Annotated in this window: 54 protein-coding genes; 6 read left to right on the top strand and 48 right to left on the bottom strand. The window is 59.3% G+C overall.

Annotated elements, in window-relative coordinates; all coding sequences use genetic code 11:
- The first annotated feature begins 171 nt into the window (after nt 1–171).
- Both MRX98_RS20460 and MRX98_RS20455 read left to right on the top strand, forming a co-directional pair.
- A complete protein-coding gene (locus MRX98_RS20460; RefSeq protein WP_246914577.1) occupies nt 172–954 on the top strand; it encodes a metal ABC transporter ATP-binding protein in 783 nt (260 codons plus the stop codon).
- On the top strand, nt 951–1,772 hold the full coding sequence (locus MRX98_RS20455) for a metal ABC transporter permease (protein WP_246914575.1): 822 nt from the start codon (nt 951–953) through the stop codon (nt 1,770–1,772). Before MRX98_RS20460 ends, MRX98_RS20455 begins: the two co-directional genes overlap by 4 nt.
- Here the strand turns inward: MRX98_RS20455 and MRX98_RS20450 are convergent.
- Both MRX98_RS20450 and der read right to left on the bottom strand, forming a co-directional pair.
- Nucleotides 1,732–4,488 (bottom strand): UPF0182 family membrane protein, encoded by a 2,757-nt coding sequence (locus MRX98_RS20450; RefSeq protein ID WP_246914573.1) that lies wholly within the window; start codon nt 4,486–4,488, stop codon nt 1,732–1,734. The two genes, MRX98_RS20455 and MRX98_RS20450, sit on opposite strands and share 41 nt — an antisense overlap.
- Nucleotides 4,489–4,752: 264 nt before the next feature.
- Complete coding sequence (der, locus tag MRX98_RS20445) at nt 4,753–6,144, bottom strand: ribosome biogenesis GTPase Der (protein ID WP_246914571.1); 1,392 nt, start codon at nt 6,142–6,144, stop codon at nt 4,753–4,755.
- Between the two features lie 209 nt (nt 6,145–6,353).
- Here der and MRX98_RS20440 point away from each other — a divergent pair, with 209 nt between their 5' ends.
- Nucleotides 6,354–7,208, top strand: a complete 855-nt coding sequence (locus MRX98_RS20440; protein WP_246914569.1) for an aminotransferase class IV — start codon at nt 6,354–6,356, stop codon at nt 7,206–7,208.
- Between the two features lie 6 nt (nt 7,209–7,214).
- Here MRX98_RS20440 and MRX98_RS20435 read toward each other — a convergent pair whose 3' ends face one another.
- Both MRX98_RS20435 and MRX98_RS20430 read right to left on the bottom strand, forming a co-directional pair.
- The gene (locus MRX98_RS20435; protein WP_246914567.1) at nt 7,215–8,072 is read right to left on the bottom strand and encodes an epoxyqueuosine reductase; all 858 of its coding nucleotides are present in this window, start codon (nt 8,070–8,072) and stop codon (nt 7,215–7,217) included.
- A gap of 52 nt (nt 8,073–8,124) precedes the next feature.
- Nucleotides 8,125–9,561, bottom strand: coding sequence for an amidase (locus MRX98_RS20430; protein WP_246914565.1), 1,437 nt, complete (start codon nt 9,559–9,561; stop codon nt 8,125–8,127).
- A 453-nt stretch (nt 9,562–10,014) separates the two neighbouring features.
- On the opposite strand from MRX98_RS20430, the gene MRX98_RS20425 reads away from it, so the two are divergent.
- From MRX98_RS20425 to MRX98_RS22115, 3 genes are all read left to right on the top strand, one after another.
- On the top strand, nt 10,015–10,692 hold the full coding sequence (locus MRX98_RS20425) for a superoxide dismutase (RefSeq protein ID WP_246914563.1): 678 nt from the start codon (nt 10,015–10,017) through the stop codon (nt 10,690–10,692).
- Nucleotide 10,693: 1 nt separating this feature from the next.
- Complete coding sequence (locus MRX98_RS20420) at nt 10,694–12,685, top strand: ATP-binding cassette domain-containing protein (RefSeq protein ID WP_246914561.1); 1,992 nt, start codon at nt 10,694–10,696, stop codon at nt 12,683–12,685.
- A 272-nt stretch (nt 12,686–12,957) separates the two neighbouring features.
- Nucleotides 12,958–13,092, top strand: a complete 135-nt coding sequence (locus MRX98_RS22115) for a hypothetical protein (RefSeq protein WP_281432457.1) — start codon at nt 12,958–12,960, stop codon at nt 13,090–13,092.
- A gap of 72 nt (nt 13,093–13,164) precedes the next feature.
- Here MRX98_RS22115 and MRX98_RS20415 read toward each other — a convergent pair whose 3' ends face one another.
- From MRX98_RS20415 to rpsJ, 44 genes are all read right to left on the bottom strand, one after another.
- A complete protein-coding gene (locus MRX98_RS20415; RefSeq protein ID WP_246914559.1) occupies nt 13,165–13,539 on the bottom strand; it encodes a cupin domain-containing protein in 375 nt (124 codons plus the stop codon).
- Nucleotides 13,540–13,669: 130 nt separating this feature from the next.
- Complete coding sequence (gene gdhA, locus MRX98_RS20410) at nt 13,670–15,016, bottom strand: NADP-specific glutamate dehydrogenase (RefSeq protein ID WP_425523904.1); 1,347 nt, start codon at nt 15,014–15,016, stop codon at nt 13,670–13,672.
- Nucleotides 15,016–15,588: a hypothetical protein gene (locus MRX98_RS20405; RefSeq protein ID WP_246914555.1), complete on the bottom strand. Its 573-nt coding sequence runs from the start codon at nt 15,586–15,588 to the stop codon at nt 15,016–15,018. Before MRX98_RS20405 ends, gdhA begins: the two co-directional genes overlap by 1 nt.
- 226 nt (nt 15,589–15,814) lie before the next feature.
- Nucleotides 15,815–17,263, bottom strand: a complete 1,449-nt coding sequence (locus MRX98_RS20400) for a sigma-54-dependent transcriptional regulator (protein ID WP_246914584.1) — start codon at nt 17,261–17,263, stop codon at nt 15,815–15,817.
- Nucleotides 17,264–17,268: 5 nt separating this feature from the next.
- A complete protein-coding gene (locus tag MRX98_RS20395) occupies nt 17,269–19,140 on the bottom strand; it encodes an ATP-binding protein (RefSeq protein ID WP_246914553.1) in 1,872 nt (623 codons plus the stop codon).
- 129 nt (nt 19,141–19,269) lie between these two features.
- Nucleotides 19,270–21,003: an acyl-CoA carboxylase subunit beta gene (locus MRX98_RS20390; RefSeq protein WP_246914551.1), complete on the bottom strand. Its 1,734-nt coding sequence runs from the start codon at nt 21,001–21,003 to the stop codon at nt 19,270–19,272.
- Nucleotides 21,004–21,220: 217 nt separating this feature from the next.
- Nucleotides 21,221–21,613 (bottom strand): carboxymuconolactone decarboxylase family protein, encoded by a 393-nt coding sequence (locus MRX98_RS20385; protein WP_246914549.1) that lies wholly within the window; start codon nt 21,611–21,613, stop codon nt 21,221–21,223.
- A gap of 192 nt (nt 21,614–21,805) precedes the next feature.
- Nucleotides 21,806–22,543: an ABC transporter ATP-binding protein gene (locus MRX98_RS20380; RefSeq protein WP_246914547.1), complete on the bottom strand. Its 738-nt coding sequence runs from the start codon at nt 22,541–22,543 to the stop codon at nt 21,806–21,808.
- Nucleotides 22,540–23,328: an ABC transporter ATP-binding protein gene (locus MRX98_RS20375; RefSeq protein ID WP_246914545.1), complete on the bottom strand. Its 789-nt coding sequence runs from the start codon at nt 23,326–23,328 to the stop codon at nt 22,540–22,542. The genes MRX98_RS20380 and MRX98_RS20375 overlap by 4 nt, the downstream gene beginning before the upstream one ends.
- Before the next feature lie 3 nt (nt 23,329–23,331).
- Nucleotides 23,332–24,285, bottom strand: coding sequence for a branched-chain amino acid ABC transporter permease (locus MRX98_RS20370; protein WP_246914543.1), 954 nt, complete (start codon nt 24,283–24,285; stop codon nt 23,332–23,334).
- A 4-nt stretch (nt 24,286–24,289) separates the two neighbouring features.
- A complete protein-coding gene (locus MRX98_RS20365; protein WP_246914541.1) occupies nt 24,290–25,192 on the bottom strand; it encodes a branched-chain amino acid ABC transporter permease in 903 nt (300 codons plus the stop codon).
- Nucleotides 25,193–25,210: 18 nt separating this feature from the next.
- The gene (locus MRX98_RS20360; RefSeq protein ID WP_246914539.1) at nt 25,211–26,377 is read right to left on the bottom strand and encodes an ABC transporter substrate-binding protein; all 1,167 of its coding nucleotides are present in this window, start codon (nt 26,375–26,377) and stop codon (nt 25,211–25,213) included.
- Nucleotides 26,377–26,922 (bottom strand): response regulator, encoded by a 546-nt coding sequence (locus MRX98_RS20355; RefSeq protein WP_246914537.1) that lies wholly within the window; start codon nt 26,920–26,922, stop codon nt 26,377–26,379. The genes MRX98_RS20360 and MRX98_RS20355 overlap by 1 nt, the downstream gene beginning before the upstream one ends.
- Before the next feature lie 222 nt (nt 26,923–27,144).
- Nucleotides 27,145–27,930, bottom strand: a complete 786-nt coding sequence (locus MRX98_RS20350) for a hypothetical protein (protein ID WP_246914535.1) — start codon at nt 27,928–27,930, stop codon at nt 27,145–27,147.
- Complete coding sequence (locus MRX98_RS20345) at nt 27,927–29,696, bottom strand: ExeA family protein (RefSeq protein WP_246914533.1); 1,770 nt, start codon at nt 29,694–29,696, stop codon at nt 27,927–27,929. The genes MRX98_RS20350 and MRX98_RS20345 overlap by 4 nt, the downstream gene beginning before the upstream one ends.
- Before the next feature lie 268 nt (nt 29,697–29,964).
- Nucleotides 29,965–30,606 (bottom strand): 50S ribosomal protein L17, encoded by a 642-nt coding sequence (gene rplQ / locus MRX98_RS22290; RefSeq protein WP_425523903.1) that lies wholly within the window; start codon nt 30,604–30,606, stop codon nt 29,965–29,967.
- An 8-nt stretch (nt 30,607–30,614) separates the two neighbouring features.
- The gene (locus tag MRX98_RS20335; protein WP_246914531.1) at nt 30,615–31,649 is read right to left on the bottom strand and encodes a DNA-directed RNA polymerase subunit alpha; all 1,035 of its coding nucleotides are present in this window, start codon (nt 31,647–31,649) and stop codon (nt 30,615–30,617) included.
- An 82-nt stretch (nt 31,650–31,731) separates the two neighbouring features.
- The gene (gene rpsD, locus MRX98_RS20330) at nt 31,732–32,361 is read right to left on the bottom strand and encodes a 30S ribosomal protein S4 (protein ID WP_246914528.1); all 630 of its coding nucleotides are present in this window, start codon (nt 32,359–32,361) and stop codon (nt 31,732–31,734) included.
- Nucleotides 32,362–32,412: 51 nt separating this feature from the next.
- Nucleotides 32,413–32,799, bottom strand: coding sequence for a 30S ribosomal protein S11 (gene rpsK, locus MRX98_RS20325; protein ID WP_246914526.1), 387 nt, complete (start codon nt 32,797–32,799; stop codon nt 32,413–32,415).
- A 28-nt stretch (nt 32,800–32,827) separates the two neighbouring features.
- A complete protein-coding gene (rpsM, locus tag MRX98_RS20320; RefSeq protein WP_246914524.1) occupies nt 32,828–33,211 on the bottom strand; it encodes a 30S ribosomal protein S13 in 384 nt (127 codons plus the stop codon).
- 36 nt (nt 33,212–33,247) lie between these two features.
- Nucleotides 33,248–33,361, bottom strand: a complete 114-nt coding sequence (gene rpmJ / locus MRX98_RS20315; RefSeq protein WP_246914522.1) for a 50S ribosomal protein L36 — start codon at nt 33,359–33,361, stop codon at nt 33,248–33,250.
- Nucleotides 33,362–33,457: 96 nt separating this feature from the next.
- The gene (infA, locus tag MRX98_RS20310) at nt 33,458–33,676 is read right to left on the bottom strand and encodes a translation initiation factor IF-1 (RefSeq protein WP_246914520.1); all 219 of its coding nucleotides are present in this window, start codon (nt 33,674–33,676) and stop codon (nt 33,458–33,460) included.
- Between the two features lie 60 nt (nt 33,677–33,736).
- Nucleotides 33,737–35,047, bottom strand: a complete 1,311-nt coding sequence (gene secY / locus MRX98_RS20305; RefSeq protein ID WP_246914518.1) for a preprotein translocase subunit SecY — start codon at nt 35,045–35,047, stop codon at nt 33,737–33,739.
- Nucleotides 35,048–35,488, bottom strand: a complete 441-nt coding sequence (gene rplO / locus MRX98_RS20300) for a 50S ribosomal protein L15 (protein WP_246914516.1) — start codon at nt 35,486–35,488, stop codon at nt 35,048–35,050.
- Complete coding sequence (gene rpmD, locus MRX98_RS20295) at nt 35,485–35,673, bottom strand: 50S ribosomal protein L30 (RefSeq protein WP_246914514.1); 189 nt, start codon at nt 35,671–35,673, stop codon at nt 35,485–35,487. The genes rplO and rpmD overlap by 4 nt, the downstream gene beginning before the upstream one ends.
- Nucleotides 35,674–35,690: 17 nt before the next feature.
- The gene (gene rpsE, locus MRX98_RS20290) at nt 35,691–36,185 is read right to left on the bottom strand and encodes a 30S ribosomal protein S5 (protein ID WP_246914512.1); all 495 of its coding nucleotides are present in this window, start codon (nt 36,183–36,185) and stop codon (nt 35,691–35,693) included.
- A gap of 35 nt (nt 36,186–36,220) precedes the next feature.
- Nucleotides 36,221–36,589, bottom strand: coding sequence for a 50S ribosomal protein L18 (rplR, locus tag MRX98_RS20285; protein WP_246914582.1), 369 nt, complete (start codon nt 36,587–36,589; stop codon nt 36,221–36,223).
- Nucleotides 36,590–36,670: 81 nt separating this feature from the next.
- The gene (gene rplF / locus MRX98_RS20280) at nt 36,671–37,213 is read right to left on the bottom strand and encodes a 50S ribosomal protein L6 (RefSeq protein WP_246914510.1); all 543 of its coding nucleotides are present in this window, start codon (nt 37,211–37,213) and stop codon (nt 36,671–36,673) included.
- A 143-nt stretch (nt 37,214–37,356) separates the two neighbouring features.
- Nucleotides 37,357–37,755, bottom strand: coding sequence for a 30S ribosomal protein S8 (gene rpsH / locus MRX98_RS20275; protein ID WP_246914508.1), 399 nt, complete (start codon nt 37,753–37,755; stop codon nt 37,357–37,359).
- 70 nt (nt 37,756–37,825) lie between these two features.
- Nucleotides 37,826–38,011 (bottom strand): type Z 30S ribosomal protein S14, encoded by a 186-nt coding sequence (locus MRX98_RS20270; RefSeq protein ID WP_246914499.1) that lies wholly within the window; start codon nt 38,009–38,011, stop codon nt 37,826–37,828.
- Nucleotides 38,012–38,034: 23 nt separating this feature from the next.
- Nucleotides 38,035–38,574 (bottom strand): 50S ribosomal protein L5, encoded by a 540-nt coding sequence (gene rplE, locus MRX98_RS20265; RefSeq protein ID WP_246914486.1) that lies wholly within the window; start codon nt 38,572–38,574, stop codon nt 38,035–38,037.
- Nucleotides 38,575–38,612: 38 nt separating this feature from the next.
- Nucleotides 38,613–38,942, bottom strand: a complete 330-nt coding sequence (gene rplX / locus MRX98_RS20260; protein WP_246914484.1) for a 50S ribosomal protein L24 — start codon at nt 38,940–38,942, stop codon at nt 38,613–38,615.
- 17 nt (nt 38,943–38,959) lie between these two features.
- Nucleotides 38,960–39,328, bottom strand: a complete 369-nt coding sequence (rplN, locus tag MRX98_RS20255; RefSeq protein ID WP_246914475.1) for a 50S ribosomal protein L14 — start codon at nt 39,326–39,328, stop codon at nt 38,960–38,962.
- Between the two features lie 18 nt (nt 39,329–39,346).
- Nucleotides 39,347–39,607, bottom strand: coding sequence for a 30S ribosomal protein S17 (gene rpsQ / locus MRX98_RS20250; protein WP_425523902.1), 261 nt, complete (start codon nt 39,605–39,607; stop codon nt 39,347–39,349).
- Complete coding sequence (gene rpmC, locus MRX98_RS20245) at nt 39,604–39,822, bottom strand: 50S ribosomal protein L29 (RefSeq protein ID WP_246914474.1); 219 nt, start codon at nt 39,820–39,822, stop codon at nt 39,604–39,606. The genes rpsQ and rpmC overlap by 4 nt, the downstream gene beginning before the upstream one ends.
- Nucleotides 39,819–40,235, bottom strand: coding sequence for a 50S ribosomal protein L16 (gene rplP, locus MRX98_RS20240; protein ID WP_246914472.1), 417 nt, complete (start codon nt 40,233–40,235; stop codon nt 39,819–39,821). Before rplP ends, rpmC begins: the two co-directional genes overlap by 4 nt.
- Before the next feature lie 82 nt (nt 40,236–40,317).
- Nucleotides 40,318–40,968 carry a 30S ribosomal protein S3 gene (rpsC, locus tag MRX98_RS20235; RefSeq protein WP_246914470.1) on the bottom strand — a complete coding sequence of 217 codons (651 nt, stop codon included), beginning with the start codon at nt 40,966–40,968 and terminating at the stop codon, nt 40,318–40,320.
- An 18-nt stretch (nt 40,969–40,986) separates the two neighbouring features.
- A complete protein-coding gene (gene rplV / locus MRX98_RS20230; RefSeq protein ID WP_246914467.1) occupies nt 40,987–41,325 on the bottom strand; it encodes a 50S ribosomal protein L22 in 339 nt (112 codons plus the stop codon).
- Nucleotides 41,326–41,349: 24 nt separating this feature from the next.
- The gene (rpsS, locus tag MRX98_RS20225; protein ID WP_246914458.1) at nt 41,350–41,628 is read right to left on the bottom strand and encodes a 30S ribosomal protein S19; all 279 of its coding nucleotides are present in this window, start codon (nt 41,626–41,628) and stop codon (nt 41,350–41,352) included.
- A 99-nt stretch (nt 41,629–41,727) separates the two neighbouring features.
- On the bottom strand, nt 41,728–42,549 hold the full coding sequence (rplB, locus tag MRX98_RS20220) for a 50S ribosomal protein L2 (RefSeq protein ID WP_246914456.1): 822 nt from the start codon (nt 42,547–42,549) through the stop codon (nt 41,728–41,730).
- 18 nt (nt 42,550–42,567) lie between these two features.
- Nucleotides 42,568–42,855: a 50S ribosomal protein L23 gene (rplW, locus tag MRX98_RS20215; RefSeq protein ID WP_246914454.1), complete on the bottom strand. Its 288-nt coding sequence runs from the start codon at nt 42,853–42,855 to the stop codon at nt 42,568–42,570.
- Complete coding sequence (gene rplD, locus MRX98_RS20210; protein WP_246914452.1) at nt 42,852–43,475, bottom strand: 50S ribosomal protein L4; 624 nt, start codon at nt 43,473–43,475, stop codon at nt 42,852–42,854. Before rplD ends, rplW begins: the two co-directional genes overlap by 4 nt.
- Nucleotides 43,476–43,547: 72 nt before the next feature.
- Complete coding sequence (gene rplC, locus MRX98_RS20205) at nt 43,548–44,186, bottom strand: 50S ribosomal protein L3 (protein WP_246914450.1); 639 nt, start codon at nt 44,184–44,186, stop codon at nt 43,548–43,550.
- 17 nt (nt 44,187–44,203) lie between these two features.
- A complete protein-coding gene (gene rpsJ, locus MRX98_RS20200) occupies nt 44,204–44,515 on the bottom strand; it encodes a 30S ribosomal protein S10 (RefSeq protein WP_281432454.1) in 312 nt (103 codons plus the stop codon).
- Nucleotides 44,516–44,537 lie beyond the last annotated feature (22 nt).

Below are 44,537 nucleotides of genomic sequence, written 5' to 3'. Positions count from 1 at the left end.
TCCTTCAACTTAAAACTTAAAACTGTAAACTTAAAACTGCCCGCCCTGGCGGGCTGCGGGCGGCCACCCCTTGTGTTTTCGCCCGGCATATGCGACTTATGCGCCATGAAGCGCCGCATTCAAACCGCCCGACACGATTCGGGCTTTCCCCGTCAATCCATGTGAATCGCCATGGCCGATATCGTGATTGAAGCCCGACATCTCTTTTTTGCCTATAATGGGCAAAAGGTGTTGGAAGATGTGAGCTTTAAAATTCCGGCGGGCGATTTCGTGGCGGTGATCGGTCCCAACGGCGGCGGCAAGACCACTTTATTGAAACTGATGCTGGGATTGTTGACACCCACGCGGGGAGAGGTGCGGGTGTTCGGCCGGCCACCGCGGGAGGTGTCGCCCCGCGTGGGCTATGTGCCCCAACATGTGGAAACCCACCTGCATTTTCCCATCACCGTGCGGGATGTCGTCATGATGGGCCGTCTGCAGCCGGGATTGAAATGGCCCTGGCCGTCGCGCGCGGATCGGGCGGCGGCGGCGCAAGCCCTGGCGCGCATGGGCGTCGATCACTTGGCACAGCGGCGCATCAGCGATTTGTCCGGCGGGCAGCGGCAACGGGTATTTATCGCCCGCGCGTTGTGCGCCCGGCCCGAAATTCTGTTTCTCGACGAACCCACGGCGGGCATCGATCCCCAGGGCCAGGTGGATTTGTACTGCCTGCTGGAACAGCTCAATGCCGAATTGACCATCGTGCTGGTGAGCCACGACATGCTGGCGCTGTCGACCCACGTCAAGTCCGTGGCCTGCGTCAACCGGCGGCTGCACTACCACGACCATCCGGAATTGACCCACGATATGATGGAAACCATGTACCCGCATACGCCGGGCGAGGCGTGCCCGGTGGAGCTGGTGGCCCACGGCGTGCCCCACCGGGTGCTCAAGCCCCATGGAAACGATTCGTGATCGAGCTTCTGCAATTCGACTTCATGCGCAACGCCTTGCTGGCCGGCTTGCTGGTGAGCGTGATCTGCGGCGTGATGGGCACCCTGGCGGTGGCCAACCGCATGGTGTTTCTGGCAGGGGGCATCGCCCATGCGGCCTACGGCGGCATCGGCCTGGCTTTCCTGCTGCGCTGGCCCTATTTGCTGGGCACCTTGGGTTTCTCGCTGCTGGCGGCGTTGGTCATGGCGGCGGTCAGCTTGAACGCCAAGCACCGGGCCGATGCGGTGATCGGAGCGATCTGGGCGGTGGGCATGGCCTTGGGCATCGTGTTCATCGATCTCGCCCCCGGCTATCCGGTGGACCTGATAAGCTATCTGTTCGGCAGCATTCTGGCGGTACCGCGGGTGGATCTGTGGGTAATGCTGGGGGCGGGGCTGGTCATCGTCACGGTGGTGGCCTTCTATCATACCGACCTGCTGGCCCTCTCCTACGATGAAGCTTTCGCCCGCATCCGGCGCGTGCCGGTGCGGGCGCTCTACTTTTTGCTGGTGCTGCTGCTGGCCTTGACGGTGGTGCTCACCATCCGGGTGGTGGGCCTGATCCTGGTGATCGCCCTGCTGACGATCGCCCCCTTCATCGCCGAGCGGTTCGCAACCTCTTTACTCGGCATGATGATCTGGGCCGCCCTGCTCAACATCCTGTTCACGGCATGCGGGTTGGCCCTTTCAGTGCACTTCAATTTGACGGCAGGCGCCTGCATCATCTTGACGGCCGGCGCCTGCTTTCTGCTCTCCCTGTTTATCGGGCGTCCTCGCCCTGCTGCCGGCGCAACTGATTGAGCAACTCCTGCAACTGATTGGCCGCTTCATTGAGGGTCTTGCGAATCTCCTCGATCCCCTGCTCGATGCCCTGCACAATGGTGCCGGTCAACGTCTGCTCTGCGGCCGCTTCCTGATCCGTGGAAACCGGCGCTGCCACCGCCGGCAGTTCGCCGGAAAGGGCCAGAACGGCGTCATCCAGGGTCTGGTGCATGATCACCTGGCGCGAATCGGCCAGGATGATGCGCCGCAGCTCGGGGAAGTCCAGGGTTTCGGGTTTTAAAAACACCGGTTCGGCATAGAGGATGGCGTCGCCGATGGGGACCACCAGCAGGATGCCCCGGGACACTTCCGAACCCACCTGCCCCCAGAGGGTGAACTGTTCGGAGATGACGGCATCGTTGTCGATACGCGCCTCCACCTGGTTGGGGCCGTCCACGTGGCGACCCGAGGGGAAGCGAAAAAGCATCTTCTGCCCATAGTGCGCACCGTCGCTGCGGGCGGCGATCCAGCCCACCAGGTTGTGGCGATTGGCCGGGGTGAAGGGCTGGATCAGCAGAAACTCCTCCTTCTCCTCGCCCGGCAGGCGCGCCACGATGTAGTAAGGACGCAGCGCCTCGGTGCGGCCGAAGGAGGTCTGCACCGGAATCGACCATTGATCTTCCTTGTTATAGAAAACCGTGGGATCTTCCATGTGGTATTGCAGCAGCATCTCGGTCTGCACGGTGAACAGGTCCTGGGGATAGCGCACGTGGGGCTTCAGGTAGTCCGGCATCTCCGCCATGGGCTTGAACAGTTCGGGGAAGATGGACTGGTAGGTGCGAATCATCGGATCATCGGGGTCCGCCACGTAGTAGTCGATGGTGCCGTGATAGGCATCCACCACCGCCTTGACGCTGTTGCGAATATAGTTGAAGCGGTTTTGATAGGGGGTGGCGTAAGGATAGCGCCGGGTAACGGTGTATGCGTCCTGAATCCAGTACAGCCGGCCGTCGGCCACCACGGGGTAGGCCTCCCGGTCGCGCATCAGAAAGGGGGTCACGGCGGCGAAGCGCTCGGGAATGGTGCGGCGGTATTGGATACGACTGTCGGCGGTCACTTCACCGGAAATCAGGATGTTGATGTCCATGAATTTGATGGCATAGATCAGGCGGCGGAAGAAGCTGCTCATTTGCACGCCCCCCCGGCCCTCGTAATTCACATAGACCGGCCCGTCGGGTCCGGGATAGTTGAACTCCTGCATCCCGCTGCGGACAACCAGAAAATCGAGGCTTTTCAGCCCGTAGTAAATGTCGGGACGCTCCAGGGCGATTTTGCCCCGGGGCGGCACGTCCTTGATGAAGAAACCGGGCCGTCCGCCGCTGTCCACCTCGGTCACCGGTGTCATTGCAACGCCATAGCCGTGGGTGAACTGCAAATGGCGGTTGACCCAGCGCTGGGCCTCGGCGGGCAGTTTTTCGGCCGACAGCTCGCGGGTGGCCAGCATCACCTGCCGCAACTCACCCTCCACCATGTAGCGGTCGGTGCTCATGGCCATGAAGTCATAGTACAAACGGAAGAATTGGATCTGGTTGTAGCTTTGCAGCAACGGCCCCTCGTCCCACAAACGGATGTTCTGGATGGTGCCCTGGTTGTCGGCCACGGTGCGGGCATCCACTGCGCCCTCGGCCGGGTGGCTGCGGGATGCGATATCGGTTAAGCCGTAGGCGCTGCGGGTCAAGGCGATATTGTGGGCCAGGTAGGTCTCTTCGCGGGCCAGCTCGCTGGGCTCGACATGCAAACGCTGCACCGCGGCGGGCAGCAGAGTGCCGGCCAGTATGGTCAGGGCGATCCAGCCGCCAATGCCGTAGGCCAGGATGCGCGGGTTGCGGAAACGGCCCTGAAACAGCAACAGCACCCCGCAGGCCAGCGCCAAGAAAGTGAGAAAGGTGCGCGCCGGCAAGGTGAAGTGATGATCGGTGAAGCCCATGCCATGCACCGCGCCGGTGGGCGAATAGAGCAGATCGTAGCGCCCCAGCCAGTGCCCCACGGCCAGCAGCACGAAGATGACACTACCCAGCAGGGCCAGGTGGGTCCGCAAGCGTGCACTCAACTCGAAGCGCTCGCCGCGCAAAGCGTTAGCGAGGTAGGTCACCACCACCACGCCGATGGCCACCACCACCAGGGTGCCCAGCAGCCAAGCGCGCAAAAAGCCGATGGCGGGCAGGGTGAACACATAAAAGGAAAAATCCCGGTTAAAAATGGGATCGGTCTGATCAAAAGGCACGGCGTTGAAGAAGCGCAGAAAAAGCTCCCACTCCGCCGCCAGGCGAGTGGCCATGAAGACGGCGCCCAAAACGGCGGCCACCCACCCCAGCCACATCAGCAGGCTGCGGGCGATCTTGTAGGCCGACGCCGGCATGTCGGGGCCGCCGAAAGGCAAGGTTTGCGGTATGCCGCGGTACACCGCAAGCAGATTGGGGGCCGCCACCAGCAGAAACACCGCGAACCCCAGGGCAAAGAGCCAAATCCGGGTGCCCATCACCTTCAACAGCACCGTTTGCAGGTCCAGATTGCCGAACCACAACCAATCCCGGTAAAAGGAGACGGCCCAGCTCAGCAAGGTGATCAACACCAACACGACCACGCCCAGGCCGATCCATTTGGCCAAGCGGGATATGCTGGAAAAGTCCAGGTCCTCGGGCCGGAAGGGCGGCATCTGTCCCCTGGGGGGGCCACCTTGGGTGTAATTTTGCATCGGTCACTCCTCGATCGTTTTGGGGGGGAATCATGGCTTGCCGGGCCGCGCCGAACCTTACCGGACCGGCCCCTGATACAAATGCCCGTCGGCGCTTTATGCGCGAAGGCGGGCATGGTGCGACATGTCGATGTATCATCGGCGCCATTTATCGCATATTCCGTTGGGTTGGTCAAATCGGGGAGCGTTTGCGGGTTGGGTGAGTTAATTGTGTTTATTGGGTTGGTTGGGTTGGTTGGGCTTTTTGGGTTGGAGTTGTGGCGCTTAGCGCTTCTTTCTACGCGTCTTTTTGGATTTGGGTTTTTGTTTGTTCTTCTTCCAATTGGCGAAGTCGATTTTGCCGGTGCGTTGGCGGAAGATGAGGCGCAGGGGGGTCTGGTCCAGACCGGTCTGCAGGCGGATCTGGTTGAGCAGAAAGCGATGATAGGAGAAGTGAACCGCCTCGGGATGATTGACGAAAGTGACGAAGGTGGGCGGCCGTTCGCTGACCTGGGTGGTGTAGTAGAATTTGAGCCGGCGGCCCTTGTGCATGGACGGCTCGTTGCGCTGAACGGCTTCGGTGACAATGCGATTGATGACGCCGGTGCCGATGCGGGTGGTGTACTGGGCGAAAACGCTGTCGATGAGTGGAAAGATCTTGGCCACTCGCTGCCCGGTCAGGGCCGATACGGTCAATACCGGCGCGTGGGGCAGAAAACGGGCCGATTCGCGCAATTCCCGCGTGAACTGGTGGGGGGTCAGTGTACGGGCGTCCACCAGATCCCACTTATTGGCCACGAAAACAGCCCCGCAGCCGCGGTCGTGAGCATAACCCGCCACCCGGATGTCCTGCTCGGTAACCCCCTGTTCGGCGTCCAGCACGATCAGGGCCACGTCGCAGGCCTCCAGGCTCTTGAGGGCCTTGATGATGGAAAACTTCTCCAGCTTCAGATCCACCTTGGCCTTGCGCCGGATGCCGGCGGTGTCGATGAAGCGGTAGGCGCGCCCCTGGCGCTGCAGCAGGGTGTCCACGGCGTCGCGGGTGGTGCCGGCCACCTCGCTGACCACCATCCGCTCCTGGCCCAACAAGCGATTGATCAGGGAGGATTTGCCCGCGTTGGGCCGTCCGACCACCGCCACCCGGACCGCCTCGGGATCGATCTGCTCGGGGGCGGGTTGCGGTGCGGGCAAGGCCGCCACCAAATCATCCAGAAAGTCGGGCACGCCGTAACCGTGCTCGGCCGAAAGGCTGTATAATGGTTCCAGCCCCAGGGCGTAGAAGTCGTGCAGCAACTCCTCCTGGGCCGGTCCGTCGATTTTATTGACCACATAGAAGACGGGCTGATCTGCACTGCGCAGCCGGAGGGTCAGGTCACGGTCGAAGGGCGAGAGCCCCTGGCGGCCGTCGAGCACCATCACCACGGCGTCCGATTCGGCCACCGCCTGCTCGACCTGGCGCCGGATGTGGGGGGCGAAGGGATCGTCGTCGCCGCTGAGAAAGCCGCCGGTGTCCACCACCAGAAAGGGCCGTTCGTCCCACACCGCTTCGCCGTAGAGCCGGTCGCGGGTGACCCCCGGCAGGTTGTCCACGATGGCCTCCCGGCGGCGGACGATGCGATTGAACAGGGTCGATTTGCCCACATTGGGACGACCGATGATGGCGACAACGGGTTTCATGGGTAAGGCATTCCACCAATTAGAGGGTTGACCGATGGATCGGCGCCCCTGCTATAACGGTTTGCCGGAACGGATGTCAAATTATAATGGTGCCCATCCAAGGGATGGGGTCCAACCACGGTCGACCCCGAATGCTTGCCATCGGGTCGGGGCCGCCTTAAATTGCCTCTGTTGATCGCTGTATCTCAGTTGCCGCGGAGGAAATGGATATGCCGGAGCTTGCTTATTTGAACGGTGAGATCATGCCCCTTGACCAGGCACGGGTGCCGGTCGAGGACCGGGGGTACCAGTTCGGAGATGCCGCTTATGAGTTCGTGGCCGCCGTGAACGGGCGGCTGTTCGCCGTGGAGGCCCACCTGGACCGGCTGGAAAGAACATTGCTGGCCCTTGCCTTTCCGCCCTTGGACCGCAACCGTATCCGCGAGGCCATTTTCACCCTGCATCAGCGGGCAGGCATTGCCCGTGCCGGCATCTACATTCAGATCTCGCGGGGCGTGGCGCCGCGCAGCCACGCTTTTCCGGAAAAGACGGTGCCCCAGGTCTTGATGACCGTGCGCCCGGTCCCGCCGACACCGCCGGAACACTTGACCCGGGGCATCGCCGCCATCACGCTGGCCGATCAGCGCTGGGGACGATGCGACATCAAAACCGTGCAATTGCTGGCCAACGTGATGTCCAAACAACGCGCCTTGGACAGCGGGGCTTATGATGCCATCTTTATCGGCCCGGACGGTACGGTGCGGGAAGGCACCTCCTCCAACCTTTTCATCCGCAGCGGTCAGCGGCTGCACACCCATCCCCTGACCACCGAGATTCTGCCGGGCATCACCCGCGCCGTTCTGCTGGACATCTGCCGCCGGGAGGGCATCGAGGTGCTGGAGCGACGTTTCGACCGCCAGGAGATGCTGGCCGCTGACGAGGTGGTGCTCACCGGCACGGTCACCGAAGTGCTGCCGGTCACCCGCATTGACGGGCATGTCATCGGCGTCGGCCGTCCCGGCCCCATGGCGGCCCGGCTGCGCGCCTGGCTCGAAGCGCTGGCGGCGGACCCCGACGGTCCTTGAAAATCGTCAATCCTTGGCTTTGGGAATGCCCGACTCACAGGGGACACCTGTCTGGCACAAGCCGCAGCCGTACCCCTTGAAACCGAATTGTTCGGCAACATAGGCGGCGGTCTTAATCACATGCTGCATGCACAACTGCTTGTCTTTGCCGGCCGGGGTGATGGCGCCGGCGGGGCAGCGGGAGATGCATTTTTTGCAAATGCCGTGGCTGTAATAGAGGCAGTAGGCGTGGTGATCGGTGTAAGGCCGTGGCGTCGCCGGCAACCGCAGTTCGGCCACCACCGAGCCCACGCGCATGGCCTTGCCCACAGGGGTGATCAGGCCGTCGCACAAGCCGAAGGTACCCAAACCGCAGGCATAGGCGGCGTGCCGCTCGGACCAGGTGGATGAGAAACCGTATTTGGCGGAGATGCGGCGACTGAACTGGGGCGCCAGCACGGGCGCCACCGCCCGGACCCCCTGCTCCGCCAGGGCCGCCACAAGGTGCCGCCGCAGTGCTTCGTTCACTTTTTCGCCGAAAATGCGCGCCCGGGCCCATCGTTCGGCGGGAAAGGTGTCCTCGCGGCGATTATCCCGCTTGGTGGCCTCGGTCTGGGGCAGGATGTAGCTGATCACGCTCAGGTTTTCCGGCCGCACACCCGGATCGCGAAAGGTGATGGCGAACAGCTCCCAGGGCGTGATGAAAAAAGGCCCCACGTGTTCCTTGAAATCTTCGAACAGGGGATCATCCCCCTCGGCAAAGCCCACCAGCGGCGGGCCGAAAGCCTTCTCTTGCGCCGCGTTCTGCAAGCTGTTCTCCGGTGAGTGGGCGATGAAATCCGCCACCACCTTGCGCACCCAATTACCGTCGATCACCCATGGCATGTCTGATTCCCTCCCGGCTCCGTTTCCGATCATCGATCCGGATGCGATTGCGTCATCCCGGCAGATCCCCGGGGTGTCGATCCTTCCAGGGGCGGGCCTGCTCCAGTTGCCCGGCCAGGCGCAACAGCAGCGCTTCGTCGCCGAAACGTCCCGCGAATTGCAGCCCCACGGGCAGTCCCTCCGGCGTCCAATACAGCGGCACGGACATGGCCGGCTGACCCGTGGCATTGAACAGGTTGGTGAAGCCGAAGAAGCGGTAGAGGTTCTTGACGTAGGCGCGCACGTCGGCAGAATGGGTATTCAAAAACCCCAGCGGTACCGGCGGCTGCAACAACACCGGACTCAACAGCATATCGTAAGCCTGAAAAAAACGCGCCACCTTGCGCCCGGTTTGATGCACCACCCGCACCGCATCCACGTAAGCCGGGGCGCCGATCTCCCGGCCCGCCTCGGCCGCACGCCAGGTGACGTGCTCCACGTCCGCTTCGGTCACTTCCCGGCCCAGCACCTTGGCGCCGGCCGCCACCATGGCCGCCGTGTTGGTGTTGATAATGGTGACCGCAGCCTCCTGGAACGGCTCGTAGGCAAAGGCCGGCGCCGCCGCCTCCACCGTGTGGCCCAGTTCGGCGCAGAGCCGGGCCGCATCCGCCACCGCATCCACGCAGATCGGATCCACCGCCGCGCCGCTGGGTGGGGTGGTGGTAAAGGCGATACGCAGTTTACCCGGATCCCGCCCCACTTCATCCAGAAACGGGCCTGCCACCGGCGGTGCCCAGTAAGGATCGCCCAAGGAGGGGCCGGCCGCCACGTCCAGGAAGGCGGCACTGTCGCGCACCGTGCGGCTGACCACATGATCGGTGCTCATGCCGTTCCACCCTTCGCCCACATCGGGCCCCGACGGAATCCTTGCCCGGGTGGGCTTGAGGCCGAACAGCCCGCAACAGGCGGCCGGGATGCGGATCGAGCCGCCGCCGTCGGAGGCGTGGGCCGCCGGTACCATGCCCGCCGCCACCGCCGCCGCGGCCCCGCCGCTGGACCCGCCGGTGGTTCGTTCCCGGTTCCAGGGATTGCGGCAGGGACCGTACAAAGCAGGCTCGGTGGTGATCGTGATGCCGAACTCGGGTGTATTGGTCTTGCCGAAAATCACCAGTCCGGCCTGGCGATAACGCGCCACCACCGTGCTGTCGTGGCCGGCAACCAACCCGGTGAACAGCCGGCTGCCGAAGGTGGTCGGATAACCCTTGTACAACAACCCCAGGTCCTTGAGCAGGAACGGCACGCCCCGCAGCAACCCATCCGGCAAGCCTTCGCGGATGGAGCGGCGCGCCTCGTCGTACATGGGCATCACCACCGCATTCAAATGCGGATTCAAGTCCTCCACCCGCGATATGGCCGACGCCAGCAGCTCTTCCGGTGTTGTTTGCCCCTGCCGCACCAATTCCGCCAAGCCGACGGCATCATAGGTTTCATAACCTTTCAACCCAACCATTGCGCGCTCCTTTCACCGTCTGGAAAAAATCAAAAAGGTCGCCTCGCCCGCCATCGGCGCCGGTGCACCCATGTTAAAGGGATATCAGCCATCGGCCGGGGAAGCAAACAGGTTTTTGGCCGATGGGGCCACGAGGCGCGGGTGGCACAGGCAACTGTTTGCCGGTGCCACCCCCGACACCCTCGAAACACCATATAGCCCCACTCTTTCCTCGGGCGCCGTGGGACAACTGCTCCACCCAATCAAAAAAAGACAAAATTGCAAAAACATCCAATCGCCAAAATACCTTCAACTTAAAACTTAACACTTAACACTTAACACTGCCCGCAGTGCGCTTCGGGACAATTGCGCCCAGTTGACTTTTAAGTCCACATATTGCCATATGGACAGCTTCGGTCTTCCGGCTTATTTTCCCCTCGAATGCCGCAACCATGCGGCGGAATTGGAGGCACCATGAGAAAATGGATATCCTTGACGGCGCTGCTGTTGCTGGCGCTGTCGGCCTGCGGCAAGGGCCCGGCCCCCGATTGGGGATTCGATGCCCTTCCCTACGCGTTCGACGCCCTGGAGCCGCACATCGATGCCAAAACCATGGAGATCCACTACAGCCGCCACCACAAGGCTTACTACGACAATCTGCGCACGGCCATCAAAGGCACCCCCCTGGCCGCCAAAACCCTGGCAGAGATCCTCGCCCAGGCCGGACAGTGGCCCGATGCCGTACGCCACAATGCCGGCGGCCATTACAACCATGCCTTTTTCTGGCAGGTGATGTCGCCCGACGGCGGCGGCGCACCCCAAGGCCCACTGGCGCGACAGATCGAGGCGACCTATGGCGGCTTCAAAAAATTTCAAGCCGATTTCAAAAACGCGGCCCTGTCCCGTTTCGGCAGCGGGTGGGTGTGGTTGAACGCCACCTCCGACGGGGCCCTTTTCATCTCGACCACCGCCAACCAGGACAACCCCCTGATGGACACGGCCGAACGCAACGGCACGCCGATACTGGCCCTTGATCTATGGGAGCATGCCTACTACCTCCAGTACCAGGACAAGCGCGCCGCCTACATCGATGCCTTCTGGGAGGTGGTGGATTGGTCTGCGGCAACCGCCCGCTACGAGGCGCTGCGCTAACATGGCCTTGATCGGCATGCGCGATGTGCGCTGGGGGTTCGGCGAGCCGGCCTTGCTGGACGGCATCAGCTTCACCATAGAAAAGGGCGAGCGGATCGGGTTGTTGGGGCGCAACGGTGTGGGCAAATCGAGCCTGCTGCGGCTGCTGCAGCGGCGGATCCAGCCCGACAGCGGCGAAATCATCGTCCAGCAGGGTGTCCGCGTAGCCGCCTTGGAACAAGAGGTGCCGACGGTCAGCGATGGCACTCTGTTCGAAGTGGTGGCACGTGGACTGGGGCCTTTGGGCGAAGCCCTGGCCCGGTTCCACCACCTCAGCCGGGCCGCGGAGCAGGGATCGAACCAAGGGCCCGCAGGGGACGGCCTGGAACGGTTGCGGCTGCAACTGGGCGTGCTGGCAGAAACATGGGGCAGCGAGGAACCCGCAGGGGACGGCCTGGAACGGTTGCGGCTGCAACTGGACAGGGAAGGGGGCTGGCAGCTGCAACAGGAGATTGAAACCGTGCTCTCGCGCACCGAACTCGATCCGCAGCGTCCCTTCGCCGACCTGTCGGCGGGCATGAAGCGCCGTGCGCTGTTCGCCCGCGCTCTGGCCCTGGACCCCGATCTGCTGCTGCTGGACGAGCCGACCAACCACCTGGATATCGACACCATTGTCTGGCTCGAATCGTTTTTGCTGCGTCACGTGCCGACCCTGATGTTCGTCACCCATGACCGGGCCTTCCTGGAACGCATCGCCACGCGCATCATGGAGTTGGATCGCGGTCGGCTGACCGCCTATGCCTGCGACTATCGCACCTATCTGCAGCGGCGCGAAGCCGCGATGGCGGTGGAAGAGGAGCAGCAACGGCAGTTCGACAAAAAGCTGGCCCGGGAAGAGGCCTGGATTCGCCAGGGTGTCAAGGCACGCCGCACGCGCAACGAAGGCCGGGTGCGGCAGCTACAGGCGCTGCGCGAGTCCTTTCGCCGGCGCCGCGCCGATGTGGGCCAAGCCAACCTGGTGTTGCAGGAGGCCGAACGCAGCGGCAAACTGGTCATCCGGGCCGAGGGGTTGACCCATGGGTACGGCGCAGCGCCCATCGTGCGCGATTTTTCCGCCACCATCGTGCGCGGTGACAAAATCGGCATCATCGGCCCCAACGGGGTGGGTAAAACCACCTTGATCCGACTGCTGCTCGGCAACCTGACGCCGGACAGCGGCACGGTGCGCCACGGCACGCGCCTGCAGCCGGCCTATTTCGATCAGCTGCGCGACCAACTGGACTTGCAGAAAACCGTGGTGCAAAACATCGCCGCGGACAACGACCACATTGTCTTCAATGGCCGCAAACGGCACGTGATCGGTTATTTACAGGATTTCCTGTTCGACCCCGAGCGCTGCCGCACCCCCGTGCACGTGCTTTCAGGAGGTGAGCGCAACCGATTGCTGCTGGCCAAATTGTTCACCCAGCCGGCCAACTTGCTGGTGCTGGACGAACCGACCAACGATCTGGACGCCGAGACCCTGGCGCTGCTCGAAGAGCTGCTGTTCGCCTTCGACGGCACTTTGCTGTTGGTCAGCCATGACCGCTGTTTTCTCAACCAGGTGGTCACCAGCACCATGGTGTTCGAGGGAGCGGGTCGGGTGGTGCAATATGCCGGCGGTTACGACGATTGGCTCAGCCAGCGCCCCCCGGCGGCAGCGGCGCCACCACCGCAAAGCAAACCAAGCCCGCCGCGACGACCGCAACGGCCCGCCAAATCCAAAGGATTGACCTTTTCCCAGGAGCATGAGCGCAAGACGCTGCCGGCAGAAATCGAAGCCCTGGAAGCGGAACAACAAGCGCTGCAAGCGGTCATGGCCGACCCCGATTTTTACAAACAGGACCGGGAAACGATTGTGTCCCAGCAGCGCCGGCTGGAAGGGATCGAGGCCCGGATCGCCGCCGCCTATCAACGATGGGAAACCCTCGAAGCATTGGCGCAGGATTCCTGCTACCACCATCGCAACGACTGACACCCTGGCAAACATGCCGACATCCCCTGCGGCCGCCCCCTGAACGATGTGATCCAAAATACAAATACATTTCGGTAGGTTGTGATTTTTTATCGCACGGCACGACACTTGCTTTGCATGAAGATGGCGCGTCTTCGTGGCAACAAGTCTTCAACCTTCCGACAATGGGCCCGAGCGAAGGGCTCGGAAAGGAGCGGCCGATGATCGCATCGCCATGCCGAAATTGCCCGAATCGAGATCTTCCCAAGAATCAATGCCTGCGGACTTGCCCCGTGATCCGGCGCTTGCAGGGCATGCAGCTGGCCGGCGATTGGGAGGATGTGCGCACCGCCAGGGATTATTCGGAGGTCAGCCTGTTCAACATCTGTCCTCCCGACGGTCGTTTCTCGGAATATGCCTATGCTTGAGCAGCATGCTTGGCAGTGCCCGTTGGCGCCCCTGACATTTGCCGCCGGCAGGGGCTGGGGGCCCGCGGTACATCATCCGGTTTCCAGAGCGACGTAGGCCGTCTGCCGGAAGGGCGGCACGCATACGGCGTAAAAAATCAGATCGGTGGACCCGTGATTGGCGATGCGCTGCGGGGTGTCGGCGGGGATACGCACCACATCGCCCGCGCTGACGGTCACCGGCGGGGCTTGCCGGCCGATCTGGACGCGGCCGGTGCCGCTGACGATGATGTACCGTTCGCTGATACCGTCGAGTTGATGCCAGGCGGTGGTGACACCCGGTGCCACCCGGGCGCGGGCGATGGAGATTTGGGGGTCGCCGGCATCATTGGCCACTTCCTGAATGAAGCAACGTTCCGCGGTGTAAAACTCGACGGACTGTCCGCTGAATTTGATTTCGGCCTTCATGGAACAACTCCAATTGCATCGTTGCAGACCCGAGTGTGCCCCAATCGGTCGCGACATGCAACAAAAGGCCCGCACAAAAAAGGACAATCATTTTGCGCGGGCCCTCTTTGTCACTGCACCTGCCGGTTGGTTACACCACCCCGAAGGCATGCATGGCCTTGGCCACCTTGATGAAACCGGCGATGTTGGCGCCGGCCACGTAATCGCCCTTGCATCCGTAAGCCTCGGCGGCGTTCAAACATGCTTCGTGAATACTCTTCATGATCAAGAGCAGGCGGTTGTCCACTTCTTCGCGGGTCCAGGAAAGCTTGAGGCTGTTCTGGCTCATCTCCAGGCCGGAGGTGGCCACGCCGCCGGCGTTGGCGGCCTTGCCCGGGCCGTACAGCAGCTTGTGCTCCTGGAACAGTTCCACCGCCTCGGGCGTGGACGGCATATTGGCACCCTCGGCCACCAGAATGCAGCCGTTCTTGATCAGCGCGGCGGCATGGTCGGCGTCCAGCTCGTTCTGGGTGGCGCAAGGCAGGGCGATGTCCACCTTGATGCCCTGATCGCGGATCACGTCCCAGACACTGGCGCCCTGGTAGCATTCGGTGCCGTACTTATCGGCGTATTCGGCAATGCGGCCGCGCCGGATGTTCTTCAGGTCCATCAGGAAGCAGCACTTCTGCTCGTCGATGCCCGCCTCGTCAACGATAGTGGCATTGGAGTCGCAAGCGGTGATGACGCGGCCGCCCATCTCGTTGACCTTTTCGATGGCATACTGGGCCACGTTACCCGACCCGCTCACGGCCACCACCTTGTCCTGGAAGTCCAGGCCCCGGGTGGCCAACATCTCGGCGGCGAAATAGACCGTCCCGTAACCCGTGGCTTCCGGGCGGATGAGGCTGCCGCCGTACTCCAACCCCTTGCCGGTCAACACGCCGGTGTGTTCGTTGCGGATCTTTTTGTAATAGCCGAACATGTACCCCACCTCGCGGCCGCCCACGCCGATGTCGCCCGCGGGCACGTCGGTCTCGGGGCCGATGTGGCGGAACAGCTCCCGCATGAACGCCTGACAAAACCGCATGATCTCGCCGTCGGATTTGCCTTTGGGATCGAAGTCCGAGCCCCCCTTGCCGCCGCCCATGGGCAGGGTGGTGAGGGCGTTCTTGAAAATCTGTTCGAAACCCAGAAACTTGATGATACTCAGATTGACGGAGGGATGGAAACGAAGGCCGCCCTTGAAGGGGCCGATGGCGTTGTTGAACTGTACGCGAAAGCCGCGGTTGACCTTTACATTGCCCTGGTCGTCGACCCATGGTACGCGAAACAGCACCGCCCGCTCCGGCTCGACAATGCGTTGGTAAATGCCGGCCTTGACCAGTTCGGGGTGGCGCTCGGCGGTGGGTTCGAGGGTTTCCATCACCTCGGTAACCGCCTGATGGAACTCTTTTTGATCCGGATCCAGTTGCTTGACTCGGGCGATGACATCCTTGATTACCGACACGTTTTGACCTCCTTGTGCTGTTTCTGCATCTGTTCTTCGAAAACGGTATAATCCCCATCCTTGCGGATGGTGTAAATCCTGCCGAGGGTTGGCATCCGCGACCCGGCAACGCGCTTGCGGCGGAAGAAGGCAAAGTCCTCGAGCCCCACACCGTCCTTGCCCAGAAACTCCTGTTTGAGTTCCGCCAAGCTGTCGAAACCGCTGCCGAAAAATTTGAGCTTGGAGAAATAGGGTTGGGCGCTGCGGCCATCCACCAGGACGGCCAAGTGCTCGGGAAAAGCGGGATCCCCGAAAACCGCAAGATACTGCTCGTCCGATGCGTCGATGCGATAGTCGTCGGGAATCGCCTCCGGCGGCACTTCCTCAAAATGCGCTTTCAAGTATGTGCCCGCTTCGGCGGCTTCGATGTCGTCAAAGGACATCAGATCCGGGCAGTCGAAAAAGCCCAGGACATACAAGGCGATGCTGTAATTGCTGATATGTTCGTAGATGGGATGTTCGCGATCACACATCCGGGACACTTCATCGATTCTTTCCAGAATCTGCAGCCCTTCGTGATCCATGTTGTCCCCCTTTCGCCGGGTTGATGGTCAAATGCGTAATCGATGCCAACGGCGCTGCATTGTGCCGTTGACAAGTTAAGAGCAAAGGTGGTGCCAAGATCGATAAAATGCGGGAGAAATTGTATCCATTTGATTTTTTTTCAATGTTCCGACTTGAACGGCCAAGATAGGGTGGCTTGCAAAGCCGATGACTGTTCAAACTTTGAGCAGGGCTGGTGGTGAGGGATCAGGCGGAGGTGTCGGGAGCGGCGCTCTTTTCGCGGTGGCGTTTGAGCCGGTGGCGCAGGGTGTTGCGGCTGATGCCGAGCATGCGGGCGGCTTGCACCTGGTTGTTGTCGCAGGCCTCCAGCGCCTTCAGGATCAGGAGCTCCTCGACCATTTCGATGATGTTGGCGTGGGCGCCGCTCTTGGATAGACGTAGGATGGCCGGGATCAACTGCTCCAATTGGTTGCGCAAGTGTTCGACCAGCTGCGCCGTGTCCGCGGCCGTGCCTTGGGCCCCATCGGTGGTCTGCAAGGCCAGATGTTCCTCGGTGATGATGTCGCCGGCACAAAGCAGTATGGACCGGCGCATGCAATTCTCCAGTTCGCGCACGTTGCCGGGCCAATCATGGTTTTCGAGGCGGGCCATGGCGGATGGGGCGAGGGTTGCCACCGGTTTGGCGTATTCGGCGCTGAATCGGGCCAGGAAGTAATCCACCAGGGCGGAAATGTCCTCGCTGCGCCGCCGCAGGGGCGGCAACTGGATGGTAATGACCTTGAGGCGGTAATAGAGGTCCTCCCGAAACCGACCGGCCTGCACCTCTCGGGCCAGGTCTTTGTTGGTGGCGGCGATGATCCGCACATCGACCCGGATGGTCTCGCGGCCGCCCAGCCGCTCGAAATCACCGTCCTGCAAAACCCGCAGCAATTTGGCCTGCATGGCCAGAGACATGTCGCCGATCTCGTCCAGAAAACAGGTGCCGCCGTCGCAGCGCTCCAGTTTACCGATGCAGGTGCGCTCGGCGCCGCTGAAAGCGCCGCGCTCGTAACCGAACAGTTCGCTTTCGATCAGGTTTTCGGGAATGGCGGCACAGTTGATGGCCAGAAAGGTCCGGTCCCTACGTCGGCTGTGGTGATAGATGGCCCGGGCCACCAACTCTTTACCGGTTCCGCTTTCGCCGCCGATGAGCACCGCCACATCGGTTTCGGCCACCTGTCCGATCCGTTTGTACACCTCCTGCATGGGCTTGCTCTGGCCGACGATCCGAAGACCCGTGGCGGCGGCATCGGCGGCCGGCGTTCCCGGCAGCCGCACCACTTGTTTCATCCGGGCATTGAGCTGCAGCGCTTCGCTGACAATACGGCTCAATTCCTGGCGCTCGAAGGGTTTGACCAGGTAGTCATAGGCGCCGCGCTTCATGGCCTCGATGGCGGTGTCGGTGCTGCCGTAGGCGGTCATGAAAATGACCGGTGTTTTCACCTGTTGCGCTTTGATGCGTTTCAGGGTGTCGAGCCCGTTGAGGCCGGGCATTTTGTAATCGAGCAATATCAGATCGAAGGTCTCGGCGGCGATCCGTTCCAAGGCAAGGTTGCCGGTGGCGCAGGCGGTGACCGCATACCCCTTGCGTTTGAAAAAGCGGCTCAGGAAGTGAATCAATCCTTCATCATCGTCGATCAGCAGAATCTTGTCCATGGGTCTCACACACCAAATCCGTTTGCGCCATGGGCACCGGCCGGCAGGTAGATGGAAAAGACGGTTCCCGGCCCGTCGTTGCGATGGGACACTTCGATTTGCCCGCCATGCCGTTTGACGGTGTGGTGCACCAGGGGCAGCCCCAGACCGGTGCCCGACGATTTGGTGGTGAAAAAGGGCTCGAACAGCAGGGGCATGTGATCGTCGCGGATCCCCTCACCATTGTCGATCACGTCGATACGCACCCGGGGTCTCCGGTGGCGATCATCCGGAGAAGGGTCCAAAGCGGCGCTGATGGTGATGCGCCCCGCACCCTCCTCCGTCATGGCCTCCAGGGAGTTGATCAACAGGTTGACCAGTGCCTCTTCCAAAAACCGTTTGTCGCCGACAATGGGTGGCAGCGCTTCCGCGGCTCGGACCTCCAGGGTACAATCCTGCTTGTTGGCCATGGGGCGCACCATGAAGGCCACCTCCGCCACCAGCCGATCCACGGCAATGGGGACCACCACCAAATCCTGGGGTTTGGTGAAGTCCAGCAAGCGGTTGACGGCGGCTTCGATGCGTTTGATCTGGCCCATGGCCACGGTGTAATCCTCTTCATATTCCGCCGAGATGCCGATCTCCGCCTGTACCGATTCAAGAAAGAGCTTGATGGAGGTCAGCGGGGTGCGGATCTCATGGGCCAGCGCAGCGCCCAAACGGCCGATGGCGGCGAATTTCTCCGAGCGTTCGGCGATCAGCTTGATCTGCCGCAGGGTGAGGTCGGTCTCCTTGAGTTCGGCCTCCTTCAAGGTAACCTCCTGCTCCAGGCTGTCCTGCCGCTGCCGCACCTTCAGGGCCATGTTTTCGAAGGCCCGGCACAGGATCCCGATCTCGTCCCGGCGGGCCGTGTCGGTCGGTGGCAGCGCCGGCTTGTCCCCGGCATCGGCCAGTCGATCGGCGGACCGGGCCAGGGTGCGAATCGGCCGGATCACATGACGGGCGATGACCCAAGTGAGCAAAAAAGCACTGCTGATGCACAGCAGCACGGTGCCGTACAAATAGCGCCGCAGGGTGTTCACGCTGGAAAAAGCCTCGTCCCGGTCCTGCTCGACCACCAGGAACCAGTCGGTGCCGACCACCTGCTGAAACCGGCCCAGGACGGCCACGCCGCGGTAATCCAGGTAGGTCTGCTTGCGGTCGCTCAAGGCGAAGATGTTCTTGAAGGTTTCCGATTGGGCAATGTTCTCCTTCATTATACGGTAGGGTTCCTTGTGCACCAGAAAGGTGCCGTCCTTGTCCACCAGGTAGCACTCGCCCGTGGCCCCCAGGGAAATATTGAGAATGGAGTCGATGATTTTGCGGGTGCCCACGGTGCCGTAGACGGCGCCGATGACGGTCCCGTCGTGGTGAATGGGCGCGACGATCTGGAACGTGGACTCCTCTTCCTCCGGCAAATAGGCGATACCGGACATGTGCAGGTTCTGGGGCGCTGGACCGACAACATCGCCTGGCGCGGCGCCCGCCGCCGGCGGGGCCGAGTGGGTGCTGTAAACCAGGGCGCCTTCGGCATCGGTCACCGAAAGTACTTTATAGACGCCATATTTTTCCTGGATGCGGTGCAAGTAGGGCGCCATTTGCAGCGGATCAAGGGACACCACCAAGGCGGTGCCGGCGATCACCTGCATGTCGGCCCGCCGCTCGCTGAGCCATCGCTCCAGCAATCCGGCACGATCCACGGCGGCATTCTCCAGTTGCCGCAGCACCAGATCGACGATGATCCGCTCGGTGGTCCGAATGGCGTAGGTGCCGATCAGCCCCAAGGGCACCAGGGCCAGTACCAGGAAAAGCAGCGCCAGCTTCGTCTTGAGGGTGAAAAAGGTTGGTTTGGCTCCCAAACTGAACGCTCCGGGCCGATGCCGGCCGTATTCAGGGCCGCGATGGTTTGTGGCACCCGGTCAACACCCGGGGCGCGTGCCGGCAGCACACACCCCGGGCCATCGGTTTCATGAGCGGTGACTCTGGTACTACCCTTTGATCACCCGCGGCAACAGCATCTGGTGGTGTGGGCAGATCGACTTGGGATTCTGGTAGGCCGCGCCGGCGAAGGCCCGCAGGTACTTGCGCAGATCGGTCATCCTGGCGATCTCGTCCACCAGACCCATCTTGGCGCAGTAAACGGGCCGGGAGTTGTCGTAGTACTCCTTGACCATCTGGTTCATCTTCTCGATGACGGGCTGCAGCGGTCGCCCATCCTTCTTTTCCTTGACCAAGCGGCGGGAGAAACTGGCCGCCGCGGCGGTCTCGCCGTGCATCACGTAAATCTCGGTGGTGGCGGTGCCCAGGGTGAAGGCGTTGTGGCGATTGGCGGTGGGGCCTCCCATCACGTAGTGCGCCGCAGCGGTGCCTTTGCGCAGCACCACCAGCATCATGGGTACATCGGTCTGTTGAATGGAGTAAATCAGGGATTGGCCCAGCCCGAGCAGTTCGGCCTTTTCGGCGATATCCCCCACATCGATGCCGGAAGTGTCCTGAAACCAGATGATGGGCACCCGGTCACGCCCGCAGAGCGTGACGAATTCGTTCATCTTGATCAAGCCCTGCCGGTAAAGCTTGCCGCCCATACCCGGATATTCGGCATACTCGGGGTAGTCTTCTCCCAGCCATCCCTGGCGGTTACCGATGACCCCCACCAGGAAGCCGTCCATTTTCACCAGGCCGGTGTACATCTCGGGTCCGTAGCCGGGCCTGAACTCCATGTGCTCGCTGCCGTCGACCAATCGGGCCAGTACTTCGTCGAAGTCGTAGATCTGCTTCTGATTGAAGGGCACCAATGTGTAGAGATCCTCGGCGTCGAACATCGGCTTGACGGGGTCGGCCACCCGGAAAAAGCGCGGGTTGTAAGCCGGCATGTCGCGCATGTACTCCTTGACGCCGTCGAGCACATCGGTTTCGGTTTCGTATTTGTAGCGGAAAAAGCCGGTTGCATCATAGTGAACGTCCACGCTGCCCGGTGGTTTGACCTTGAACTGTTGGGCGGCGGAAATCAACTGCTCCGCGCCTTCTTCGTCAAAATAACCCTTGGGCGACATGCCGCTGAGAATACCGCCGCCACCCACGGCAATATTGCAGTCCTTGTGGGCGAAAAGCACGGTGGGACTGATGCCCTGGTACCCGCCGCCGGCCGGGTTGGTACCGTAGATGGCGGCCAGCACGGGGATGCCCAGTTCGTTGAGTTCGGCGTGCCGGAAAAAGGGTGTGCCGCTGCCCCGCCGACCGGCGTAAAATTTTTCCTGCTCGGTGAGCTTGACGCCGGAGCAGTTGACCAGCCACACCAAGGGAATGTTGAGTCGTTTGGAGAGATCCGTCGCCCGCAAAACGTTCTCGGACTGGCCCGGCAGCCAGGCACCGGCCATGACCTTGTTGTCGAAGCCGATGATCACGGCCCATTTACCGGCGATCTTGCCCAACCCGTCGATGACATTGTTGGTGCCTTCCACATTGTCTTCGGGGTTGAACAGCGTGTGCAGCGGACACCAGGTGCCTTCGTCCACCAGGTACTGCAACCGTTGAAAAACGGTCAACTGGCCGCGGGCATTGATCTTCTCGGTGGGAAACCCGGCGTTTTTGACCTGCTCCACCGCTTCGTCCACTTGCGTTTCGACCTGCTTGAGTTGCCCGACATTGTCCTGTCCGCTTTTGACCTGCCCCGGGTTCAGGGCCCGTCCGAATGTGGTCATCTTCTTGAAGTAGGGTCTCATGATGTCATCTCCGATCGACCGTTGCCCGCCGAACACACCGCAGTGCATGCGGCAGAAGCGTTAATTTTGAAGCGCGTCGTGTCAAGTTGTCGCAAAGGGTGCGGCCCATCATTTTGTTGCTTTTGGCCGCCGCCCCCGTCATGAAGGTATCGCACCAACCAACACGACCGGAAGACGCACCCATGGCGCCACTTGAAACGTCCCGCTTGATTCAGCATCACTTTTCGATGGGCCACATGCCCTTTTCCTGCAGTACTTCCCTGAATACCTTCAACGCAAGGTTGACGGTGGGGATACCGGCATAGGTGAACGTCTGGAAGATCGCTTCGGCGATTTGCCGCGGTGGGCAACCCACATTGAGGGCGGCGAGAATGTGCAACTTCAACTCTTCGCCGCGCCCCAGGACGGTGAGTACCGCCACGGTGATCAACTGACGCGTGGGGTGATCGACCTTTTCCCGACCATACATCCGGCCGGTTATGAACAAGGAGAGCTGTTTGCCCAACTCCGGATCGAAAGAGCGCCAGAGATCAAAGGGTTTTTCTTCTGTGACGCCCTCGAAATAGAGCGCCGCCACTTCCTGCGTTCGCGCACGCACATCCTCATCCACGATACGGATCTCCCTTAAAAAATAAATTATCTTCACCTGCGGGCACAAAAAAAAAGACCCGCCCCACCGATCTTCTCCACTTGCGACAAGCGGTTCCGGCAAGGACTCCCGCGCATCCCGCACCCGCTATCATCGCCGGCATTGCACCGGCCGTTTCTTCCCTTCCACCCGCTGGCCTGACACGGCCTGTGTTCAACCGATCCCCAGATAGGCACGTTTGACCTTGGGATCGTCCGCCAACTGCCGCGCCGGTCCTTCGAGCACCACGCGACCGGTCTCCAACACATAGGCATAGTCCGCGACCTGCAGTGCGGCCCGGGCGTTCTGCTCCACCAGCAAGATGGTGGTGCCGCCGGCGTGGAGCTGTTCAATGGTACGAAATATATCCCGCACAATCAAGGGGGCCAGCCCCATGGAGGGCTCGTCGAGCAGCAGCAGGGTGGGCCGCGCCATCAGCGCGCGGGCAATGGCCAGCATTTGTTGCTCCCCGCCCGAAAGGGTGCCGGCGATCTGTCCGGCCCGCTTGGCGAGAACGGGGAACATGGTATAAACGGCCTCTTTGCCCTCGTCGATCAATTGCCGCTTGCGTTGCCTGTGAAACAGGTAAGCCCCCAATTCGATGTTGTCCGCCACACTCATGTGGGCGAATATCTGGCGACCTTCGGCCACTTGGGACAAGCCAAGGGACACGATGCGGTCGGCCGCCAAACGGGTGATCTCACGGCCGTTGAATACAATTCGACCCCTTGTGGCCCGATTCATACCGGAAACCGCCTTGAGCAGGGTGGTCTTGCCGGCGCCGTTGGCGCCGATGATGGACACTACCTGCCCCGCTGTTACCGCCAGGGAAACCCCCTTGATGGCGGTGATGGGGCCGTATCCGGCGGTCAGCTGTTCGATCGCCAGCAAGGGCGCTGCGGTTTTGCTCATAGGCCGCTCCCATCTCCCAGGTAGGCCTCGATGACCCGCGGATCGTTCTGGATTTCGGTGGGCACGCCGTCGGCGATCCGGGCACCGTAGTTGAGCACCATGATTTCGTCCGAGATGTTCATGATCACCTTCATGTCGTGCTCTACCAGCAGGACGGTGATCCCCCGCTCTTTGATGGCCGCGATAAGGCGGGCGGCGGTTTCCGATTCCGTTTCGTTGAGCCCGGCGGCCGGTTCGTCCAGGCACACCAATGCCGGATCGGTGGCCAATGCACGGCCGATCTCCAGAAGCTTCTGCTCTCCCAGGGGCAGGCTGCCGGCCATATGGTGACTTTTATCGGCCAGGCCGATGAAAGCCAGCAGCTCCATGGCCTCTTGCGCCACTCGTCGCTCCTGGCGCCGCATACCCGGCAAACCCAGTCCACAACGCCAGAAGGCGGTGCCGATGCGCAGATGGCGACCGGTCATGATGTTTTCCAGCACCGTCATATTGGAAAACAGCTCGACGGTCTGAAAGGTGCGTGAGATGCCGAGGGCGGCGATCTGATGAGGTTTGCAGCCGCTGATCACCCGATCCTTGAAACGCACCTCCCCTTCGGTGGGTGCCAGATGTCCGGTGATGATATTGAACAGGGTGGTTTTGCCCGCTCCGTTGGGGCCGATGATGGCCTTGATGGTGCCTTTGCGCACCTGCAGGTGGATGTCCATCAAAGCGGTCAGCCCGCCGAAGGCCATTACCAGATCGGTCGTTTCCAAAAGGGTTTCGCCTGCCCGCGCCTGCGCCACAATCTATCTCCGTATCCGCTCCGTTACCATCTTCGGCAAACCGGCCAGCCCCTTGGGAAAGAAGATGGTGACCACCAACAGCACAAGACCGTACACCACGATTTCCCACTCGCCGAAATGGTGCAGCCACTCGAAACTCAAAAAAGCGATCAGAATGGCACCGACCATGGCGCCCCATATGCTGTGCATGCCCCCCAGGGCGATCATCAGAATCAATTGGATCGAAAAAAAGAGATCGAAGGTGCCGGGGTTGATAAAGTTCATGAAGTGGGCGTACAAGCTGCCGCCCAGGGCGGCCATAACCGCTGCGATGACGAACACCGTCACCTTGTACCGGGCGATGGGAATGCCCATAGCGCCGGCGGCCGCTTCGCTGGTGTGAATGGCCCGCAAGGCGCGTCCCACAGGGGATTGCAGCAGGTTGGCGCTGAACACAAAGGCACCCGCGACCACCGCCCACACCAGATAGTAGTATTTGACGATGGCATCGAAGTGGAACCCGAAGAGCGACAGCATGGGAATTCCGATAAGGCCGTCCGGTCCGCCGGTCCAGCGCACCTCTTCGCGGAAAACGATGTTCACGATGATGCCGAAGGCCAGGGTGGCCATGGCCAGGTAGTGGCCTTGAAGCTTGAGGGCCGGCGTACCGATGGCCAGGGCCACCAGGGCGGCCAACAACGCCCCGGCCAGAATGCACAACCAGGGATTGAGGCCGAAGTGGACGGTCAACACTCCCGAGGTGTAAGCGCCGATTCCGTAGAAGGCGGCGTGGCCCAAGGAGATTTGACCGGCATAGCCCATCAACAGGCTCAAGCCGATGGTCAGCAGACAGTAAATGCCGGCGAACACCATCAGCAATGGATAGTGCTCCAAAGCCGGCACGCGCCCCATGATCAAGGGCAACACGGCGATGGCGACGGCACCGACGGCCATGGGGGGTTTGTGGATCCGCAGCATTGGACTAAACCCTCTTGGACCGGGCGGCGGCCATGCCCCCCAGAATACCGCTGGGGCGTAAAAACAGCACCAGCAACAGGACGATCAGCGCATAGGCATCCTTGTAGCCGGACAAAAGCAGCCCGGCGCCGTAGGATTCGATCAACCCCAGGATGATGCCGCCCAGGATGGCACCCGGGAAACTGCCCAGACCACCGAGGATGGCGGCGGCAAACCCCTTGATGGCGAGCATGGCCCCGCGGTCGTAATCCATCAACGCAATGGGGGTCAAGGTGATACCGGCCACAGCGCCGATGGCCGCCGAAACGGCAAAAGCGAGCAACACCATCTGTTGGGTGTTGATGCCGACCAGGCGGGCGGCGGCGCCATTGTCGGAACAGGCCCGCATGGCTTTGCCCAGAATGGTGCGATTGAAAAAAAGGGCCAGCAAGACGGTTACCAGTACCATGAAGCCGATGACCCACAGGTATTGGGACTGGATCACCAGTCCGCCCAGCAGGATGGGTTCGCGGCCGGAAAAGGCCGGCAGGTCGTAGGGGTTCTTGCCCCAAATGAGCATGGCCAAGCCCTTGAAGATCATGGAAGCCGCCACTGTGGCGATGATCAGGGACATCACGGTGGGTTGGCGCACGGGTCGAATGGCCAGTCGATCCAGGAGCATCCCGACCACCGTCACCGTGGCCACGGTGGCGGCGAAGGCCGCCACCAGCGGCAATCCCAGGGCGACATGCAAAGAGACCATGATCAGCCCCCCCAACATGACGAACTCCCCCTGGGCCAGGTTGAGCACCTCGGTGACATTGTAGATGATGTTGAATCCGATGGCCACCATGGCGTAGATGGAACCGATGGTCAGTCCGGTCACCATGAATTGCAACAGTTGTTGGGTGAGGGTGAAGGATTCCATGCCGCCTTTTCCGCTCGGTTATTCCACCAGAGTCCAATCGCCGTCTTTGACCACCACCATCAAAAAGGCATCTTTGGTCAGTCCGTTGTGATCGTCGGCAGAGAAGTTGTAAACCCCCTGTTGCCCCACGAAGTTTTTACGGTTTTCGATGTGATCCCGGATTTTGGCCTTGTCGTCGCCCACCGCCCGCAAGGCATCGATCACCAGATGCATGGCATCCCAGCTGTACCCGCCGAAGGCGCTGACCGGTTCGTTGAACTTGGCGGTGTACTCCGCAAGGTAGGTCATGGTGACCTCTTTCTGCGGGTGATCGTCGGGGAGAATTTCAGCGATGTTGCCGGCGCCCAAGGGGAGATACACGCCCTCGGCGGCACCGGCCGCCAGTTGAATGTTCTGACGGCTGCCAAAGCCATGGCTCTGGAAAAAGGCGATTTTCTCCATGCCCAACTCGCGCCAATTGCGCAGCACGATGACCTGCGTGGGACCGATGGACCAGTTGACGATGGCCTGGGGCGCAAGCGCGCGGATTTTGGTCAACTGGGCGGTCATGTCGGTGTCCCGCGGATCGTACTTCTCGTCGGCGACGATTTCGATGCCGTATTCCGGGGCGATGCGCAGCAACTCTTCCCGTCCGCTGGCGCCGTATCCCGAAGTGACGCTCATGATGGCGATGCGCTGGATGCCCATCTTACCCATCTGCGCGTAAATGGCTTCAACGGCCATGCTGTCCGATTGGGGCGTCTTGAAGACCCAATGGTACGGTTTGCCGGTCTTCTCGTTGTACACGATTTTGTGGCTGGCCGCACAGGAGATCAACGGGGTTTTGAACTGTTCGAACAAGGGAATGATCGCCATGGTCAGTCCGCTTTGCGACGGCCCGATCACCGCCGTCACCCGGTCCTGGGTGAGTAGTCGCCGGGCGTAGAGATTGGCCTTGGTGGCGTCCCCTTCGTCATCGTAGACGATCAGTTGAATTTTTTTACCGTCGATACCGCCGGCCGCATTGACTTGCGCCACCACCATCTCGGCGGTCTTTTTTTCCGGATCCCCTAAAAAAGATGCCGGTCCGGTAACCGAGAAAATGGCGCCGACTTTATAATCCGCCGGCGCCGTGCCAAGCCCCCAAACCAGCACAACCACGCAAACCAACAACAACATTGCCAAATACCTGCCAAACCTGTTCATCAGCTCTCCTCCTTTTGCATATGCGTTGGTGCCACCGCGTCGGGATCGACATGGCTGTCGGCCTTCAAGGCGGCTTCGAACGTTTTGAAAAAGTGATTGCGCTCCCGCCAATCCGGGCCGAACCTTCGATTGAACAAGTTGCCCAGCTTACTGAACAGCTGTTCCCATACCGGCTTGTTGCCCCCCAAGACCACATCGGCAAGAAATTCGTCCAGTTCACCCATTTTTTCTTTGGGCAGGAAACTGACCGCCCCCAGGCGAATAGAGGTTTCCAGCGCTTCCGGCGTCAAAGCATGGGCGGTGAGCATGACGGTGGGAAATCCCCGGCGGACTGAAAGTTTAAGCAACTCAAACCCATTGACCCCCATGATGTCCAGCACGACGATGTCATAGGAGTACCCCATCAGGTATTGGCGGGCGGTTTCGAAATCCCGCGCCTTGGTGATCAGGGAACCGGCCAACACATCGGCCACCGTGTCCAGCACGTCGGGTTCATCATCGACCACCAATATCACTTTGTCTCGCAGGATGTGAGATGCATCCATGAAAGCACCGTCTCCTGGCTGCTGCATCGATCGAGGCAATGCCCCCGAATCTATTCAATAGGTTGATGGCTACTGTGTTTAACGCAAAAGGGGCGTGGAATCAATGGCAAAGGGGTGTGGGTGCTTGCCGGAGGGGGACTTCTCGCCCATCGATCCGTGTTGCCGGCCTGTCACCGGCGACCGGAGGTGTCCGGTGGCGTCGGTAAGCGTTGAACATATGGCCTAGGGACTGCCGAATCGGGCTTGCCAGACGCGCCCGCTTTCGCGCAAGTAAATGACCGCCTCGCCGATGGCGACCACGGCAAAACCTTCCACCACCATGCCCTCGCGCACCACACGGTTATTGATGACCGCCATGCGATCGGCGGCGTTGGCGGACCAGACAATGGCTTGCACCTTCAGACGTTCATCGTGCAAGGGGGCTGCACCTGCATAAGGGTTGCCGACGGCTGGGCGACCGTCACCGGTGCCCGGTACCACGGCGACCGCATCGTCCAGCCGTTCCTCAAGGGTCTCCGGAATCAATGGCGGGGCCGGCTGGATCACGGCATCGGCGGTAGGAGGGCGGGGATCGCCCTGTCTGCTTGCGATGGTTTCCGTGCGTCGCAGGGGTCGGTCGCCGATAGGGCCGGTCGGGATTTGGACCGGCAGGCTCGAATCGAATGCAGGCGGCACAGCGGTCGACTCGGGTGTGATCTCCGGGGCCGACACCGCTTGCTCGCCGCCGCCCATGGCGATGGCGGTGGGCTGCTGCCCTTGCGTTGGTGCGATGGGTGGTTCAACCGATGGTCGCTGTCGCATATAAAGCAGGCCCCCGGCGCATAGGACCAGGGCCAGCAGCACCGCTGCCGACCCCATGACCGATCGGCGCCGACGGCGGTCCCCTTGGACGGAAAGATGCAAGACGTGCCGGGGGTCGAACCCTTGCGGATCGCTGTCCGGGGCACCCCCCTGCCGCGACGGCTGTTCTTGCTCAAGCCGTTTCAACGCCTGCAAAATGGTACTCAAGCGCCCCCCTTTGTCCCCAAATCAACCAATAATCGGGGTGCCTCGACCGCACCGGTCGCCTTGATCAGCAGCATTTTGGTGACGGGTCCCACCAAACCATCGGGGATCAGGTTGTGGCGCATCTGAAAATCGATCACCATCCGCCGGGTGTCGGCATCGAACACCGTGTCGCTGCCGAGTTGACCATATCCGGCACGACGCAGCATCGACTTGACCGTGGCGATGGCTCCTTCCGGTGACGCCTGGGAAACGATCCCGTCGAATTGGGTGATGTTTTTCCAGTAAACATGCACCGCGCCTTGCAGATAGGGTGTCAGCCCTTGCAGGTCGGCTTGCAGGAATTGCCCCTGCGGGCCGAGGGAAAGATGCATGAGGCCGTCCTCCCAACGGGTCAGTGTCATGTAGCCCACCTGCTGCCGACCGGGATAGCGGAAAGCCACGATGGCCGGCAAATCCAGCTGCCGAATCAGCGCCCAGTCCCACTGCACCGAATAGGCGCGCAAGCCATACTGATGTGCGGCGATATCGAAAAATTCCTGGTCGCTGACCATTGTCGGCAATTGCGCCGGATGGGGTGCCGGTTGCCCCCAGAGAGCCAGCAATGCGGTGACCGCTTCCATTCGGGAGGGTTGTTGCTGCAGGCTTTCGATGATCGCATCGATGCGCTCCGGAGAGGTCGCTGCAACCCTGCCCTCCCCGAGCGGCTCACCCGGTTGACGCGCCGTGGGTGTGTCGGGGGTGGTAACGGGCTGCCCGGAGACAGCTGTTGCGGACTCACTGCGCTCCGGCAGGCGAATGGGATAGGTGGCGGCCTGATCGACCCTTTCACCGTCGTCCCCGGACCGTGATCGAGAGGTCGTCGATTGAATGTTGGCAAACAGCACGCTCAGCACCATAACGGCACCGACGGCACCGGCCAACCAGGCCGTCCAGCGGCGGGGCGAACGCGGCAATACCCGGCCGCGGCTTGCGATCTCCGCAATGGCCTGCCGGGCGATAGCGGTCGTCACCCTGCTGCTTTCGAGGCTGTATGCGGTCAACAATGAACGATCGCAAACGATGTTGATCAGTCGCGGAATGCCACGGCTGTATTGAAAAATGGCGTGGCACGCCCCCCGGGTGAACAGCGCCAATTGTCGCTGGGCGGCAATATTGACACGGTGCTGAATGTAACCGGTGGTTTCCTGAAAGCTCAAGGGGGTCAAATGGGCGCTGAGAGAGATCCGCTGGGACAATTGCCGCAGCTCGTAAGAGTCCAGTTTGTCGGCCAACTCCGGTTGGCCGACAAGGATGATCTGCAGCAGTTTGGAGCGGGTGGTCTCCAGGTTGGAGAGCATGCGCACCATTTCCAAGTTTTCGATGCTCAAGTTCTGCGCTTCGTCGATCAGGAGGATAACCTTGCGATCCGCCTGGTTTTTCAGGATCAGGTAGCCATTGATCACATCGAGCAGTTGCTTGACCGTGCCGTGATTGGTGCGAATCCCGAATTCGTTGCAGATGGTGTTGAGCAACTGCACTGAATCGAGTTTGGGATTGAAAATATAGGCCGATTCGGTATCGGCATCCAGCCGCTCGAGAAAAATGCGACACAGGGTTGTCTTGCCCGTACCCACCTCGCCGGTGATTACGGCAAACCCATCTCCCTGATCGACGGCGTAAGTCAGGTGTGCCAGCGCAATCTGGTGGCTTCTGCTCAGATAGAGAAAATCGGGATTGGGCACCAGCTTGAACGGCTTTTCCCGAAATCCGAAAAAATTGTTATACATAGGTATCGCTCTGCCTCATGCTCGCGTGGGGATGCTTGAAATAATATGGCAAAAAAAGGGCCGTCATTCAAACTATTTCGATGGCGGCACTGGAAGTGGATCCGAACAACGACTTGTGTGCCGATATGCGGGCCCATGACAACGGACAAACGATGACGCGCAGCGGCAAAGCGAAATGGGGTTATGCAGGGGGAAGGTACATATGTACAAAGGCCCTTTTACGCATTTCGCGTAAAAGGGCCTTGATCACTGGTCGTGATGGAATGAGCTACTTTTTTTCAGGTGCCTCGGATTCGTCGCCAGAGGGCGTTTCGCTGCTCTCCGCATCCGGTTCACGAGCGGGCGTGTCGTTTGCCGACGCTTCGGCTTGTGGTGCCGCAGTGTCGGTCACTGCTTCGTCGACTGCCGTGTCGAGCGTTTCCGGTGCGACCTCTGTTGCCGGCTTTTGAGCAGCCGTCTTTTCCGCTGCAGCGGTGGCGGCGGGCTTAGGCGCTTCGGGCATGGCTTTCTCACCGCCTTTCTTGGCCTTCTTCTTGCCTTTGGGTGCCTTTTCCTGCAAGGCGACCAGTTCGATAAGCGAGATAGGGGCAGCGTCGCCGGCGCGCAAACCGATCTTGACGATCCGCGTGTAGCCGCCGTTGATGTTGCCGAAACGCTCTTGGGCCTCGGCGAACAGTTTATGGGCCACATCCTTTTCGCGTACGATGGCAAGCACCTGGCGTCGGGCGTGCAGATCGCCCCGCTTGGCGAGTGTGATGACGTGGTCGGCCCACCGCCGCAGCTCCTTGGCCTTAACATCGGTGGTGCGGATGCGTTGATGCTTGAGCAAGGAGGTCACCATGTTGCGAAACATGGCCTGGCGGTGACTGGTGGTCCGGTTGAGTTTGACTCCGACTTTTCTATGTCTCATGGAAATGACTACTCCCCTTCTTCTTCGCCGGATTCCTCGACTTCTTCCGGCGGCAGGACGAAACCGTCAATTTTCATGCCCAGGTACAATCCCATTTCCGAAAGCACTTCCTTGATCTCGTTGAGGGATTTTCGGCCGAAATTCTTGGTTTTGAGCATCTCGTTTTCGGTTTTTTGAACCAGCTGGTAAATTTTGTGGATTTCAGCATTCTTCAAGCAGTTGGCGCTGCGCACGGACAACTCCAGTTCATCCACGCTCCGATAGAGGTTTTCGTTGAACTCCATCGGTTCATCATCGCCAGATCCACGCCCCTCCTCCGACTCGCCTTCTTCTTCGAAATTGATGAAGATGGACATCTGATCCTTGAAGATTTTGGCACCGAAAGCCACGGCGTCCTCCGGCGTCACACTGCCGTCGGTCCATACTTCGAGGGTCAACTTATCATAGTCTGTGCGCTGACCGACGCGAGCGTTGCCGACCACGTAATTGACCCGTTTGATCGGCGAAAAAACCGCGTCAATGGGGATGGTACCGATGGGGGCGTCTTCCTCTTTGTTGGCTTCGGACAATGCGTACCCTTTGCCGACCCGAACGGTCATCTCCATCTTCAAACGCCCTTGGCCGGATAAAGTTGCAATGTGGCTTTCCGGATTGAGCACTTCCACGGCACCATCAGGGCTGACAAACCGGCCTGCGGTTACGACGGATTCCCCTTCCGCTTGGCAAGTCAACCGTCGCGGCTGAGCATCCTTGGTTTTCAACCGCACCTGTTTCAAGTTCAATATGATCTCGGAAACGTCTTCCAGGACACCGGGAATGGCACTGAATTCATGTTCCACGCCCTCGATCCGAATCGAGGTGATGGCCGCTCCATGGAGCGAAGAGAGCATCACGCGGCGCAGCGTGTTGCCCATGGTCATGCCGTAGCCTCGTTCCAAAGGCTCACACACAAATTTGCCGTAGTTAGGTGTGCTGGATACTTGGACTCTTTCCGGCTTGATCATTTCGCGCCAGTTGATGTTCCTTAATTCATTCGATGCCATTACCCATTCTCCAGCATAAAGTTTTTATAATAATACAATACCGTCACGATTCCATCCTGCAACCGTAATTGCCGCGAAGGCCTTACTTGGAGTAAAGCTCGACAATCAGCTGCTCTTGAATCGGCATGGTCAGTTCATCGCGGTCCGGTAGCCCCTTGACCATCCCTTTCATTTGGTCCTTTTCCAACTCCAGCCACTGGGGGACACCCCGACGGACCACCGCTTCCAACGAATCGTTGATGGCCTGTACCTTTTTGCTTTTTTCAGTGACGGTTATCTCATCCCCCACCTTGATCAGATAGGACGGAATGTTGACCTTTTTACCATTTACCAGAAAATGGTTGTGAAGCACGAAATGCCGCCCCTGGGTGCGCGAATTGGCAAATCCGAGCCGGTAGATCACATTGTCCAGGCGACGCTCCAAAAGGACCAATAAACGGGTTCCGGTAATACCGGTACCGCGGTCAGCCGCCTTGAAGACCAGACGGAATTGCTTTTCCGACAGCCCGTACATGCGCTTGACTTTCTGTTTTTCACGCAGCTGAATGCCGTAATCCGATGTTTTACCCCGGCGTCGTTGACCATGTTCGCCGGGGACGTAGCTGCGGCGATCAAACGCGCACTTATCCGAGTAGCAGCGGTCTCCCTTGAGAAACAGCTTGAGGTTTTCCCTTCGGCAAATTCTGCATACCGAGCCTGTATAGCGTGCCAATATTGCCTCCTTTAGCAATGCAGCAGATGTTAATGACGTCCCGATGCCGGCCTATACTCTGCGCCTTTTCGGTGGCCTGCATCCATTATGGGGGATGGGGGTTACGTCGCGAATTTGCGTAACGTTGAATCCGGCGGCCTGGAGGGAGCGTAGCGCCGATTCGCGCCCGGAACCGGGTCCCTTCACATAAACCTCCACATTGCGCATGCCGTGTTCCATCGCCTTTTTGACGGCGTCTTCGGCGGTCAACTGAGCGGCGAAGGGCGTGCTTTTACGCGACCCCTTGAACCCCATCACGCCGGCGCTGGACCAGGAGACCACATTGCCGGCCGTGTCGGTAATGGTGATGATGGTGTTGTTGAACGTCGACTGAATGTGCACCACACCATTGGCGATATTTTTCTTCTCTTTTTTCTTCGTCCGCGTTTTTCTAGGCATCTCTTAGCGTCCCTTAACTGTTGAATGGCTACTTCTTCTTGGCGGCGCCCTTTTTCTTGACGGCGGTACGCTTGGGCCCCTTGCGCGTTCGGGCGTTGGTGCTGGTGCGCTGCCCGTGAACCGGCAACCCCCGGCGATGACGCAGCCCACGATAAGCGCCAAGGTCCATCAACCGCTTGATATTCATTGAAACTTCCGTGCGTAGCTCGCCTTCCACCTTGAAATGGCTGTCGATCACCTTGCGGATGCTGTTGATTTCCGCATCGGTCAAATCGTCCGTGCTCATGTTCGGATCGACGCTGGACTCTTCCAGTATTTTCTTGGACGCGGATCGTCCGATCCCGTAAATATAGGTCAGGCCGATCTCGATCCTTTTGCGCCTCGGTAAGTCAACACCTGCAATTCGTGCCAAAGCGATTCCTCCTCTTTCTCCTGATTGGAAAGACCTTTACCCTTGTCTTTGCTTGTGCCGCTTGTTCTGGCAGATGACCCGCACAACACCTTTGCGGCGCACAATTTTACATTTGCTACAGATTCTTTTTACCGATGCCCTGACCTTCATTGCTTGGTTGCTCCTCTGTTCTAAAAGCCGCTGCCCCGAGGCCTGATCGGCTGCTGATGTTCCGCTGGGTCGCGCTGAACGGCATTTGCAATCGCCTTACTTCGATCGATAAGTAATCCGGCCACGACTCAAGTCATAGGGCGACAGTTCGACGGTCACCTTGTCACCCGGTAAAATCTTGATGAAATGCATGCGCATCTTGCCACTGATGTGGGCCAATACCTGGTGCTTGTTTTCCAGTTCCACTTTGAACATTGCGTTGGGCAATGTTTCGAGAACGATGCCTTCCACCCTGATCGCTTCTTCTTTGGCCATGTCCCCCCCTGATCCCGGGCCCTTCCGCTGTCAGTCGACTCCCGACTGATAATCCGCCGTTTAACGCCGACCTTTGATGCCGCCCTTTTTTAAGAAACCCTCGTAATGACGGCTGAGCATATGTGATTCCATCTGCGACACGGTATCGATGGAAACGCCCACCACAATCAGAAGTGCAGTGCCGCCGAAATAGAAGGGAACATTGAACTGCAAAATGAAAATCGTCGGCAACACACATACGGCCGAAACGTAGATGGCGCCCCCGAGGGTGATCCGCGTCAAAACCCGGTCAATGTAATCCGCCGTGCGCTTACCGGGGCGGATGCCGGGAATGAACCCACCGTGCTTTTTCATGTTGTCGGCCACATCCACCGGGTTGAAAGTCACCGCAGTGTAAAAGTAGCAGAAAAAAATGATGAAAGCGACATACAGCAGATTATACAAAATGCTTGTGGGATGCATCATGTCGGCGATGCCTTTGAGCCAGCCCACGTTGGCGAATTGAGCGATGGTTGCGGGAAACATTATGATGGACGACGCGAAGATCGCCGGTATCACGCCTGCCGAGTTGATCTTCAGCGGCAGATGGGTGCTTTGCCCGCCGTACATGCGACGCCCCACCACCCGTTTGGCGTATTGTACCGGAATACGCCGCTGGCCCTGCTCCACAAAAATAATGAACCCGACAACGACCACCATCAGCACCAGGATGACCAGAACGGTGAAGATGCCCAGCTCGTCTTGTTGTACCAGCCGGAATGTATTGGCGATGGCCGACGGCATGCTGGCGACGATACCGGCAAAGATGATCAACGATATGCCGTTGCCGATGCCCCGTTCCGTGATCTGCTCACCAAGCCACATGATGAATGCGGTACCGGCGGTAAGGGTGATAACGGTCATCAGTCGGAAACCCCAACCCGGATCGAAAACGACCGGTGCGCCGGTGGGAGATTGCATGCTTTCCAATCCGACGGCCATGCCGAAACCTTGGATCACACTCAGCACGACGGTTCCGTAGCGGGTGTACTGGGTAATCTTCTTGCGTCCCTGTTCACCCTCTTTTTTCAACTCCTCCAAATGGGGAATCACCACGGTCAACAGTTGCAGGATAATGGAGGCGCTGATGTACGGCATGATGCCCAAAGCGAACACCGACAGCTGTTCCAATGCACCGCCGGTAAACATATTGAACACCCCGAAGATGGTCCCCTGCATGGCATCGAACATGTCTCGCAATGCACTGGCATCGATACCCGGTGTAGGCACATAGACGCCGATGCGATAGACGATGAGCAACCCCAGCGTGAAAAAGATACGACGCCGAAGTTCGGGGATCTTGAATATATTGCCGAATCCGCTGCCTATCATTTATATAACCTCTACGGTGCCTCCGGCCGCTTCAATTTTTTCCCGGGCAACACGGCTGATGGCATTGAGTTTAACCGTTAACGGGACACTGATATCGCCTTGTCCGAGCAGCTTGACACCGTCGCGTCTGCCCTTCAAAAGTCCCTTGTCCACCAGTGCGGCCGGATCCACGGTGCTGCCCGATTCGAATTTTGCCAGATCGGTCACATTGATCACCGCGAACTCTTTTTTGAAAATATTGGTAAAACCCCGCTTGGGAAGACGTCGATGCAGAGGCATCTGACCGCCCTCGTATCCCGCCCGTACGCCACCGCCGGAGCGTGCATTTTGCCCCTTGCTGCCGCGGCCGGCGGTTTTTCCCAGTCCTGAGCCGACGCCGCGTCCCTTGCGCTTGCGCTGTGTGGTCGAGCCCGCGGCCGGTTTCAGATCGTGCAGCCTCATGATTGGATCTCCTCAGCCTCTACCAGGTGCGATACTTTTTGAATCATCCCCCGTATGGCCGGCGTGTTTTCCAGCTGAACGGTTTTGTTCAGCTTGGTCAACCCCATGCCGCGCAGCACCTTGCGCTGTTGTTCGGGTTTGCCGATCATGCTCTTTTTGAGGGTGATGCTAATTTTTCCAGCCATTTCCATTGCCCTTTGCTCTAGATTGCTTCCACCTGCAAGCCCCGACGCGCCGCCACCTGCTCTTTGCTCTGCAGGCTGCGAAGCCCTTCAACCGTCGCCCGCACCACATTGTGGGGATTGTTGGTACCCATGCACTTGGTCAAGATGTTCTGGATGCCTACGGCTTCGAGCACGGCACGCACCGCACCGCCGGCGATGACGCCTGTTCCCTCGCCTGCGGGTTTGAGCAGTACCTTGCCGGCTCCGAAACGGCCGACGATCGTATATGGAATGGTGCCTTCCTTCAATGGCACCTTTACCATGCGCTTCTTGGCCTTCTCAACGCCCTTGCGAATGGCCTCCGGCACTTCACCGGCTTTGCCCAAACCGAAACCGACGTTGCCCTGTCCGTCCCCGACCACGACGATGGCGCTGAAACTGAAACGACGCCCGCCCTTGACCACCTTGGCCACGCGGCTAATATGGACCACCTTGTCAATTAATTGAGTTTCCTCGACATCTTGCTTAAACAAGGGCTTGCCTCCTTATAAACGTTGTGCCCGTGGGTTTAAAATTCCAGACCCGCTTCGCGCGCACCCTGGGATATGGCTTTTACCCGACCGTGATACAAAAACCCATTGCGATCAAAGACGACCTTTTTGATGCCTTTTTCCATGGCACGTTCAGCTACCAATTTGCCGATGAAACTGGCGGCGGCTGTTTTGCTTTCAAACTTGGATTGTTCTTTGAAAGCGCCTTCCACGGTCGAAGCGGTCACCAGCGTGGCGCCGGCCGTATCATCGATCACTTGTGCGTAGATGTGCCGCGCACTCCTGAAAACGGACAATCGCGGCCGTTCGCCGGTACCTCTGATTTTTTTGCGAATGCGCGTCTGGCGTTTGATCCGCGCCACTTCTTTTGGATTTGTCGAACTCATGATGAACCCCATCTGCTTTATCGGCCGAATGGTCCTTTGTGGCAACCCGATTCAACCCGGGCCGTCGAACAGGCCGGCCGCCTATTTGGTACCGGTCTTGCCGGCCTTGCGTTGAATGTACTCTTCCGCGTATTTGATCCCTTTGCCCTTGTAGGGTTCAGGCGGTCGCAATTGCCTGATGCGCGCAGCGGTTTGCCCTAATAAATGCTTGTCGATGCCGGTCAGTTTAATCACATTGTTTTTTTCGACAACAGCCGCAACGCCATCAGGCAAAGCGAACTCGATGGGGTGGGAGTACCCCAAATTGAGCACCAGGCTTTTGCCTTTGGCTTCGGCCCGATACCCGATACCGTTGATCTCCAGCACCCGTTCGAATCCCTTGCTGACGCCGGTGACCATATTATCCACCAGACTGCGGGTCATCCCCTGCAAGGCCCGCGTCTTACGATCATCCGTGTCTTTGAGCACGACGTCGATCCGCTCTTTCTCGATTTTCAGGTCGATGGCGGGGTGAAGTTGCAAGGCCAACGAACCGTTCTTGCCCTGCACCGTCACCATGCCTTCCTTGTAGGAGACCGTGGTCTTTTCGGGTACATCGATAGGTTTTTTACCTACTCGCGACATCTTTTCCACCTCTGTGATGCATCTGGCGGCGGCAGGGGGGACACTGCGTCCCTGCCGTCTCCCCGCTTGGGTCGTTTATCCGTTGCGCATTCATTACCGCGAAGGCGGTGGCGCCGATTGCCTGTGGCATTGCCCCCGCATCCTTAGAACAAGGTACAGAGAATCTCGCCACCCACATTCTCCTTGCGCGCCTGCTTGTCGGTCAGGATGCCTTTCGGTGTCGACAGGATGGCCACACCCAATCCATTGAAAACCGGCTGAATATCGCTGCAGCCCAGGTAAACCCTTCGGGAAGGTTTGCTGACGCGCTTCATTTCGAGGATAATGTGCTTCTGATCGTCCCCGTATTTCAGGTAAACCCGCAAAATACCCTGTTTGCCGTCCTTGATGAATTTGTAGTTGCGGATATACCCTTCGTTCTTCATCACTTTGGCCATTTCGGTCTTGATCCGGGAACCGGGTATGTCCACACTGTTCATTTTGGCCTTCCCGGCATTGCGGATCCGAGTCAGCATGTCGGCAATTGGATCGGTGGTCGCCATTCTATTCTCCGTTAAACATAATTAATTTGCGCATTTGCAGCCGTTAAGGCGTGTCTTGCCGCAGCATCGGCTACCAGCTTGATTTCACGACGCCCGGTAATTTCCCCTGAGATGCCATGTTTCGAAAACAGATGCGGCAGATGCCGAACTTGCGGATAAACGCACGCGGCCGCCCGCACAGGGGGCAACGGTTGTACGCCCGGACACTGAATTTGGGCTTGCGTTGCGCTTTCATGCGTAAAGATGTCTTGGCCAAGATTTCCTCCTTCAACCCACGCTCTATTTGCGAAATGGCATTCCCAGCAGGCTCAGCAGTTCACGCCCGTGTTCGTCGGTTTTGGCGCTGGTGACGATGGTGATGTTCATGCCCTTGATTTTATCAATCTTGTCGTAATCGATCTCCGGGAAGATGATCTGTTCCTTGATACCCAGGGAGTAATTGCCGGCGCCGTCGAAAGCCTTGGCGGAGATCCCGCGAAAGTCCCTTACGCGCGGCAGGGCGACATTGATCAACTTGTTCAGGAAATCGTACATCCGCTTGCGCCTGAGCGTCACCATACAGCCGATGGGCATGCCGGCTCTGAGTTTGAACGCCGCTATGGATTTCTTGGCGCGCGTCACCACCGGTCGCTGACCGGCGATGTTCGTCAGTTCATCAACGGCCGCTTCGAGAATCTTGATATTCTGTATGGCCTCTCCCAACCCCATATTCAGGACAACCTTTTCAATCTTGGGCACTTGGTGAATATTGCCCAAATTGAATTTCTCCTTGAGTTTGGGAACAACCTGTTCTTCGTACATTTTTTGCAGCTGTGACATTCCATTCCTCCGCAAGACCGAGCCCCTAGCGGCAAGCATCAGGCATCGATCTGCTCATTGCATTTGCGGCACACGCGCACTTTCTTACCGTCGTCGAGGGTCTGCATTTTCACCCGCACCGGCTTGACGCACTTGTTGCACATCAACATGACGTTGGACCAGTCCAGCATCGCTTCGGTCTCCAGAATGCCGCCTTGCCGATTCTGGGCGCTCGGGCGCTGGTGGCGCTTGATGATGTTGATGTTCTCCACCATGATGCGCTGTTTCTTGCGGTCCACCTTGAGGACCTTGCCGATCTTGCCACTGTCCTTGCCGGCAATGACCTTCACTTTGTCGTTTTTCTTCAATTTACATTTATGTCGCTGCATAGGAAGTGACTCCATCGCTAAAGAACCTCGGGGGCCAGCGAAACGATCTTCATGAACCGCTTCGCGCGCAATTCGCGCGCCACCGGTCCGAAGATACGGGTACCCAATGGTTCGCGTTGGTTGTTGATCAACACCGCCGAGTTATCGTCGAAACGGATGTAGGATCCGTCGGGGCGGCGCACTTCTTTAGCGGTGCGCACCACGACGGCCTTGTACACGTCGCCCTTTTTGACCTTGGCGTTGGGAATGGCGTCCTTGACCGATACGACGATCACATCGCCCAAGCCGGCATAGCGGCGGCGCGATCCGCCCAGCACTTTGATGCAGTACAAGACGCGTGCACCCGAGTTATCCGCCACGGTAAGTCTGGTTTCGCTCTGAATCATGGCCTTATCCCTTTTATCCTATTCCGCCTTTTCGATGATGCGGCTGACGCGCCAACGCTTGGTTTTGCTCAAAGGCCGGGACTGCGTGAGGATCACCCGGTCGCCGATCTGGCCTTGGTTGTCCTGGTCGTGAGCAACATATTTGTGCTTGCGCCGAACATACTTTTTGTAAATCGGATGTTTATCCAGCCATTCGACGACAACCACCACCGTACGGTCCATTTTATTGCTGACAATGGTGCCCACCACCTGTCTTTTCATGCCACGTGTATTCATCATATGCGCCCCTGATCCGTATTCTTGGGGTTACCCGCCGTTGCGTTCAGAACCGTATGGATACGAGCGATATCCTTTTGCGTCTGCTTGATTTTGCGCGGGTTTTCCAGTTGCCCCATGCCCTTCTGAAACCGCAGATTGAAAAGCTGCTGCTTCAGCTCGGTGATCTTTTGCTGCAATTCGCCGCGGCTGAGCGCCCTGACTTCTTCGGCTTTCATATTAATTCGCTCCTCTCGACGATCCGCGTCTTCACGGAGAGCTTGTGCGCCGCAAGTCGCAATGCCTCCTGCGCCATCTCTTTGGTAACGCCGGACATCTCGTACAATACCCGGCCGGGTCGGATAACGGCCACCCAGGAGTCGGGAGCCCCCTTGCCCTTGCCCATGCGCACTTCAGCCGGCTTTTTGGTCAACGGCTTGTCGGGAAAGATACGGATCCAGATTTTTCCGCCTCTCTTAACGTGCCGTGTCATGGCGATACGGGCTGCTTCTATTTGTTTGGCACTGACGAAGCCGCAGTCGACGGCTTGCAATCCATATTCACCGAAGTTCAAGGCGGACCCTCGACGTGCCAGCCCCCGCATCCGGCCTTTCATCTGTTTGCGGTGCTTGATTTTTTTTGGACTAAGCATAACGACCTATCTCCTGGTTCAACGCAGTCGCTTCTGGATGTCGCGTGCGCACTGGGTACCCGCCGGCCCCTTTTGGGTTCGACTAACTTTCGGCCTGAGCCTGGTCTTTCACTAAGATTTCACCCTTGAAGATGTAGACCTTTACACCGACGACGCCGTAAGTGGTCCTGGCTTCGGTGAAGCCGTAGTCGATATCGGCACGCAGGGTGTGCAGCGGCACACGACCTTCACGGTACCATTCGGTGCGGGCCATTTCAGCGCCGCCGAGACGACCGGAACAGATGATTTTGATCCCTTGGGATCCGAACCGCATGGCCGATGTCACGCCTCTCTTCATGGCACGCCGGAAAGCGACCCGGCGCTCGAGTTGCATGGCCACATTTTCCGCCACCAGCTGGGCGTCAATCTCCGGTTTGCGGACTTCCTGAATATCGATCAACACTTCCTGGGCGACCTTCTTTTCCAATTCTTGCTTAAGCCGCTCGATCTCGCTGCCCTTCTTACCGATCACGATGCCGGGCCGTGCGGTGAAGATGCGCAACCGGATACGTTTGGCCGAGCGTTCGATCTCAATACGCGAAATACCGGCATGAAACAGTTTCTTCTTGACGAAATTGCGCAGTTTGAAATCCTGTTCGATGTACTCGGCATACTTCTTGTCCGAGTACCAACGGGAGTCCCAGGTCTTTACGATACCCAGCCTTAATCCAATGGGATTGACTTTCTGGCCCAAGCTGTTACCTCCTCCTTGTTACAACGCCGAATCGGTCAAAATGACCGTCACATGACTGGTCCGTTTTAAGATGCGCGTCCCACGTCCGCGGGCCCTGGCCCGAAACCGCTTGAAGGTGGGGCCTGCGTCGACGATCAGATTGCCCACCACCAGCTCGTCGATATCCACATCGGAGTACTGATCGGCGTTGGCCACAGCCGAGCGCAGGACCTTTTCGACGATGCCGGCGGCTTTTTGGGGCATGAACTGAACCGTTGCCAGCGCCTTTTCAACCGGCTTGCCCTTGACGGCATCGACGATCAGGCGAACTTTTTGCGGTGAAATGCGCACATATCGGGCGACTGCTTTAACCTGCATGATTGCCACTCCTATAACCCTTGCCTATCTCTTTTTGGATTTCTTATCCGCTGCATGACCGAAAAAGGTTCGGGTTGGTGAAAATTCTCCCAGTTTGTGCCCCACCATGTTTTCGCTCACAAACACCGGAATGAATTTGCGGCCATTGTGCACGGCCAGTGTCAGCCCCACCATTTCGGGAACGATGGTCGAGCGCCGCGACCAGGTCTTGATCACCCGGTTGCTCCGTGTTTCCTGGGCGACCAACACCTTGCGCATCAGTTTGTCTTCAATAAACGGACCTTTTTTCAATGACCGTGGCATAACGTCTCCTGTGCCCTGTGCAGCCTGTTCAAAATCGGCGTTCCGCCCCGATGCAGACCGGATTTGCCGCCCGAGTGCCGCCCATGGCCTCGCAACTGATTATTTTCTCCGTTTAACGATATAGCGATCAGTCGATTTGTTCTTGCGCGTCCGATACCCCTTGGTAGGCATACCCCATGGCGAACAGGGGTGCCGGCCACCGGAAGAGCGGCCTTCGCCGCCGCCCATGGGGTGGTCCACCGGGTTCATGGCCACGCCGCGCACCCTTGGACGGCGCCCGAGCCAACGCACACGCCCGGCTTTACCGAAAGAGATGTTTTCGTGCTCAACGTTGCCCAGTTGGCCGATGGTCGCCTTGCATTTGAGCAGGACCCGACGCACTTCGCCGGAAGGCAATTTGACCAGTGCATAGCGATCCTCTTTGGCCATCAGCTGAGCATAAGTACCGGCGCTGCGAACGATTTGTCCGCCCTTGCCCAGGCGCAATTCGATGTTGTGAATGTGCGTGCCCAAAGGAATGTTGGCCAGGGGCAACGCATTACCGGGCTTGATGTCGGCCTGCGGGCCGGACATGACCATATCACCGACCTGAATGTTCAGCGGAGCGAGAATGTAGCGTTTCTCGCCATCGACATAGTGCAACAGAACGATACGGGCACTGCGATTGGGATCGTATTCGATGGCGGCCACCTTGGCGGGGATGCCGTCCTTGTCCCGCTTGAAATCGACGATGCGATAGAAACGCTTGTTCCCACCGCCGCGCCACCGGGTGGTGATACGCCCGTAGCTGTTACGGCCGCCGCTCTTCTTCAGAATCTTGATCAGACTCTTTTCCGGCGTGGTTTTGGTGATCTCCTCAAATGAAGAGAAGGTCTGAAACCGTCGACCGGCCGATGTCGGATTTACTCTTTTGATTCCCATCTGCACGAACTCCTAAACTTAAGCCCCTTCGAAGAACTCGATCCGTTCTCCCGGCTTCAATGTGACGATGGCCTTTTTCCAGTCGCGCCGCTTGCCCAGAATTCGCCCACGCCGTTTGAATTTGCCGCGCACGTGCATGGTGCGGGTCTCGGCCACTTTCACGTTGAATATTTTCTCGACCGCACGCTGCACCTCGATGCGGTTGGCCCGCGGATCCACTTCGAAGGTCACCTGATTGGCGGTGTCCTTCTGCGTGTTGGTCTTTTCCGTGATGATCGGCCTTTTGATAACATCGTAGTTGATCATGAGAGCAGTCTCCCTTCGATGCCCTTGATGGCCCCCTCAAGCAGCACCAGCTTTTCATACTTGAGTATGTCGTAGACATTGAGGCCTTCACAGCGCAGCACCTTGACACCCGGCACATTACGGGCGGACAGCTCCAAATGGCGATCCTGCTCGGCGGTCACGATCAGCGCGTTTTTGGCTTGCACATTGTCGCAAGCGGCAACGAACGCCTTTGTTTTGATCTCATCCAGCTCAAGCCGGTCGAGCACCATCAGTTCCGCATCCTTCAATTTGCTGCTCAACGCCATTTTCAATGCCATCCGGCGCACTTTCTTGGGCACCTTCTGCGCATAGGAGCGCGGATGAGGCCCGAAGATGACGCCACCACCGCGCAACAGCGGAGACTTGATGTCGCCTCGGCGAGCACGGCCGGTCCCTTTCTGGCGGTATAGCTTACGGGTACTGCCGACGACGTCGGAACGGTTCTTGACCTTGGCCGTGCCGGCTCGGCGATTGGCCAATTGCGCCTTGACCACCTGGTGCAATACCGCTGTGTTGATCGGCACATCGAAAATGGCGTCCGACAGCTCGGCCTGGGATACCTTATCACCCTGAATATTGATCACATCTACAGTTGCCATACGCTTCCTCGTTCGGGACCGGCGGGACCGCGGCGCTGCCGGGCCGGCCGTATCGGCCCTCTGGGGCACCGGTTAATCCTTTTTTGCAAATTTCAGTTTCTGTATCATCACCAGCGCTTGACGATGGCCCGGAACGGGTCCCTTGACCAGAATCAAATTGTTTTCCGGCCGGATATCGACGATTTCCAAATTCCGTACCGTCTGCCGATCCTGACCATAGCGTCCCGGCATCTTCTTGCCTTTGAACACCTTGGAAGGCCATGCGCTGCAACCGATGGACCCGGGGATACGATGGCACTTGCCGCCGTGGGTCTCCCGGCCGCCGCCGAAGCCGTGGCGCTTGATCACACCTGCGAAACCGCGCCCTTTGGTGGTGCCGACCACATCGATCTTCTCGCCGATCCGGAACAGATCGGGCCCGACGCTCTGGCCCAGCGTATAGCCGGCGGGATCCTCCACTTCGACCTCTTTCAAACGGGCGAAGCATTCGCCGCCGCTTTTCTCAAAATGGCCTTGCTGCGGCTTCTTGGTTTTGCCGGCTTTCTTGGTTTCGAACCCCAACTGCAGGGCGTTGTACCCGTCGCTGGCCTCGGTTTTGATCTGTGTCACGACGCAGGGACCGGCCTGAATCACCGTCACTGGAATATACCGGCCGTCAGACGTGAACACGCTTGTCATCCCCAATTTTTTACCGATCAGTGCTTTGCACATGGCTATTCATCCCTACCCTACAGTTTGATCTCCACATCCACGCCCGGGGAGAGATCCAGCTTCATCAGAGCGTCGACCGTCTGCTGGGTCGGTTCGAGAATGTCCAACACCCGCTTGTGGGTCCGCATCTCGAACTGTTCCCGGGACTTTTTATCAACATGGGGCGACCGCAACACACAAAATTTGTTGATCTTGGTCGGCAACGGAATGGGTCCCACCACTTTGGCGCCGGTTTTGCGCGCAGTGTCCAGGATATCCGTAGCGGACTGGTCCAGCAGCTTGTGGTCGTAGGCCTTCAACCTGATCCGGATTTTGGCGTTCATAATCATGGGTCTATCTTTCTACTCGATA

The organism is Desulfatitalea alkaliphila (assembly GCF_022968795.1).
Classification (GTDB): Bacteria; Desulfobacterota; Desulfobacteria; order Desulfobacterales; family Desulfosarcinaceae; genus Desulfatitalea; species Desulfatitalea alkaliphila.
Note: the sequence above shows the minus strand (reverse complement) of the source record. Positions and strands in the feature narration are given on the sequence as shown.

Excerpts from the sequence above, each read along its gene's own strand:
- MRX98_RS20460 (WP_246914577.1), top strand. The coding sequence starts at position 172 with ATGGCCGATATCGTGATTGAAGCCCGACATCTCTTTTTTGCCTATAAT.
- MRX98_RS20450 (WP_246914573.1), bottom strand. The coding sequence starts at position 4,488 with ATGCAAAATTACACCCAAGGTGGCCCCCCCAGGGGACAGATGCCGCCC.
- der (WP_246914571.1), bottom strand. The coding sequence starts at position 6,144 with ATGAAACCCGTTGTCGCCATCATCGGTCGTCCCAATGTGGGCAAATCG.
- MRX98_RS20440 (WP_246914569.1), top strand. The coding sequence starts at position 6,354 with ATGCCGGAGCTTGCTTATTTGAACGGTGAGATCATGCCCCTTGACCAG.
- MRX98_RS20435 (WP_246914567.1), bottom strand. The coding sequence starts at position 8,072 with ATGCCATGGGTGATCGACGGTAATTGGGTGCGCAAGGTGGTGGCGGAT.
- MRX98_RS20430 (WP_246914565.1), bottom strand. The coding sequence starts at position 9,561 with ATGGTTGGGTTGAAAGGTTATGAAACCTATGATGCCGTCGGCTTGGCG.
- MRX98_RS20425 (WP_246914563.1), top strand. The coding sequence starts at position 10,015 with ATGAGAAAATGGATATCCTTGACGGCGCTGCTGTTGCTGGCGCTGTCG.
- MRX98_RS20420 (WP_246914561.1), top strand. The coding sequence starts at position 10,694 with ATGGCCTTGATCGGCATGCGCGATGTGCGCTGGGGGTTCGGCGAGCCG.
- MRX98_RS20415 (WP_246914559.1), bottom strand. The coding sequence starts at position 13,539 with ATGAAGGCCGAAATCAAATTCAGCGGACAGTCCGTCGAGTTTTACACC.
- MRX98_RS20405 (WP_246914555.1), bottom strand. The coding sequence starts at position 15,588 with ATGGATCACGAAGGGCTGCAGATTCTGGAAAGAATCGATGAAGTGTCC.
- MRX98_RS20400 (WP_246914584.1), bottom strand. The coding sequence starts at position 17,263 with ATGGACAAGATTCTGCTGATCGACGATGATGAAGGATTGATTCACTTC.
- MRX98_RS20390 (WP_246914551.1), bottom strand. The coding sequence starts at position 21,003 with ATGAGACCCTACTTCAAGAAGATGACCACATTCGGACGGGCCCTGAAC.
- MRX98_RS20380 (WP_246914547.1), bottom strand. The coding sequence starts at position 22,543 with ATGAGCAAAACCGCAGCGCCCTTGCTGGCGATCGAACAGCTGACCGCC.
- MRX98_RS20370 (WP_246914543.1), bottom strand. The coding sequence starts at position 24,285 with ATGCTGCGGATCCACAAACCCCCCATGGCCGTCGGTGCCGTCGCCATC.
- MRX98_RS20365 (WP_246914541.1), bottom strand. The coding sequence starts at position 25,192 with ATGGAATCCTTCACCCTCACCCAACAACTGTTGCAATTCATGGTGACC.
- MRX98_RS20360 (WP_246914539.1), bottom strand. The coding sequence starts at position 26,377 with ATGAACAGGTTTGGCAGGTATTTGGCAATGTTGTTGTTGGTTTGCGTG.
- MRX98_RS20355 (WP_246914537.1), bottom strand. The coding sequence starts at position 26,922 with ATGGATGCATCTCACATCCTGCGAGACAAAGTGATATTGGTGGTCGAT.
- MRX98_RS20345 (WP_246914533.1), bottom strand. The coding sequence starts at position 29,696 with ATGTATAACAATTTTTTCGGATTTCGGGAAAAGCCGTTCAAGCTGGTG.
- rplQ (WP_425523903.1), bottom strand. The coding sequence starts at position 30,606 with ATGAGACATAGAAAAGTCGGAGTCAAACTCAACCGGACCACCAGTCAC.
- MRX98_RS20335 (WP_246914531.1), bottom strand. The coding sequence starts at position 31,649 with ATGGCATCGAATGAATTAAGGAACATCAACTGGCGCGAAATGATCAAG.
- rpsK (WP_246914526.1), bottom strand. The coding sequence starts at position 32,799 with ATGCCTAGAAAAACGCGGACGAAGAAAAAAGAGAAGAAAAATATCGCC.
- rpmJ (WP_246914522.1), bottom strand. The coding sequence starts at position 33,361 with ATGAAGGTCAGGGCATCGGTAAAAAGAATCTGTAGCAAATGTAAAATT.
- infA (WP_246914520.1), bottom strand. The coding sequence starts at position 33,676 with ATGGCCAAAGAAGAAGCGATCAGGGTGGAAGGCATCGTTCTCGAAACA.
- secY (WP_246914518.1), bottom strand. The coding sequence starts at position 35,047 with ATGATAGGCAGCGGATTCGGCAATATATTCAAGATCCCCGAACTTCGG.
- rplO (WP_246914516.1), bottom strand. The coding sequence starts at position 35,488 with ATGAGGCTGCACGATCTGAAACCGGCCGCGGGCTCGACCACACAGCGC.
- rpmD (WP_246914514.1), bottom strand. The coding sequence starts at position 35,673 with ATGGCTGGAAAAATTAGCATCACCCTCAAAAAGAGCATGATCGGCAAA.
- rplR (WP_246914582.1), bottom strand. The coding sequence starts at position 36,589 with ATGAGTTCGACAAATCCAAAAGAAGTGGCGCGGATCAAACGCCAGACG.
- rplF (WP_246914510.1), bottom strand. The coding sequence starts at position 37,213 with ATGTCGCGAGTAGGTAAAAAACCTATCGATGTACCCGAAAAGACCACG.
- rpsH (WP_246914508.1), bottom strand. The coding sequence starts at position 37,755 with ATGGCGACCACCGATCCAATTGCCGACATGCTGACTCGGATCCGCAAT.
- rplE (WP_246914486.1), bottom strand. The coding sequence starts at position 38,574 with ATGTCACAGCTGCAAAAAATGTACGAAGAACAGGTTGTTCCCAAACTC.
- rplX (WP_246914484.1), bottom strand. The coding sequence starts at position 38,942 with ATGCAGCGACATAAATGTAAATTGAAGAAAAACGACAAAGTGAAGGTC.
- rplN (WP_246914475.1), bottom strand. The coding sequence starts at position 39,328 with ATGATTCAGAGCGAAACCAGACTTACCGTGGCGGATAACTCGGGTGCA.
- rpsQ (WP_425523902.1), bottom strand. The coding sequence starts at position 39,607 with ATGATGAATACACGTGGCATGAAAAGACAGGTGGTGGGCACCATTGTC.
- rpmC (WP_246914474.1), bottom strand. The coding sequence starts at position 39,822 with ATGAAAGCCGAAGAAGTCAGGGCGCTCAGCCGCGGCGAATTGCAGCAA.
- rplP (WP_246914472.1), bottom strand. The coding sequence starts at position 40,235 with ATGCTTAGTCCAAAAAAAATCAAGCACCGCAAACAGATGAAAGGCCGG.
- rplV (WP_246914467.1), bottom strand. The coding sequence starts at position 41,325 with ATGCAGGTTAAAGCAGTCGCCCGATATGTGCGCATTTCACCGCAAAAA.
- rpsS (WP_246914458.1), bottom strand. The coding sequence starts at position 41,628 with ATGCCACGGTCATTGAAAAAAGGTCCGTTTATTGAAGACAAACTGATG.
- rplB (WP_246914456.1), bottom strand. The coding sequence starts at position 42,549 with ATGGGAATCAAAAGAGTAAATCCGACATCGGCCGGTCGACGGTTTCAG.
- rplW (WP_246914454.1), bottom strand. The coding sequence starts at position 42,855 with ATGATCAACTACGATGTTATCAAAAGGCCGATCATCACGGAAAAGACC.
- rplD (WP_246914452.1), bottom strand. The coding sequence starts at position 43,475 with ATGGCAACTGTAGATGTGATCAATATTCAGGGTGATAAGGTATCCCAG.
- rplC (WP_246914450.1), bottom strand. The coding sequence starts at position 44,186 with ATGTGCAAAGCACTGATCGGTAAAAAATTGGGGATGACAAGCGTGTTC.
- rpsJ (WP_281432454.1), bottom strand. The coding sequence starts at position 44,515 with ATGATTATGAACGCCAAAATCCGGATCAGGTTGAAGGCCTACGACCAC.